Source organism: Candidatus Poribacteria bacterium (genome assembly GCA_009839745.1).
Classification (GTDB): Bacteria; Poribacteria; WGA-4E; order WGA-4E; family WGA-3G; genus WGA-3G.
The window spans coordinates 1-43243 of the sequence record VXPE01000017.1 but is presented as its reverse complement, the minus strand read 5'-3'; the positions used below and the strand labels follow the sequence as shown (position 1 = coordinate 43243).

The window sequence follows — 43243 nt, the reverse complement described above, 5'->3', positions numbered from 1 at the left end:
TATAAAGGATATCCCATGGATTTACAACTCATTACTAACTGGCAACTTGGGTTATAATAGTGGAAAAAATGGGACGCAATTATCAAAACTCTATCCGTAGCAATAAGAACCGTAAATCCAAACCAAAATCTGGGTTCAAATGGACAAACACGCGCGTCTATTCCGTTGTAGAGGAACAGCAGAAACAGGCAGAAGCACCCCCGCCGCCAAGATCGGGACGAATGGATAGAGGGTTGATCGCGCTTACGCTTTGTCTGATTGCGATAGGCATTCTGATGGTATACAGCGCAAGCCATCTTCTCTCTTCAAGACACTATGATGGCTATAGTTACCGCTATCTACAGATACACATCATCGCTTGTGGGATTGGTTTAGTGGGTATGTTCTTTAGTTCCCATCTACCGTACCGATTTTATGCGAGGTTCGCAAATCTTTTTTTGATACTCTCCTTTATCGGGTTATTATTGGTTTTCGTCCCAGGTTTAGGAACAAGCGTGCAAGGTGCAGAAGGCGGTAGATTTAAACGCTGGATCAACATAGGATTGCCTATCAATTTTCAGCCTGTGGAATTTGCAAAAATAGCGTTGGTGATACATGTGGCAAACTTCATAAGTCGCAATCCAGAACGCGTCAAGAGTTTCTTCAACGGCGTACTTCCGAATATCTTAATTGTAGGTGCTGCTTTTGGTCTCGTATACATCCAACCGGATTTCGGGTCGGCGGCCTTATTAGTCGTAACAGCATGCACCGTGCTATTCGTCGGCGGTATGCGTCTCTGGCATGTGGTGGCACTTGGCGGCACAGGCAGCGCGCTTGTCAGTTTACTGATCATCCGGGATTCCTATAAACTCAAACGGCTCATGGATTACTTGGCAATGCTGAAATCTCCTGATGCAACGAACTATCAGTTAACACGTTCACTCGACGCCCTCGAAAGTGGTGGACTCCTCGGTTTAGGCATCGATAGCAGCCTTCAGAAAATATCACGTCTTCCGTATCCACACACAGATTTTATTTTTGCCGTGTTAGGTGAGGAATTCGGATTTATCGGTGCCGTGACTGTGACTTTTATTTTTATGCTTTTTGTATGGCGAGGCCTCCACATTGCCCGACATGCGAGCGACCTCTTTGCTTCTTTGCTTGCCACCGGAATTACGACCCTCATCGGGCTGCAAGCATTCATTAATATTGGTGTTGTGACGGGCTTGCTGCCGACAAAAGGGATCACATTGCCATTTATCAGTTACGGGGGTTCATCAATTGTTCTGAGTCTGGTAAGCGTTGGGATCCTGTTGAATATATCACGTAGCAACATTCAAAACACAGATTTTTAATTATTCGCAAGGCGTTAAACGAGGCAATTGGTTCATTGACATTTTTTTCTCATATCCGCTTGCGCCGTTGTTGCAAGCTGCCGTCTTCAACTAATTTCGTAACTGTAGCCCGTAATGAAATGGAGGGCGGATAAACGGAAAGGAACATCGAAAGTTCAGATGCCCTGACCGAACCGCAAGGAAAAATTAAAAATCCGCAAGGAAAATTAAAAATAGCAGAAACCGACGACCGCAGTTTATTGGCACTGCAACGGCATGTGCCCCAGAAAAAAATCGTTATCGCGGGGGGCGGGACAGGCGGGCATATCTATCCGGCTATCGGTATTGCTCAGGCACTGCAACGCTTGGATGCCACTGTAGACATCGCGTTCATTGGGGGTTCGGACAAGTTGGAATCAACGCTTGTCCCACAACATGGCTTTCGCTTCTTGCCTATTTCGGCTGCAGGGTTTCCGCGTCGCCTCACTTTACAGTGGTTACCCACCCTTTGGAAGACGTTTCATGGACTTATTCAGTCATTGCGATATATGAAGGCGTTGAAACCAGACATCGTTATAGGAACGGGCGGATATGTTTCAGGTCCGGTTCTGTTAGCCGGTCTTCTGTGTAAGATTCCGATTGCTATCCAAGAACAGAATGCTTCTGTCGGCTTAACAAACGGTATATTGGCACGATGGGCAGATGTCGCCTACCTTGCTATGGAATCGGTTCGCGTGAGCAATGCGTTTCGACAAACCACACGTATAGAGATAACAGGAAATCCGATCCGTCCAGCTATCGCTGCATTCCCGAGGCGCCAAGAAACCTATAGAAAATTCGGGTTGCACCCAGAGCGGAAAACTATCTTTGTGATGGGTGGGAGTCAAGGTGCCCATGCTATCAATGAGGTAATGGTAGCCGCGTTGCCACATTTAGCCGAATATGCCGATCAGATCCAGATAGTTCATCAAACGGGTGCCATGGAAGTAGAAAAGGTTCAAAACTTGTATGATGAGGTACTCGCTTCACAGCGAACCGCCACCTCGACTCTCATACAAGACAATAAAGCACGAGTTGAAGGTTCGGAATTTTTATACTGTGTTAAACCTTTTTTCGATACTGTTGAGGAAATCTATAGCATCGCAGACGTTATGGTGTGCCGAGCAGGAGGAATGACTATTGCCGAGGTTACCGCATGCGGTATCCCTGCCATCTTCATACCCTTACCTTCGCAAACTGGAAACAACCAAGTCTTAAACGCTCACACCGTTGCAGAAGCCGGTGCGGCTGTTGTCCTTGAACAAGGCACTTTCACAGTAGAGACCCTGGTTAAAAATCTAACGAATATAACCTTGGAGGGAAATACACGCGAACGGATGGTAACCGCAAGTCGAGCACTTGGCAAACCGGACGCCAGCGATGCCATTGCCAAGTCAATTTTCTCAATTAATTGAATCTGGGCACTGCTCGATTACATTTCGCAGTGGTTCCCTTCTAAGTTATGTGCATGTTTTAGGTTGTAAAAGGTTTTTAACTTCCAATACGAATAAAAAATGACGGCAGCCTGCCAAAATACGCAGGTGCCTCTTTAACGACACCCCTTATGAACCCAATCGCTGGGGTTTAACGCTTTACGAACAATTAAAAAATGTTTGGAAAAACACGACACATCCATATCATTGGCATCGGAGGTGCTGGCTTAAGTGGCATCACTGAGATCCTGCTGGACCTTGGATTCCACGTAACAGGTTCAGATATCCAAAAATCATATACGACGGAACACTTGCGCGAACGCGGGGCAACTATCCATTATGAGCATGCAGCCTCACACATACAGGGTGCCGATGTCATCGTTATGTCTCCGGCTATTCCACCTGACAATCCAGAACTCCTCGCTGCAGAAACGCAGAATATTCCAATCGTCAGGGGCGCGGAGATGCTAAATGAAATTACTCGCATGCGCTATAGCATCGCCGTCAGCGGAACACATGGAAAAACAACCACAACAGCGATGACTGCAACAGTCCTTGCCAGTCTCGATCCGACGGTCGTTGTAGGCGGGAAACTCATGAATGGCAGTCATGCGCGAAGCGGCAAAGGTGATGTTATGGTAGTCGAAGCAGACGAGGCCTACGGCTCTATTGAGATGTTTTATCCCACTGTTGCTGTTGTTACGTCAGTCGATGCTGACCATCTGGATTATTACCGTAGCGTTGACGAGATTGGTGAAACCTTCCTCAAATTTATCAATAAGGTTCCGTTCTACGGGACTGCAGTTCTCTGTTTAGATGCTGAGAACATCCAGAGGTTTATCCCGCGTGTGAAAAAGCGTTATATTACTTATGGACTTGAAACGCGAGCGGATGTGACGGCTGAAGGTATTACCGCAGAAGGTCCGACATCTCGTTACCGAGTTCGCAAAAACGGACACCTATATGGCGAAATCCACCTCAAAATGCCGGGGCGCCATAATATTTCTAACTCCTTAGCAGCAATAGCCGTTGGGCTTGAACTTGATATTCCGTTCGATCAAATCCGGGAGCGGCTTGAGTCATTTCAGGGAGTCCATCGCCGCTTTGAAGTTCTCGGTGAAGCGAATAACGTCATCGTCGTTGACGATTATGCACATAATCCAGCGAAACTGAAAGCCGCCTTAAGTGGTGCGCGCGAAGGTTATAAACGGCGTATCGTCGCAGTTTTTCAACCACACCGATACCAGCGCGTCAGAGATTTAGCAGATGAGTTTTCTCGCTCTTTTTATCAGGCAGACGTGCTCATTGTCACTTCAATCTATAGTGCCGGTGAAGCACCTATTGAAAACGTCACGGCTGAAAAACTGGCAGAAGCGATACAATCACACGGGCATCGTCATGTCTTCTATGTACCAGATACAGATGAAGTTACCGACCTCTTGATGAAAATAACACAACCAGAAGATATTGTTATTACACTGGGAGCCGGGGACATTAGTAAAGTAGGACACGCGCTTTTAAATAGACTTTCAAACGATTAACGCCGGGGACCGTTCCATTACATTTTTGAACCTTGTAGGGTTGGCATGTTTATAGGGGAATAGTGCTCAGAAGCCAATACATTAAAAAATGACCAGACTCAATCATTTAAAAATTGGTAAAAAGCGGAATGAATACACATGGCAGACTTCCATGCCTGCACGCCGGCTTGGTAAACATCCAAACGCCAAAATATATGTATGGCGGCGTATAATTCTCGTCATCGCGGTCATCGTTACTTTATCGTTTGCGGGAAAAATAGTGCTCGGTTTCTTTAGTGCTGAATACGTTTCACTTGAACTTTCAGGAAATATGCACTATACTGATGTACAAATCTATGATGTATTAGGCGAGAAGTTAGAAAATATCGTCACGGCTTCCGAAGAACAAACAGCCCGCTATCTAAAGGAAAATTTAAGTTACATTAAAGAAGTTCATGTCGTTAAACATGTAATGAAGCGGGTACTCACCATCGAAGTCACTGAACGTGAACCTTTCGCGCTCCTGGGGGTCAGTAACGCTCCGCAAGCGGACATGCTCAAGGCACACACATTAGGAAACCAACCCTTCACTGTCAGTGCGCTACGCAATGGTGATATTTCGTTTTTTTTGGTAGATAGCGAAGGACATGTGTTAAAAACTATAGAGGTTAAAGAAACAGGTCAATGGAGGTCTGAAGGGATACCTGAAGAGATGGTAATACTTTCGGTAGTGAGCAATGAACTCCCGAGAATTGGGACTATCGTTCAAAGCAGCGAGGTTCAATTAGGATTAGCACTTTTAAAAACTGTCCTACTTCAGGAACCAGCACTTGCGGCACAAATACGGATTATTGACGCAAATGATTTCCAAAAAATTCAGCTACAGATTGATGCGCTGCCTATACCTGTATGGCTTGCTGGAGATGCCCTCGAATCCGGGCTTCATCATACTGCCCTGCTTTTAAAACAGTATAGAACTCAGATTCTTGAACTTATTGGTAAGAGTCCGAGTGCCCAAAAGCCATATTTGGACGTAAGGTACCAAGATACACTCTACTTGGGGGGTTATGCCAAAAACAGGTAGTCCTATCCTTATAGCATGACTCCGTATCTGTTTACGGTTCCCCTTGATATTTAAAGAAGGAGGTGAAAACATTTAAATGCCAAAACAAAATATTATCGCAGGACTTGATATCGGTTCAAGCAAAATTTCGGTAGTTGTTGGGAATACACTGCACGGCGAGAGTCCCAAAATAGGAATTATCGGCGTTGGTCACGCCACTTCGGAAGGACTTCGGAGGGGAGTTGTCGTTGACATCAACCAAACAGCCGAGGCGATTCGTAAAGCCATTTCCAGTGCTGAATTGATGGCGGGCGTAAAAATAGACTCTGTCTGCGTCGGTATTTCCGGTGAACATGTTATTGGGCAAACGTCACACGGGGTTGTCTCTGTAGCAAATACCGAGATCTCACAGGACGATGTTGACCGAGCGATGATAGCTGCGAAGGCAATCTCCATTCCCGCAGACAGGGAAATACTGCATGTACTCCAACAGAATTTCGTCGTTGATGCCCAGAGTCGTATTCGGGAACCTGTCGGTATGTCAGGCGCCCGTCTTGAAGCTTACGCCTACATTATTACAGGTGGCACAACAGCTATTCAGAATCTGCTCAATAGCATCGAAAAAGCAGGCGTGCCTATAGTTGAAACGCTTGTCGCCGCACCGCTCGCAGCAACGCAAGCCACTATCTCAAAGGATGAGCGTGAAGTCGGCATTGCACTCGTTGATATCGGTGACGGAACGACTGAAATTATCATTTACAAAGAGGATTCTATTGAACATACAGCCGTAATTCCTGTTGGCGGCCAGCACGTTACCAACGATATTGCGCAATACCTAAAAGTCACCCTTCCAGAAGCGGATGCACTTAAACTTCACCGGGGCTGCGCGTGGACAGAATTAATTGACCCTGATGAAGCTCGATCCATTCCAGTCGCGGGCGACTCAACACCCCCGCGTTTCATCAACCGGATTGAACTTGCCCAAATTATTGAATACCGTATGGCTGAAATCTTGGACGCAATCGGTGACGAATTAGGTAATATTCCACTTCCAGGTGGACTCGTCCTCACTGGGGGTACTGCGCTGATGGATGGTTTGCAAGAACTCGCTGAAGCCATGCTCCAATTGCGCGTCCAGATCGGATACCCACGCGGTTTGCAAGGCTTGACTGACCGAGTGAACCACCCAATGTACTCGACAGGAATAGGACTCGCCCTTTACGGCGAGACTTTGCGGCAGTTAGAACGTGACCACAACGCACGTTATAGAGGAAACGCCTTTGGCTCATTTCTGCAGCGTGTCAAAGAATGGTTTGGATATTAAACGTTCTCCACATTATTTAAGAGGGTAACCCCGTCTCATACCAAACTATTAGCAACACTTGACTTAACTTCGCTAATAGCGTATAATTTAATGTGAAAAAGCGAATTCATGAAAGTTAATAAGGAACCTCGGTCTGGAGATTGAGGCTATAATGATAGGAGGAATTAGGTTGCTGTCTCATTGCATATAGCAATTGAAATTCAACATGATAGAATTTGAACAGGAAGAATTTGAAAGTCTACGCGCCAGGATTAAAGTCATTGGAGTGGGTGGAGCAGGTGGAAACGCTGTCAAACGTATGATTGAAGCAGGACTTACTGGCATAGAATTTTATGCCGTCAATACAGATCAACAAGCACTCGTGACCTGCCGGGGTGCGACTCAAATCCAAATTGGCGTTAACACGACCGAAGGCTTAGGTTCCGGGGCAAACCCCGACATTGGCAGAAAAGCCGCCGAAGAAGACAGAGAACATCTCCAAACTATCGTAGAGAATGCAAATATGGTCTTCATCACCGCAGGTATGGGAGGTGGAACCGGTACCGGCGCAGCACCCATCATTGCTACACAAGCAAAAGAACGTGGAGCCCTGACGATCGGGGTTGTGACACGTCCTTTCAACTTTGAGGGACAACGCCGCGCAGCCACCGCCGAAGAAGGACTCGAAGAACTCCGAGCTGCTGCTGATTCCGTAATCGTCGTACCAAACCAGCGTCTCATCGATACTATGGACAGGAAACTCCCAATTCGAGAAGCATTTCGCATGGGAGACCAGATTCTTTTACATGGCGTTAAAAGTATATCTGACATCGTTACAGAATCCGGCGAAATTAACGTTGACTTTGCCGACGTTGAATCTATCATGCGAAACGCAGGAAGTGCTTTGATGGGCATGGGGCATGCGACGGGAGACAACCGCGCCCAAATCGCCGCAGAACAAGCCATCAGTTCTCCTCTCCTTGAACAAACTAATATTGCGGGTGCTGTCGGGATGATCGTGAATATAACCGCACCGCCGGATTTCATGATGCACGAACTCGATGAAGCTATGGGGGTCATTCAAGATACAGCCCCCGAGGCACAAATTATTTTTGGACTTGTTTATAAAGATGAATTGGAACTCGGCGATGAAGTCCTTGTAACCGTCATCGCAACAGGATTTAATTCCACTGAAGGCGGAGGCTATGGCCTCGATGACACAGACACCTATCAAAGGCAGCCCCAGGCGACTTCTGAACAGCGTAGACCCAGTCCAAGCCGGGCAAGATCAAGGATCGCCAGAACACAATCCGATAGACCCAGGATTCCGAGGCGTGGGGCAAGCGCAAATGTTGAACCTCCTATAGAGGAGGATAACCGACCCCAAAATAACCCGCAGAAACCCGCCCGAGGCAGAGCTCAAGGCTCGCGGCAGCGTGAAACAGATTGGGAAATTCCGGCTTTTCTGCGCGTTCAAAAAAGACGGGGGAACGATAAATAGGAACGACTTCTATATCAACTCCTATCGCTTCTGATCCTTGTCGGAGGGGTTCGTAACCCCGAAATTTTTGATTGAGATTCCTTGAAAACTAACGCCGCACCGTGTTTTCATACCATCGTGCGGCGTGCATCGCTTTTTCACTTTTTTAGCATCGACCTTTTGCTTACGAGCATATTTCAAGTAAACTCTACTATACTTGAGGCAACAGTGAATCTACATCAACATTATCAACACTTGCGCAGTGAAGAACACGGCGCACATAATAACTTCAGAAAACCTAACAAATTCGCGCTCGTCTATCCGAGCACGTATGCCCTCGGTATGTCAAGTCTCGGTGTGCAGGTTATGTACACGACGCTTAACAACCGACCAGATACCGCTTGTGAACGCGTTTTTATCCCTGAACCTAATTATCTGCGGAAACTTGCCTCTCAAAAAAAGGCACTTTTCTCGTTTGAAACGCAGACCCCTTTGAACCAATTTGACATCATTGGGTTTTCAGTCTCCTTTGAATCAGATTATGTGAACATTCCTCGCGCGTTAGAATTGGCGAACATCCCCGCCCTTGCCGAGGCACGAACGGAATGGGATCCACTCGTTATTGCGGGTGGCATTAATATCGCCTACAATCCAGAACCGATTGCCGATTTTGTTGACGTTTTCGTCGTCGGGGAAGCCGAACTTATCATCCACCAACTCATGGCACATTTCGATGCGTGGAAAAGATCCGGTGCACCGAAGCGCGAATTACTCGAAACACTCGCAACTGTTCCCGGGCTTTACGTCCCACATTTTTATGACGTAACCTATCGCGAAGACGGGACGATTGATGCCGTCTCCCCGAAGCCCGGCGTATCGGCTCAGATTCGCGCAGGCGCGGTCCCAAAACTTGATGATGTCGAAACCTGCACGCACATCCACACCCCCAACACCGAATTCGCAAATGCACATCTCATTGAAATCGTGCGCGGGTGCGGTAGGCAGTGCCGTTTCTGTGTTGCAGATTATGCCCGCCGATGGCCGAGACATCGTTCTGTAGAAAGCACGTTGGCACTTGCAGAACGCGCACGCGGCATTACAGACAGAATCGGACTCGTCGGTGCCTCGATTTCTGATCATCCGCACATCGATGAAATCGCTACAGGACTCGTTGAACGTGGCTTTCGGATCTCCTGCGCTTCACTGCGCGCCGAAACAGTTCGCACGCCGCTGCTCGACGCACTTGCAGACAGTGAACAAGGGACCATCACCATTGCGCCAGAAGTTGCGACTGAAGAACTCCAAAAGGTTGTTAATAAAGCTATTCCACGTGAACGCCTCTACTATGTGTTTGAGGAAGCATTGAAACGTGATATTCTCAACCTTCGCCTATACTTCCTCATCGGTGTTCCTCATGAAACACCAGCAGATGTGGAAGCCATTGTCGATATGGCAAAGGAGATGCGAACTATAGTTCTCCCCCACGCGAAACGAACAGGAAAAATAGCGCGTATCCACTTTACGATTTCACCCATGGTGCCAAAACCCCATACACCTTTCCAGTGGGTAGCGATGGAACCCCCGAAAACTATCTCCCGAAAACTTGATTTCCTGAAACGCGAAATTAATCGACTGGGTAGCATCAAAGTTGGTTCCGCCAGTGCCAGACTCGCACATCAAGAGGCTGTCTTCGCACGCGGCGATCGGCGACTCGGAAAAGTCATCCTCGAGCTTGCACACGGGATGCCATGGAACCAAGCCTTCCGCAAACACGAATTAGTCCCACATTTTTACGCGACACGTCAACGCCCGCTGCATGAAACCAATCCTTGGGACCACCTTGACCTTAACGTTAAACCGCAATTCCTACAACTTGAGTTCCATAAACACGAAAAAGGGTTCACGACGAGTGAATGCGATACGACCGTTTGTAAGAAGTGTGGTGCTTGCTAAAAGGAGGAATGACTGTGCGCAAATTTGAACAATTTATAGGTGGACTCGTCGCAATATGTGCTCTGTTCGCCTTTACGACACCTTTACATGCTGGGTTAGAGGACAAATCTCTCGTTTTATACCTCTCTTTTGACGAAGGAAAGGGAGGGACAGCCGCAGATGGTTCCATATATGGTCACGACGGTGAATTTGTCCAGAATCCTAAATGGGTAGATGGACAGTTCGGCAAAGCCTTGGAATTCGATGGAACCAAGGGAGAACATGTCATCGTGCCTATCAACGACACCTTACAGTTAAGAGAACAGTTCTCTGTCGCTTTCTGGGTTAAGCGTGGCAAAGCCCAAATTCGGGACTGGAATTACATGGTCGCAGCCGGCTCCTTGAAATGGGCAACAATCTTTCAGAATGGTAGTCGCAAAACTTTTTTCTGGTCAACATCTGGTGGTACTTGGGCACAGAAAGCCCTCAGCACTGATGTTCAACCCGAAGACTGGGTGCACATGGCAGTCACACACGACACCAAATCAAAAGTCGTTATTTACAACGATGGGAAAGAAGCCGGTGGTGGCGCGAAACCGCCACCTGTTGATGAAATTGATGGTTCCATTATGGTGGGTGCCCGCCATCCGGGTCAAGAATTTTTCACAGGCGTCATTGACGAGGTGTTTCTTTTCAACCGGATCATCACTGAGGCAGAAATCAGCGAAATTATGGATGGCGAATTTCTGCCAGTAGAAGCCGCAGAGAAACTCGCGACCACATGGGGCAGCATTAAAGCCGATCGCGATTAAGAAATACGCTTGACCAGGGCGGTTCCAACGCCGCCCTTACATCAGAGAAAAGCGTATGCGAAAATATATCATTATATTCATCCTCGTAGGGGCTGGGTTGCCCATCCCGGCTTTTATAAATATCGCTGTATCCGACACTTCACCTGCCGAAGCGTCTTACAAGAGTGCCACGACCTACCACGATCTCGGAGAATTTGAACGTGCCATCTCCGAATACAGAAAAGCCATCGCACTTAATCCAAATTCCCCTATCATTTTCAATAGACTCGGTGTCGCATATTCCGAACTGAAGCAATACGATGCCGCACTTGATGCCTATAAGAGCGCACTTGCGTTGTCTCCTATGACGGCTGAACCGCACTATAATATAGGGCTGGTTTACCTCAAGAAAGGCGATCTCCCACATGCCCTCAAGGCGTTTAAGCGCGCGATTGCTATTGACGCAGAATGGGGAGATGCGTATACCGGACTCGGCGAGGTCTACTTGAAACAAGGTGATTTCGGACAAGCCATTCGCGCCTATAAACAAGCCACGCGTCTGAATCCAAACGGAAATCCGAGTGCCATTTTAGGATTAAGTAAGGTTTATGCAAGGCAGGAACGTTGGGAGGATGCCATCACCGCGGTTGAAAAGGCTATTGAAATCCATACGGATAACACAGAAGCCCATTATCAACTCGCTCAAATTTATATCAAACGCGGCGAAAAGAAAAAAGCCACCGCAGCGATGGCATTTTTCAAAGTTCTTCGCCAAACAGATCCGCTCCTCAAAGAAGCCGAAATATGGGTAAAAAGACACCCCAACGACGCAAGAGGTTATAATAATCTCGGTATTGTTTATCTCGCACGTCGTCGGCCTGAGGATGCAATTGCGAATTACAAACACGCCATTTCTCTTGCCCCCGATTTAGCCACTGCGCACTACAATTTAGGGCATGCCTACCATAAGCAAGGAAAAATGAACCTCGCTATAGCGGCTTACAAACAAGCACTCACTCTCGACACCACACTCGCGATTGCACATAACAATGTCGCCGTCTGCTATATAGAATCGGGGATAGATTTGGATCAAGCCCTCTCTCATGCCCGAACCGCTGTTCGTCTGGTCCCGACTGCGTCGAACTATTGGGATACGCTTTCGCAAGTTTGCACCGCCCTTGGGTTGGAAAGCGAGGCGCGACACGCACATGCCCGTTCAACGAAAGGACAGGAAAAATACACCACCGAACGATGAGATGCTTCTGCTATATCATTCTCTTTTTCCTTCTGAGTCTATCCACTTCTGCAGAAGTCCAATTCGTTGACGCGACCGCTGCTGCAGGAATCACATTTCGGCACGTCGATGGCAGAACCGGTGAGAAGTATCTCCTCGAAACCCTTGGATCCGGTGCGGTCTTTTTCGACTTTGATGTTGATGGGGCATTGGATCTCTATGTAGTGAACGCTACACACATCCCCCCGCCAACCCCTGAAAAAACGCCTCAGACACAAGCCCCTCGAAACAGACTCTATCGAAATAACGGCAACGGCACTTTTACTGATATTACAGACAGCGCAGGCGTTGGAGATACCAGCTACGGCGTCGGATGCGCAGCCGCTGATGTCAACAACGACGGCTATCCTGAAATTTATGTAACCAACTATGGACCGAATCGCCTCTATTACAACAACGGGGATGGCACCTTTACCGATATGACGCAAAAAGCGGGAGTCGGCGATGAACGCTGGGGCACAAGTTGTGCCTTTCTGGATTACGATTTAGATGGGTACATTGACCTATACGTCGTCAATTACATGAAATTTTTTGTCGCGGAAAATGAATGGTGGGAAACGGAGGGGATTCGGACCTATTGTAGCCCGACAGATCAGATCGCTGGCAGCCATTTTGTAAGCGAGCCAGATATCCTCTATCGCAATAACGGCGACGGCACCTTCACAGATGTCACCAAAGCTGCAGGCATCTCACATCGTGCCCTCGGTCTCGCTGTCGCAGTCGGAGATTACGATAATGACGGTTATCCCGACCTGCACATCGCTAACGATATGGAAGCAGACCTGTTTTACCACAACAACGGCGATGGCACGTTTACCGAAACCGCTGATCTCACCGGAACAGGATATGATGAAAATGGCTTCCCGGGAAGTGGTATGGGAAATGCATTCGGTGATTACAATAACGACGGTTATCTTGACCTCGTCGTCAGCAACGCCTCTGGACTGCCCGCACTTCTCTATCAAAACGAAAACGCCGCGTTTTTTACCGATGTCTCTTTTGTCTCAGGAATTGGAGCAGTGACGCTCCCGTATTTTAAATGGGCGGTCGAATTCTTAGACTATGACAACGACGGTTTGCTGGACCTATTTGTTGCGAACGGACATCTTCAGGAGAACATCTCGCTTTTTTCGGAGAGCACCTATCCGCAGATGGATTTGGTTTTCCGCAACGTGCGTAGACAGAACGGCACACATCATTTCACTGATATGTCTACCGAGGTCGGATTGGCAGAATTCCCCAAAAAAGTCAGCCGCGCTGCGGCGTTCGGGGATTATGACAATGACGGAGATACCGATATTTTTCTCAACAACTCCAATCAACCCGCAATGCTTCTCCAAAACGAGGGGGGTAACAGCAATCACTGGTTGACGATCCAACCCATCGGTACCCGAAGCAATGTGTCCGGTATCGGCACAAAAATAGTTGTGAAAGCCGGTAACCTGTCTCTTACCAAAGAAGTCCGGAGCGGTGCGAGTTACCTCTCACAAAGCGATCTACGTGTCCATTTTGGATTGGGAAAGAATTCAGCCGTGGATACCCTCGAAATTCGCTGGCAGAGCGGTCTTACGGAGCAATTTTCTAACCTGAAATCCGACCAAATTCTCCGCATTCAAGAGGGGCACGGGATTGTGAAGGGACAGGAAACAAGATAAGTTAACGATTTGTGTGGCTAAAGAATTTGCAATTTCTTTCCTTTCGTGATATACTCTTAAAATCAGTAGCCGAAATATGATTTACTATCTCCAAAAGGAGACACACAATGAAAATCACCTTCGCCCTCTCAATACTGTTCTGTGTCATCGCGCTGCCAGTTCTTGGTGAGTTGACCAGTCAAGACTTGGAGAAGATACGTGAGATCGTCAAAGACTCAGAAAACGAGTTAAAGGCGGAAATAGAAAAAATAAACGAAAAGATTGATAAGTTAGAAGAACGGCTTAGAACGGTAGAAACAGATGTTGCGACAATCAAAGGGTATCAGACCGGAGAGCAAACTACCACAGAGACAAGGACAAATTCAATTGTTGCTATTGCAGCAGCAATTTCTACTGCAATAGCAATTTTAGCCTTAATCGTCAATGCGTTCAGAAAAGACCCTCAATTGGAAACATTCTCACGCGTCATAGAAAATTTGGCTACAAGCCGAACCGAAGAAAAAACAACTCAACCGGAAGGCGAGAATACAGATACCACAAGTGTTTCACAACAAGTATGATCGATCCGTAAAGGAACGTTTTGGTCTAATTCACAAGGGCGGCGGAAACTAATGGAAACTATGCCATGTCTTTCCGTTCATCCCAAACCTAAAGGATTGGGCTTTCAATCCGTGAAATCAGTTCAGATGTCATAAAGATCTTTACGTATCTCCATCAGGGATCTCCGGCCAATTGTGAGCTGGTGAATATCCTAAATCGTCCGCTGCCTGTCTCCACGCGAAACGGGAATCCGCACGACCCGCGACGGCATTATACGCGCCATACTTCACCGTCTCTGTTTCAATGGCGCGTGCGACACACTGTGCGACATCCCTGGGGTCCACGTAAACGAACCAAGGATCCGTCACAACTTCAGGAGCTGCAGGTCCCGGATTCTGTCCGTCTCCCTCTATCACTCCCGGGCGGACATGGATCACGTCTAACCCGTATGCTTGATGATACGCCGCACCGATCCGCTCGCCGAGGTACTTCGCCAACGCGTAGTAAAGATCTCCCGGACCGAACTGGAAGGCATCGTCCACCTCGTAAGGTAACCTTGCGCTTGGCGCAGGAGGACACGCCGAAATACTTGAGATGTTAACCAACTTTTTGACACCCTGCTTTACACAGGCTTCCGCGACGTTCCAGGTCCCTTTCACCATAACATCCGCAAACAGCGAGGCGGGTTTATCAGACCGTCCCCGCACCAGTGCAACGAGATGGACGACAGCATCTTGATCTGCACACACCGCCTCAATTTCGGCAGCATTTGTCACATCTGCCTTGATAAAAGTTGTGCCTGAAACCGTCCGATCCAATTCAACAATATCAGTGAGCGTGAGTTCATACGCACCACACAACCGATCAATAACAAATTGTGCCAGATAGCCATTCGCACCCGTAATCAAAATTTTTTTAATTTTCCTTGCGGTTCGGTCAGGTCGGTTCAACATTTGAAGGACTTCTCCGTATATCCGCCTGCTCCGTTGTTGCAGGCTACAATCATGAAAAGAAACATGCCTCTGCAAGGGCGAAACGACCTTACCTCCACACGTCTCAGCGCGCAGGTGGCATTATCTGCGCATAGAGCGCGTTGTTAAATCCGACAAAGAAACTATCTCCACTTCGCACTGTAGGCGCTCGCAGGCTACCGCTCCGTCCCATTACCACTTTCAGGATTGATTCCTGCGTGTCTGCGGTCGGCACAAAGGTTTCCACGCGCTGCCCTTTCGCAACAACGATTTGCGCCGCGCTGCCCATTAAATCCCAAACCGCTGTTGCATCCATTCGCTCTTTTCGGGCATCCGTCCGACTTTCTGGTTGTAATCCGTGTTCGTCAAGAAACTCTTGAACCTTTTTACACGAGTTTCAGCTACTTCGAGAATAAATCCAATCTATCATTTTAATTATTCCTTGCGGTTCGGTTAGGACCTTGGGTAGATAGTGTTCCTTCCCGTAGTCCCGCCTGCGTGTTTTTGTGAATCAACGCTGAATGCGCGTGTGGCATTCAGCGGGGTATTTCTGCGGATTGTTGCAGGCTACAATTACAGGTCCTTCACATTAATAAATCTGCCGGTGCCCCGACTTTGGACCGCGGCATCAATCAGGGCAAGGGTCTCAATTGCATCCGCGAATGGCGAACGAATGAGCGTTCTATCGCCTGTTTCAATGGCACGCAACCACGCTCCGGATTTGTCTAAACCCAGACTGTTTTCGGAAGTCACTGATTCGTTGACGATCTCACCGTTAAGGTATCCACAGATAACGTTATCCGTCATCTTCGCTTGTAATCGCAAATGCGGCCCGACGACTTCAACCTCAAAACTAAAGCCTTCGGTGCCACAGTGATTCATGTGTGTTCCGAAAACGCCATTGTCCAGTTGATAGGTCATCTGAATGGCATTTTCGGCATCGAATTCGGTTCGTTCCAACGCCATGTTTTTAGCAGCGAGGGCATGTGCTTGCACAGGCTTCGGATTTCCCATCACAAAACGCGCACAATCCAACACGTGCACCGCCTGTTCCGGCAAGGGACCCCCGCTTATATCATATTGTAAAAACCAAGGCGACATCCGGAAACTCAGATAATAATTAACGGTGCACACCGTCCGCACGAGGTGGACCGATTCCGAAGCGATCAACGCTTTCAGCCGTTCATAGAGTGGATGATAGCGGAGTTGGAACCCAACAGCAGCAATGACATCCGCCTTCTCGATGCATGCGAGGCATTTCCTGCCTTCAGCCATGTTCAAGGCGGGCGGTTTTTCAACCATCACAGGGATACCGCGGTCGCATGCCATTTGGATCGGTTCAAGTCGGATAGGAGGGGGTGTCGTGATAACCACGCCGTCCATGTCCACATCAAAGAAGGCATCCAACGCCGTAGTTGCGAGTGCTGATTCGGCATGCGCTGTGAGTTCGCGCGCCGCCTCAAGTCTTACATCATGGACGGCGACAACCCGCGCACCATAATTGGTTATCGCCCCCTGATGATGTCTTCCCATATTGCCAGCACCAATAATGCCTATTGCTAACGGCTTTTGATCGCTCATTGTATTTTGAGGTCCCCCCACGTTACCGCGAATTTCCTTTCATCCTCTTGCTACGGCGTAACGCTTGTTTTTTGTAGGCACAATTTGGGCATTAGCGAAATGTCCTAAACTCTGCCTACAACCGATGCGTTTATTCCGTCTTAATCTCTCCCCACGTTGTGGCAGCCTTCCCGTCCGGCTCAACAGCCATCGGGTCTTTGCCGCCGTAAATTTCGATTTCATCAACGCGAGCCCCGCCATTCGTGCGAATATGGAGACGTAACCACCGTGCCTCTACATCTTTGAAGGTAAACTCAGTCGTTTCACTAATCGGATCGCCCTTGTGCGTATAAACCTTCGTCCATGAGTTGGCATCGGAGTTTGGATCCGCCTTCGAGGTTGCGACAAGAATATCAAAGTCAGCAGTCGTTCTGTCGACAAATCCCTGCGAATGATCGCTACCGAAGTAGATGCGGTTCACATTCGCCACATCCCCCATATCAATCTGCGCCCAACCGGGTATCGCACCGATAATCCAACTCCGGCAGTTATTGTAAAAACCGTCGTTGAGGTATTCAACACAGTGTCTGCGAGGACACCATCCCTCGAGCTGCGAAGAGGCTTCCGGTTTCGCATCTTTGAGGAGTGCCAAATTGGGTTCCTTGTCTCGAACCGTCGGCACAAATTCAGGTCCCGGCTTGCCGCCAGCATCACATTCATCCGTTGCCGCTTTTTTGTCCTGCGCCTTAAACTCGTAACGCCCGAACTTTTCAGGTCCCTTCGCTTCATCATGGACTGCGAAGACAACAAGCGTGCTCATTAGCATCGCTACTATCACAACCCCCCAATACTTTGTCCATCCCATTGTCTATTCCTCCATCTTTGCGGTAGTACTTACCCTCATACTAACACAAGTGAAAAATTGTTTCAAGAAAATGGTTATCCCTTGACTTTTTTTTTTACTGTTGTTATCTTAAAATTGTATCAACCGTTTAGAAATTTTCAATTTTTGTTGACACCTGAAAAGATGTCGTTTATAATGCTACTTCAGGAGGTAGTAATTTGAAACAGTGCGCTATATTTGGGTTACTCGCTCTCATTTTGATAAGCCTTTCAGCGGTTTGCAGTGCCCAAGAGTTGGTTTTGCATCTTTCCTTCGATGAATTAAATGGGGACGTTGCAAAGGATCGGTCCGAATTTGGTAATGACGCAACTTTTAAAGGGAAGCCGAAATTGATTGACGGCGTTTTCGGACAAGCATTGGAATTCGATGGAAAAACCTCCGGTCAAATTCCCGATCATGCGAGCCTTGATATCGTTAACGGAATTACCATTGAATTTTGGGTGATTGTTAAAGGGGGAGAGGCAATTCAGAGCGGCGTTGAAAAAGGAGTCGCTTGGGTCTCCGGTTTGTATAACCTTGCAGCCCTGTATAACGGCGGAACAATCCTTCAATTCTTCGACTTACCCGAACCGTGTAACGACGATAATATCGGTCCCAGTATCCAAGATGGAGAATGGCATTTCCTTGCCGGAACATGGGATGGTAAGGATATCCTACTTTATATTGATGGCGAACTTGAAGCGGAGATGCCGTGTAAGGGTGAACTAAAGCCCAATGACGATCCGCTCTTTATCGGTGCACGCGGCGGAAGTGGCCGCTTCCTCACTGGTGCCTTAGATGAAATCAAAGTGTACAACTATGCCTTAACCAAAGCAGAATTGCTCAAAGACATGGAAGAGCCTGTCCCGCTGCATGTTGACGCACAGGACAAATTGACAACCGTTTGGGCACGTCTCAAAACCGATGAATCCGCACAATAAAGGAGGGTTATGAAAGTAACACGCCATCTGTTGGCGCAGTTCACGAACCAAAATCTGCTTTATAAAAGTCCAACGTTTTTTCTTTTACTACTGACTGTAATCGGCTGCGCGCTTCCGTTCAGCCAGAACCTAACGCCTGAAGAACAGGTCGCGGTCGTCACAACCGACAAAGGCACTTTTGTGCTCGAGTTCTACCCCGATGCTGCCCCTGTGGCAGTAGATAATTTCATCAAACTGATTAATCAAAAGTTTTACGATGGCTTAACATTTCATCGAAAAGTCGATGCCCGCGGTTTGAATATCATCCAGGGCGGGTGTCCAGAAGGCGATGGAACAGGTGGCCCCGGTTGGACTATTGTCGACGAGTACACAAACCCGAACCAACGCCCACATGTCAGAGGCACATTGGCAATGGCTCGGCCCTCCGTGCCAGACTCAGCCGGGAGCCAATTCTATATCTGCTTGAAACCCCAACCCCATCTTGACGGAAACTACACTACCTTCGGGGGTGTAATTCAAGGGATAGATGTCGTCGATCAGTTATCAATCGGCGATGTCATGACCAAAATCCGATTGGAGGCGAAGTCAAAATATGTTCAGGCAACAGCAGAATAAGCAACATCGGCAGTTCGCATCCGCAGCACTTTTTATTTTAGCGACATTCTTCGCTACTTTTGTGCTGAGTTGCGCACAAGAAGATAAGCCAGCCCCCGTTCCGCGTGCCCGTCGCGCGGGTACAGGCACCGCAACAACCGCGGCAAAACCGCAGATCAATCCCGCAACGGTCGTCGCGGTCGTTGAAACGGCAAAGGGGACCATTGAATTTGAATTTCTCGCAGCTGAAGCACCGGAAACTTCCAAGAACTTCATCAAAAACGCGCAGGTGATGTATTACAAAGGTGAGAAGTTTAATCGTGCAGAAGAACTCCTTATCCAAGCAGGCTCAAAACTTGCCGCTGGAGATACACTCCCCATTGAGAACGGTTCGCAAGAGATGTCGCGAGGCGTTGTCGCTATGGCAAAAGAGGAGGGTGCAAGCGTTTCCTACGCATCGGAATTCTTTATCTGCCGAGGGGACGCGATCCTCGATAGTGATTACACCATTTTCGGAAAAGTCACCAATGGGATGGACGTGGTTGACAGCATCGTCGTCGATGACGTGATTACGAACATTACCATCCGAGACAAGGGAATGCCCGCTGAGTAAAGGCATGCAAGAAAACAGGAAGCGTGGAAGAAACTGGAACGGAACAACGGAAGAAGGGAAGAGTGGGTACCCATCCTTCTATCCAACCCAATTCCCTTCCAGTCTTCCAACTTTCCACGAGTGTGGTCTTTAAAGGAATACTTTAGAACTACGAAGCGTTTAATAACAAGGAGGCATCTATGGCATTAACAGTTATCCGCACGGCTCGCCCAAGTCCCGTTTGGCAGGAAAGTTACGTGCGCGTGGAAAAAGGGCAACGATTGATTATCGATGCAGAAGGCGCGTGGTCACCAGATTTGCAAAATCGGACCGGATGGTGCGGTGGAGACGGGGTTCCGAAGACCCCGGGTTCCAGCGATTACCTGCTTCCCGGCACGAATATCGGTGCGCTCATCGCTAAGATCGGAGATGTCGTCTTCGCTGTTGGCTCACGCTACGACAATCCCGCCCCCGGTGACGGTGTTATTTTCCTCGCAATGAACGAAAGCCCAAATAACAATAATCAAGCAGGAAGTTTACTTGCACAAATCATCATCTTCGACGACGAATAGGGAAATCCTTCGTGTGATAGACTCGCCCTAAAGGGCGAATTGGAATCAGGAGTACTATATGGAAGAAACTACGGCTCAGGCGGAAGGTCAACAAATTCCTTCTGTCGATTTTATTAGTTATCTTGCCAACCTTGTAGAAACAGGACGGCTCTACTTAGAGGGAATCCCGAACCCCGAAACCGACGAGGTCGTTACGAACCTCCCGCTCGTGAAACATATTATTGATACGATTGAGATGCTTGAGGAAAAAACGAAGGGAAACCTCACTGCCCCAGAATCCAACTTCTTGGCAAATACCCTCTATGAACTCAGAATGGGCTATGTCCGTGCCATCAATAGACAAGAAACGGTCACACAGCAAGAAGGACACACTGAAGAAACCGAGGAAGAGGTCTCCACGGAAAACATTGAAAATCCATCTTAATCGAAGGTTCAGTAATCACTGAGACAAACCTCAACACTGTCGGTTTTTATGAAGGATCTGCCGTAAATTAGATTAACTCCCTTAAACGCTTAAGGAGAATCGTCTATGGAATTCTACCACGGCACAACATTAAGCAGTGCAAGAGGGATTATTGAAAACGGGTTCCGTCCGCGCGGCGGAGCCGTCTGGTTCACAAATGCTTGATAGAGTAGCATACCGCACGCTCTTCGACCTCGCGCGGCACGATCCGAATCCTGCTGTCAAACGCAGTGCTAAAAAGCAGTATCAGAATTAAAACGAAAAGCAAGAATGAATTATCAACGCAAGATCCTCTTTGCCATGGCACTGCTCATCGGCTTGCTCGGGACCGGGACGATCGGCTACCTATTGCTCGAAAGGGATAACCCCGAAGGGGAGTGGCAACTTCTCGATGCAATCTACATGACCGTCATCACCCTAACAACCGTCGGTTATGAGAACATGGGGATGAGCGATGCTGGACGAATTTTCACCCTATTTCTACTCATTGGCGGGTTCGGCGTGTTCACCTATAGTGTTACGATCGCCACCGCATTCCTGATTGAAGGGCAACTACAAAGTTTTTTCCGACAACAAAAAATGGTTCGAACTGTCGATAAATTAGCAAACCACTATATTGTCTGTGGACTCGGCGATACCGGGGTCCATGTGCTTGACGAGATGCTAAAGTCAGAAGTAGATTTCGTCGGTATCGAACTCGAGGAAGAGCGACTCCTCCACCTCTCTGACACACGAAACTTTCTATACCTCCACGGCGACGCAACCGATGACGAATTGCTCATACGGGCGGGAATTGAACGTGCCAAAGGGCTTGTCACATGCCTCAGCCGTGACCAAGATAATCTGTTCGTCGTGATCTCTGCGAGAAAACTGAACCCCCGGTTAAGGATCGCCTCTAAAGCCGTCGAAGACAATTCTCCCGGAAAACTCATGACTGCAGGCGCAGATGAGGTCGTCCTACCGGATCACATCGGTGGACTCCGCCTCGCCTCCGGCATCCTCCAACCACAACTCGTAGGGTTTTTGGAAAATATTACCCAAAACCGAGACGGTGCCCAGTTCACCGAATCCATTATTCAGGCAGGTGCCGCCTTGGACGGGATCTTGCTCAAAGCCGCCAGCATCCACGAACAAACCGGTTTAGTTGTTATCGCAATCCATGATAACGATGGGACGTTCCTCTATAATCCTCCTGGAGATAAGAAAATTGGAGCCGGTGACGCTTTGCTGGTCATAGCCAATCAGAAGCAGTTACAAACATTACACAAACTCACCGGAGATTCAAGTTAGTGGAAAAACGTTGACCTGTTATCTTCCGCGTGATATAATAGTGTCAGAATTTGCTGGACATTGAATCTCACCGCTGCAAAAGACACGCTCACAAAACACACTGAAACTCTTACAAATCGGAAGGAAACACATATATGCTCGCAACCGTCCTAAGCAGTGCAATGCTGGGAATCGATGCTTACATCGTGAAAGTTGAGGTAGATGTCTCAGGTGGAATGCCGGCTTTCAGTACTGTTGGCTTACCGGACAACGCCATCAAAGAGAGTCGAGATCGGGTTACTGCCGCCATTAAGAACTCTGACTTCTACTTCCCACCGACCCGAATCACGGCGAACTTAGCACCTGCGGATATTCGAAAAGCGGGATCGGCGTTTGACCTTCCCATCGCAATCGGTGTTATGGGAGCTACCAATCAAGTAAACCTCGCGAGACTTGAAAACGCAATAATTTTAGGCGAACTCGCACTTGACGGCAGCATTCGCGGGATACAAGGTGGACTCCCGATCGCTATCGCGGCAAAAGAGAATGGCATTCAAGACCTCATCCTGCCAGCTGAAAACGCGAAAGAAGCCGCGATTGTGGAAGGTGTGAACGTCTATCCGGTCACAAGCTTAGCAGAGGCTGCTGCATTCCTCAATTCGGAGAAAGAGATCGCCCCAGAACCCCACACGCTTAGCACTCACGGACCCAAGGCACATCCTGACGCACTTCTTGATCTGCTCGATGTGAAAGGGCAGGAACATGTCAAACGCGCCATCGAAGTCGCCGCCGCAGGTGGGCATAACCTCATCATGATCGGACCCCCCGGTTCAGGAAAGACCATGATAGCGAAGCGAATTCCATCCATTCTGCCGAGACTGTCTATCGACGAATCCTTAGAAACGACGAAAATCCAAAGTATCATCGGTATTCTACCGAACGACACACCTTTGGTTGTGACGCGCCCATACCGTTCACCCCACCATACAATTTCAGACGCAGGTTTAATCGGGGGTGGAAACATACCGCGTCCCGGTGAAGTGAGTCTTGCACACAACGGTGTCCTCTTTTTAGATGAACTCCCTGAATTCCGACGAAACGTCCTTGAAGTCATGCGACAACCGCTTGAGGACCGGCAAGTCACCATCTCCCGCGCATCCGCATCCCTTACTTATCCAGCGAACTTCATGCTCGTCGCCGCCATGAACCCCTGTCCCTGCGGATTTTTCAGCGATCCGACCAGAGATTGCAAGTGTTCACCCACTCAGATTCAAAACTACGTCTCCCGTATCTCTGGACCGCTCTTAGATAGAATCGACATCCAAGTTGAAGTGCCAGCGGTGAAATACGCAGAACTTGCTAACGAAACAACCGGCGAACCCTCGGCACACGTCCAAGAACGGGTTGAAAAGGCACGGCAGATTCAACAGCAACGCTTTGCAGACACGACAATACACGCCAACGCAAGCATGGAATCTAAGCAGATACGAGAATACTGCAAAATTGATTCCCAAGCACAAGAGCTGCTACGGGTCGCGATTAACCAATTAGGACTCAGCGCACGGGCATACGACCGAATTTTGAAGGTAGCCCGCACCATCGCTGACTTAGAGAGGAACCCGCATATAGAGGCAGTTCATATCTCTGAAGCCATACAATATCGGAGTCTCGATCGGAACTTCTGGAAAAAGTAAGTCTACAAAGTAAGATCGGTTGTCAATTAAGAGGTATTTGTTAGTCCGAAACGCGTAGCCTGCAACAATACGCAGAAATACCCAAGCAAAAACACGCAGGCGGATTTGAGGGACGCGCGTTATAATCCAAACGCACGCTGTTCCTCCGCAAGGTAAAATTAAAAGATGCAACCTAACTTCATTATCTTTCTAACCGATGATCAAGGATACGGCGACCTGTCCTGCATGGGCGCGCCTGATTTCAAAACGCCACATCTCGACAGAATGGCGACAGAGGGAGCACGCTTCACGGATTGGTACTCAAATTCACCCGTCTGTTCTCCTTCGCGCGCAGCATTACTGACAGGACGATACCCGTGCCATGCGGGAGTGCGTTCGATTTTAGCAGGGCATCGCACTGCTACAGGGTTACCGCCTTCCGTGCCGTCACTCGCAACGGCATTGAAGGCGCGCGGTTATTACACGGCGATGTCGGGAAAATGGCATCTCGGGCTCGTAGAAGGTTCGCGCCCTGAACATCACGGATTCGACGATTGGTTCGGGTTCATGGCAGGATGCATCGATTTCTTCTCACACATCTTCTATTGGGGCTTAGGACAACCCGGCATCGACCAGACACATGACCTCTGGGAAAACGGCGAAGAGATATATCGGAATGGTGAATACTTCACCGAACTCATCACCGAATACGCCATCAGATATATCCGAAAATCCGTTGAACTCGGCAAACCCTTTTTCCTTTACGTGCCTTACAACGCGCCGCACTATCCGATGCACGCACCGGAAAAATATGTAGATCGGTTCCCAAATTTGCCCTGGGACAGACAGATTATGGCGGCGATGCTCAGTGCCGTTGACGATAGTGTTGGCGAAATTTTCGCCGAACTTGAGAGACTCGGACTCGCAGAAAACACCTTCTCCTATTTCCAGAGTGACAACGGTCCGTCGCGCGAAACCCGAAATTGGTTAGATGGCACACAGGATCCCTATTATGGCGGCACTGCTGGTAAACTGAAAGGACATAAATTCAGTCTCTACGAAGGCGGTATTCGTTCCCCTGGAATCATGAACTGGCCCCAGCGAATCCCGGCAGGACAGGTCATCAATGAAGTCGGCGCAGCAATGGATGTGTTCCCGACCTTCCTCGCCGCTGCAGGCGGAGACCCTTATGCTTACGAACCAGATGGGCTTAATGTCCTACCTACAGTAACAAACGGTGAATCCATACCACATCGAGAAATCTATTGGGAGATGGGTAAGCAGACTGCTGTGCGTCGGGGTAATTGGAAATTGGTGCTTAACGGCCAATTGGTAGAAGGCACACCTCCAGAGGATGATGTGCATCTCGCAAACCTCGACACCGATATGGGTGAAACACAGAACCTTAAAGATGAACACTCGGAACTCACTGCTGAATTGACAGAAGCCGCCCAAACATGGCGTGAAGGCATTGAAACGCATTGGGAGACTGAATGGGTCAACCCAAACGGCACAACAGGTTACATCAAGGAGCGGTAAAGTGCTAAGTGACATCCAAGATGCCTATGGGCACCTGCTTTCAGATTACCATAACGGCAGAGAAAATGTTGAAATTGTGGAGAGAGAAGACGGGTTCATTGATGTAAGCCGTTTGGGACCCTTTAACTACTTTGCTGAATATAACGACTGGGCTGAACACCAAAGAACCGGAATAGCACACGCTACAGGCAGCGTCTTGGATATTGGATGTGGGGTAGGACGGCATTCTATCTATCTTCAGGAACAAGGTCTTGATGTTTTAGGAACCGACATCTCACCCTTAGCCATCCAGATCTGTCAAAGCCGCGGGCTCAAAAATGCCCTCGTCACATCTGTCACACAGCTGAGTTCCAAAATCGGCACCTTCGACACGATTCTCATGATGGGCCACAATTTCGGACTCGTCGGCAGCCGTAAAAGAGCAAAGTGGCTCTTGAAACGCTTTGCCGCCATGACAACAGATACCGCGAAAATTATCGCTGAAACAATGGATCCTTATCAAACAGAGGAACCATGTCATTTAGCCTATCACCAATTCAACCGAGATAGAGGACGGATGAGCGGTCAGTTAAAACTACGAATTCGTTACCGACAATATACCACCCCGTGGTTTGATTATCTGTTTGTTTCAAAGTCGGAGATCGAAGACATCCTTGACGGAACAGCGTGGTGGATTGAACGCTACATTGACGCAGCCGATACACCGACGTATGTCGCAATTTTATCTAAACGTATGCATTCCTGATTATCATAGTGTCGGTAGGCGCGGCGCAGGTGAGTTGTTTTTGCGTGGGTATTTCCCCAGGAACTCTCGTCCGTCAAGAACATCTGTGTTACCGTAGGGGTTGGGTTACCCAGCCCGTACAGATAGGAAGCCTTATCGAAAGACGAGATATGTCATGATACTTTTTAAATTTGCCTTTATTACGGACACGCATCTGTACCTAAACGCCCCAAGAAATTTCGCCAGCGGACTTCAGCAACAAAAAAAGAGTCTGCAACTTTACGAAAAGCTGGTTGAACAACTGAACGCGTTTGAGCCTGCCTTTGTCATTCACGGTGGGGACGTTGTGTGTGGGGGTCAAAGTTTCGGCATGTCCGCAGAGGAATTTGAAGCCACACTTGAGGGCGCACAAGAACTCGGGCAACGCCTAAATGCCCCCTGCTATTACATCCCCGGTAACCATGATTTGCATCCCGAAACCGGTTCTAAAGACCACTATTTGGCACACTTCAGCACCAACGGCATGGGTTCCATCAGTTTTGTGCACGAAAATATCCGATTTATCCTCCTCGATTCGCAGGAGGTTCCCGAAGACCTCACACACGGGTATATCAGCACGAACCAACTGGCGTGGGCAGAGCGCGAATTGAAAAGAGCACGTGATTACAACGAAGAGGTTTTCATCTTTTCACATCAACTCCCGTTTCCGAACGTCGAATTCCAAGGAATTGGTTCAAGGGTTGCCAACTCCGCAGAGGTCCTCGAAATTACCGCTCCCTTTGAGAGACAAATTTTGGCATTTTTCTGTGGACATCTGCACCTCAATCGCGTCTTCAGGGAACAAGGCATGCTGTGTATCGTCTCCTCTGGCATTATCTGTTATCCGATGATGTGGCGACAGGTCCTGGTATATCCCGACAGAGTTGATGTGAAATCGGTCCCGGTTGACTTACCGGATGTCGTCGCTGAATCAGAAGCCGTTAATCCAGATAACAATCTGTATCTACTGGGCAGAGATCGGGATTTAAACTTCAGTATTCAACGGAGCGATTGAAAAAACCTTAACCCCTGGAGGCAGCATCGCAACATCGGCGCGATGCGGTTTTTTTTAAGAACTATGAATGCCAAGTTTCACTTGGTGATAACTCCCGTCAGGGCGAAGTTAAAAAATGATTGAAGTTGAAAATATTACCAAAAACTACGGTCCTTTCCAAGCACTCAAAGACATCTCCTTCCAAGTAGACAAGGGGCAAATTGTCGGCTTCCTCGGTCCCAATGGCGCAGGAAAGACAACGACAATGCGAATCCTCACCTGTTTTATGCCAGCGAGTAGCGGACGCGTTACCGTCGCCGGATATGATGTTTTTAAAGAGTCGCGAGAGGTCCGGAAACGCATCGGTTACCTCCCCGAAAACGTTCCGCTCTATCCGGAAATGACGGTAACGAAGTACTTGACGTATATGGCAAAGATCCGGAGCGTCCCGCGTAGCAATATCAACGGGCAACTGGATACCGCTATCGAGGCATGTGGGCTTACCGAACGCCGCCACCAGATTATCGGGCAACTCTCTCGCGGTTTCCGACAACGCGTTGGCTTAGCACAAGCACTCATTCACGAACCAGATGTCCTAATTCTCGATGAACCCACTTCTGGATTAGACCCACGGCAGATTGTCGAAATTCGTGAACTAATCAAAGCACTCGGCAGGGAACGGACTATCCTGTTCAGCACGCACATCTTACCCGAAGCCAGTCTCACATGCGAACGGTTGATTATCATCAGCCGCGGTAAAATTACGGGGGATGTCCTGTTGAAAGAGGGACGCGCTGTCCCCAGACAAGACGATGAATCCACCAATAGTCCAGAGAATTCGCAAGCTGCCTCCTCCATTCTCGCAGTTGAGATAGCAGGAGCATCAGCAGACGATGTATCCGCCGTCCTCCACGACATCCCAAACGTGATTCAAGTCGAGCAGATCAATACCGATACGGATGACACAGCGACGTTCCACCTTTACTATACACTGGCAACCGACATCCGTGCAGCAGTCGCAGCGACCATCGTCAAACGCGGGTGGCAACTGCTTGAAATGCACACGACTGAAATGTCTCTTGAGGAGCTGTTCCTGTCCTTGACGGTATAGCACATGCTATCTGCACATCTCGTCTCTTGGAAGCGTCAATATGCGTATCATAACCATCTGGATTATAGGCAGCGTCGCCTTACTTCTCTTTGGGTGCGGTGAGGAAAGTATTGAGGAGATACACCCCGAATCTGAGCCAGAACACCTCACAGAGACGCTCAATCTCTTTACCGAGAACGAATGGGCAGTGATTGAAAGCCTATCGCCGCTACCTGACAAACCCCCACCCAGCCCCACAAATCGCTTCGCTGATAATCCAGATGCGGCACAGTTAGGGCAGATGTTTTTCTTCGATGCTCGATTCTCAAAGGAAGGCACAATTTCCTGCGCAACATGCCATTCCCCCTTCCACGGCTTCGCTGATGTTGAAGGCACTTCATTGGGCAATAGACGCGGCACAAGAAACGCCCCAACTGTCCTCAATGCAGCCTATAACAAGTGGCAATTTTGGGACGGACGTGCCGAGACGCTCTGGACACAAGCACTGTTTGCATTCGAAGGGGAGGAAGAACAAGCAGGTACACGACTTCAGTACGCACACCTCATCAAACGACATTATGCAGCAAAATACGAAACCGTTTTCGGGGCACTTCCTGAGCTTAAAGATGCCACACGTTTCCCACCTCAGGGTAAACCTGGCGATAGGGCGTTTGATAACATGTCTGAAGCGGATCAGATTGCTGTGAACACCGTCTTCGCAAACATCGGTAAGGCAATTGAAGCTTACGAACGCCTTTTGATTCGTCGGAACGCCCCGTTTGATCGGTATGTAGCAGGCGATGAAGAAGCGATCACAATTGAAGCGAAACGCGGCTTAAAGATATTCATCGGAAAAGGGGTCTGTGTCCTCTGCCATGGCACCCCACATTTCAGAGATGACGATTTTCATAACTTGGGGATACCCCAAGGACCGTTACCGGAAGACACGGGACGTTTCCAAGGCATCGCGAAACTCTTAGCCGATCCGTTTAACAGTGCAGGCATTTATAGCGATTCAAGGGCGGATGCTGCAAACACGTTGAATTTGCTGGAGCCAAGACTGGAACACCAAGGTGAATTCAAAACGCCAACCCTCCGTAACGTCGCACTCACGCCGCCCTACTTCCACACTGGCGAATTTCCAACACTCGCCTCTGTCATTGAATTCAACGACGCAGGTGGCACCACAAACGAATTTGTCGGCAGGAGCGCAGCCCCAGTAGAACCCCTCCATCTCAGCGAACAGGAAAAAAGAGACCTTGTCGAGTTTTTAGAGACATTGACAGGCGAACCGCCACCAGCACATCTACTAATAAAACCTAAACTCCCTTAGTTATTTTCCACATCAAGCGGTAGTTTTAACTGCTCGCGCACGGATCGCCGAACCTCATCGCAGACGCGCACCGCATACTCGGCATCGTCTGCTGTAGCGGAGGCACCGGGATAGCGAGTTGCTACCGCATGCTTAGAAAGCGATGAAAAGTCCGGTTCCCACACCTGCCAAATCGGGACAGACGGAACAATCAGTCCCAACAACTCCTTCAAATCGTGCGTCCTCGAAAACGGAATATTTGCCTCTTGCAGCCACGCCTTTAGATACTTCTGAACACATTGCTGGGCATGGAAACATACAATGTTATATAGCGGATGCTGCCCTTGCTGAAGCTGTCGCATCCCAATATAATCTTCTTCAGCGTTCTCCACCCATTCCCATGTCAACGGATTCATAGCACACTGTTCCTTCTTCGGGGGTTTCAAGAGAAAATTGGCAGATTCATAGAGTACTTCACCCTTTTCAGTGACTTCGTGGAGAAACCAGTCGTTATATGAGAGACGATACGCAATCTCTTCAGGCGAACGCACGAGCAAGTCCATACGAAAGCGGTGCGGAATACGCCCATAAATCTCCCTCTCTCGCTTGCGAGTCTCTGATTTTGAGCCCGGCATCACTATCAACAAATCAACATCCGAGTATTCCCTCGGAGTGCCATACGCATAAGAACCGAACAGAACAATTTGGAGCGGTGCGAACTCGCGCACGATATCATCACAGGTCGCTTGAATCTCTTCCCGGGTAACCATGTTCATTCCCCCTTGTGTTCGATCTACCGACAACAGGAACCTACCGCGACTACAGGTAAAGGTATAGGGCTAATTATGCCATATCTCCATCTCATACGCAACGAAAATCCTTTTCAAAAAAGTCTTGATTTCTAAATGCATCTATCGTATAATCAACACCACACAATTATTTGAATAAGGAATCGCGATCGTCTTAAGAAGAACGCCTATGAAACTCGTTACCTTTCAAACCAAATCGACGAACACGACACCAAAACTCGGCGCGTGGATCGATAGGGATCAGATTATTGACCTCACTGCTGTTGCCCCAGATATGTCCCAATTCTTTGAACAGAATTGCATCGCCGATGCGCAAGGGTACATTGAACGCACAGACCTATCCGATGCCGCTGTCCGCGTTGCTGATGTGCAGCTGCTCGCGCCGTTTCCATGCCCTGCGAGCCTGCGGGATTTCGGTGTCTTCAAAACCCACATGGACGCTGCTGCGCGGATTACCGGTAAAGAAATTTCACCTGAATGGTTCAAACTGCCCAACTACTACCGCGGCAGCACGAGTCCGTCCTCCATCGCTGGACACGAAACCGTTGTTACCTGGCCCAACTATACCCAGAAACTCGATTTTGAACTGGAGTGGGGGGTCTATATCGGCAAAACCGGGAAAAACATTTCCGTAGCAGAAGCCTCCGAGTATATTGCCGGTTACACGATTTACAATGACATCAGTGCGCGGGACATTCAATTTCGACACATGACGCTGGCACTCGGTCCCGCCAAAGGCAAGGATTTCGATAACAGCAACATCATGGGACCCTGCCTCGTTACACCCGATGAAATCGGTGATCCCTACAACCTCCGAATGATCGCCAGAGTCAACGGCGAAGTCTGGGCAGACGGCAATACCTCGGATATGTATTACTCATTTGAAGAAATGATTTCGTTCGTTTCACAGTCAGAGACGCTCTATCCGGGTGAGTTTTTAGGTTCCGGCACCGTGGGAAACGGGTGTGGGTGGGAGCTCGACCGCTGGATCCAGCCCGGTGATGTTGTTGAACTTGAGGTTGAAAACATCGGTATGATCAGAAACCAGATCGGTGAACCGGAAGTGAATCCCGCCGGATGGACGGAAAAAGGACTTTAATTTTTCCTTTCGGATTTTTAATTTTACCTTGCGGAGTAACAACGTACGTTTGGACTTTGACGTGCGTTGCTCATATCCGCTCTCCATTTCATTACGAGCTACAAGTTTGGGACTAACGAAAAACCCCTTAACTGATAACTGACGACTATTCTTACTGACAACTGATAACTATTAAAATGCGACTTAAAAACAAGGTAGCCATTGTTACAGGTGCTGCATCCGGTATCGGAAAAGCCACAGCGATCCTATTCGCCGAACACGGCGCAAAAATAGTCGTTGCCGATATCGATGAAGACCGTGCAAACCAAACTGTTGCCGTTATTCGAGATGCAGGCAACGAAGCGATCTACATCCAAACCGATGTAACCCTTTCAAACAATACTGAAAGGATGGTGCGCGAGACCCTTACCACCTACGGAAAACTCGATATTTTGCTTAGCAGTGCGGGCATTGCAATGCGACTCCCTGTCGGCGATTTGCCAGAGGAGGATTGGCACCGGTGTTTAGATGTGAACCTCACGGGTGTCTATCTCTGTGCCAAAGCAGCGATCCCTGCCATGCTGGAAAATGGTGGGGGTTCCATCATCAATCTGTCCTCTATCTACGGGCTTGTCGGCGCGGACGTTCGAGCAGCGTATGTCGCTTCCAAAGGGGGTGTGACGAACCTCACCCGCGGGATGGCACTCGATTACGCCGAGGATAATATCCGTGTTAACTGTATCTGTCCCGGCTTCGTTGAAACACCGTTAGTCGCCGGTGTCATTAAAACACCAGAGGAATATCAGAGTCTTGGAGACAGACATCCGATGCGCAGGCTCGCGCAACCCGAAGAGATCGCCTACGGCGCGCTCTACCTTGCCTCCGACGAATCTGCCTTCGTTACAGGCATCGCCTTACCGATTGATGGTGGCTACACTGCCGGATAAAAATGCGAAAATTTTTTCTGATTACTTTCCTCATTCTACTCATAAACAGCGCGTACCTGTTCAGCTTCGGTGAACCGACGCTCTTTTACATTTTCAACGTCCTATTCCACGTTGGACTCGGTGTTGTTCTCATAATTCCATTCAGTATCTATGTCTACCGACAATTCAGGCATCTCTCAACACTCGGACAAATAGGGATTATCGGAATAGCCGGTGGTATCATCAGTGGTGGCTATCTGATGATTGTCGGCGCGACAACTCCCTATCGGTGGCTACTCATCACACACATTATCAGTGTAAGCGCCGGGAGTCTTCTCCTCTGTATCCACCTCTTAAGAGACAAAGAACGCCTCACGCCATTATTCAAAAAAATCAGCCTCGGGGTGCTAATTGCTGTCGTCCTTTTCCCGATAGGCGCGAAACTCACACAACACTATTTACCCAATGAAACATATCTCGTCGAGAATCCCGCACTCCCTCCCACGAGTATGTATGAAGAAGGCGGTGGCACAACCGGTCATTTTTTCCCCGCCTCCGTTGAAACAGAGACCGGCGGTCTGATTCCAACCGACTTCTTTCTCACATCGGAAACCTGTGCTACGAAGGGCTGTCACCCAGATATCTATCGGCAGTGGAACGAATCCGCTCACCATTTCTCCTCCTTCAATAACCAGTGGTATCGCAAGTCCATTATCTATATGCAGGAGGTCAACGGTATCCAACCCTCTAAATGGTGCGGGGGATGCCACGACCCCGCAATTTTACTCAACGGTGTGATGGATAGACCCATCCGTGAAAACCTCCACACACCCGCCGCTCAAGCAGGACTCGCCTGCACAGCGTGCCATTCCATGGAAAAAGTCAAAGACACGATGGGTAACAGTGGGTATGTGATTAAATACCCACCCCTTCACGACATCGCCGCCAGCGATAATCCTGTTATCCGCAATCTGCACAACTACCTCATCCGACTTGATCCGGAGCCTCACAAAAAAAGCTTCCTTAAACCGTTTCACCGTGAAAACACCGCCGAATTCTGTTCAACCTGTCATAAAGTGCATCTCGACGAACCGGTCAACAACTTTCGATGGCTCCGCGGTTTTAACGACTACGATCAGTGGCAGAAAAGTGGGGTCTCACATCAAGGCGCGTTGTCCTTCTACTACCCCGAAACGGCGAAGAAATGCGTCGATTGCCACATGCCACTCGTTGACTCTACAGATGCCGGGAATATCAACGGCAAGGTGCATAACCACCGATTCCCCGCCGCGAACACAGCACTGCCCTTTGTGAATCAGCACCCAGAACAACTCAAAATCGTAACAGACTTTTTGCAAGATGACGTGGTAACGTTAGATTTATTCGCAGCCGGCACACCCATCCCCCGGGACGGCACTGAAGTCGTCCGAGGCGAGAACACACGGATCGATGTCGTCGTCCGCACACGGGGGGTCGGTCACCGCTTTCCAACTGGCACCATCGACGCATTCGACATCTGGCTGGAAGTGAAAATTACCGACGAAAACGGTAAAATTGTCTTCTGGAACGGCAGAATTGCCGCGCCGAACGGAAACGGACCCGTTGACCCAGGCGCGCACTTTTATCGTGCCTATATGCTGGATGCACACGGAAACCTGATTAATAAACGAAATGCTTGGGCAACCCGAACACTCCTCTATTCAAACACAATCCCGCCGGGTGCCGCTGATACTGCGCGCTACCGACTCGAAATCCCGTCCGATTGTGGAAATCTGCTCACAGTGGAGGCGAAACTCAATTACCGCAAATTCAATTGGTGGCACACACAGTGGGCTTACGCAGGCGTGCGCGACCCAGAAGATACAGATTTTCAGGTAGATAAAGGCTACGACGATGGCAAGTGGGTCTGGACGGGCGACACCTCGGATGTCGCAGGAAAAATTAAGGAGATCCCAAACCTACCCACCGTCGTCATGGCATCTACAACAGCAACCTTAAAAGTAGCAGGGTCTTTAGAAAGCCCACACGCGGCTTTCTCCCACCCTGTGCTGCCAGCCGAAGTAGGTGAAACACCTTCTGCGTCGTTACAAAAAGCAGGAGATGTAGTCTCTATGTCATCCCAATCTGAAAATACGCGTGAACGGTGGAACGACTACGGTATCGGGTTACTCCTACAAGGCGATCTGAAAGCCGCAGAAACCGCATTCTTAAAGGTAACCGAGATAGAGCCAACATACCTCGATGGATGGGTAAACGTGGCAAGAGCTAGAATCCAAGAAGGAGACATGCAAGGCGCAGAAGTGATGCTTGAAAAGGCGTTTGAAATCCAGCAGACCTTGCCCCCTGAAAACCCACATCGTGCGAAGGTCCACTACTTTTACGCACTCATTCAGGAGACGTATGGCAATTACGACACAGCGATTGAACATCTTCAGCAGGCTGCTGCGCAATTCCCGCGTGATACGCGTGTCCGAAATAAACTCGGACGTATGCATTTCTTGAAACGCAACTACGAAACCGCGCTATCAGAATTCCAGAAGACGCTCACCGTCGATCCAGAAGATCTGGACGCACATTACAACATGATGCGGTGTTACCGTGCCCTCAAGAACCCCTCGCTCGCCGCCAAATCGCAAAAACTCTACCTACGCTTCAAGGCAGACGAATCCGTCGATGCAATCACGGGTATCCCGCGCCGTGCAGACCCGGATGTCAATCGCGAACGCCAACGGATTCACGAACACACCAACAGTTATGAACCGCTACCCAACCCCTGAACATCAACATGCCACTGAGCTGAAAAAAATTGAATTTATTTTCATTTTTGTGTATAATATTCACAGACGTTAGGGAGGACTCGACACGGCTATTGAGTCCTATCTGTAGGAGCGAGCTCCCACGAAAATCACTGAACAATCACACGTTTTTGAAATAACACACATGAAAAGGCAACTTGCGAATTTCCTATCTCAAATTTCAGTTTACACGATGGATATTTCTCCACTCGTGTGTATGCCTAATTGTTTAATCAAGTTGACATTTACCCCCCCCCTCCCACTTATTTTACGTTAAGTTTTTTTCCAATAGACAGTTCTCTCCAACCATCAAACGTCGGATGGAATCGCTTAGTGCCCACTCGCGCGCTGTTCTGCACAGTGCCGCGTGCTGCGGGCATTTTTTGGTGCAGTGGGGACTTCCGAAGTCGCGCCATTTTAATTGTTATCAAAGGAGAATACACTATTGAACAAGCGAATGCTTGCTATGTCTTTTTTCTACGTGCTTGTGTTTTCTGCTGTCGTGTCCGCGCAAACAGGGTTTTATAGGTCGCCAGCGGGGAAAATAGGCGTTGGTATAGGGTATCAACGCTATAGCCCCCCGGAGCGAACAGAGGCACCCTTCCGTTTTCATGCCCAAACGCTCTTAGGGAATCTGGATTATGCGTTCAACAACGATCTAAAAATATCGTTCTTGCCAGGAGTCTCTTTTTTTGAAGCGAACACCCAAACACCTTACGAAATAGCACCCAGTCCTTCCGTTGATCTTCGACTGCTAAACGTCAATGATATGAACATGACGGGATTGAAGTTTTTTTTAGTCGGTGGTTTCCGAACCCAATATACGAATATTGTCAGGACCGGGGACCTGCCGCTGCATTCCATAAATATGACCCTCCGCGGCGGTGCGGGGCTGTTACATATTCTTGAAACCGGCTATGCATGGCGTCTTAAGCCTTTCTTTGGGATGTTCTATACGCAAGCCTGGAACAACGTCTCAACAACTCAGAAAGTCCACGTGAATACCGCACAGAATTTTTTCACCGGCGAAACAGGCGTAGAGATTGAGTTGTCACCCACAATGAGTGCCATCGGGAGTGTTGAATTCTCTTTTCAAAGTTCGGAATTGCTGTATCGCTTCGGATTAAACTTTCATCAGGCACCTACTCTCAACATACAGAATAAAACAACACCACAGCCCCGAAAAACGAATACTTCATCCTCACCGCTTACCACCCGATTAGCCGGTATCGATGTTGACCCTGAACCTGGTGTCACACCGCCCGATTACAAGTTCAGAGTAGAACCCTTATACCCAGTCATAGCAAAGAACAGGAAAATAGAGGGTGAGGTCGTTTTAGAAGCAACCATCAATGAACAGGGACTCCCGTTAGACGTTGTGGCACTCACCACCCTCGGGTTCGGACTTGAGGAAGCCGCAATGCAAGCATTGAGGAAAACAACTTTCTATCCTGCTATCAAGGATGGAAGATTGACCCCTAAACGCGTTACATTACGCTATCGGTTTACCCTCAGAAATACCAATTAATAGGAGATTCGCTATGGCATACAAAACCTTCTTTGTTCTGTGTCTATTGGCGTTTTATGTTATCGGATGCTCTACGGACAACACGGATGACGCATCTATATTCCCTGTCCCTCCAACAATTCCTGAGGAAACACAAGAAGCAACGCCTCCAGTAGTTCCCGTCCAAGTGGTGCCTCCACCGGTCCCAGAACCTATCGTAGAGGAACCCGTTATAGAGGAGCCGGTTGTAGAAGAACCAGAACCAGAGCCAGAACCTGTTGAAGAAGAACCAGAGGAACCAAAAGACGAGACTCACCCAAAATTCGTAGATAGCACTGTATGGCATGGCGATGTAGGTATCGCTTTACACACCAACCAATTCATTTTCACTTTTGATGAAAATATCGATGCTACGATTATCAAACTCGTAGATATTACAGAAGGGAAACGCACCGATATGGAATGGGAACATTTTATACGCGGCACACAAGTTGTGCTTTTAAAAGTCGCAGAGAGTTTAGCGTTAAAACCAAGTAGAGCATACACTATAGAAATTTCAGTGGCAGACGAAGAACAGAACTGGCATCCGGATAGTATCATCACTTTTGTAACCGAGATAAAGCCGGAGAAGGGGTGAGGGCATGTTTAGAAAACGGTTCAAGTCCAAAACGACTAATTTCGTAATTTTAAGTCTGTTACTTGCTAATATATCTGCGGCTAATTTTGAGGTGAAGGTGATATATTTTCAACCAACCGATAGTCAAGATAGATCGGAGTGGTTAGATTTAGATGCTATGATGAAGTCTATTCAGGACACATATCAGTCTGAGATGGAACGTCACGGTTTTAGAGGCAAAACCTTTAGATTAAAGACAACTCACAATGGTCAAGTAATTGTTTACAAAGTAAAAGGGACACATAACAAAGCACATTATTCTGGTGATACGTTACCCATTGTAAGAGAAGAATTAAAAAGGAAGGGTTATAATGACCGTCAGAGTATATATGTTGTGGTGATGGCAGGCATGGGTGCTCTGTGGAACAATTTTGCGGCGGGCATTGCTAGCGCGCGCCCTGTCGGGGGATGGCGTGGCAATTCGGAGTATTACGCTTATTGTTTAAGTGTGGAAACTCGGGGACGAGATTACATTGAAGGTGTAATTCGGCACGAATTAGGACACGCTTTTGGGTTACACCATATCGCTTTATATGATGGGAATGATTGGATTATGGGGAGCGGTGATAGACTTGCTTTCCATGAAGCTCGCTGGCTATCCAGAAACCATTATTTTAATAATGCCTGGAACCATAATGTAGCACCTAACCTAGAAGAATTTCACGGTGTTGAGGTATTGGATAACGGTAAAATTAGATTCAGCGCAACTGCATTGGATGAAAGCAGTATATTTCAAGCTTACGGCTGGGTTAATACAGCTATTATTGGTTGGAATTTCTTCGATCCTGCCTTCTTTGAATTTGGTGTGAAAGCAAAGATTGATTTTACCGATATTGATAGAGAGCACTTAAATGACAATAAGATATATTTCCAATTCATGGATGCTGATGGTAATTGGACCTATCACAATCCTAAAACATATACATTGCCTAAGCCGCCTAGCAACAACGAACCCGCTGATAGTGAGCAATTTCCTGATTGTATCCTTTGTGATCTGGACAGATTTGAAGAGCATTTGAAAAGTATAGATGTAGATGGGAATGGACTTGTGAATATCGTGGATTTGGACATCGTTATTTCAAACTTGGGGGAAAATATTGACGAAGGGACAGATCCAAATCCCGATGTCAACCGAGATGGTGTGGTAACCCAAGCGGATGTTGACCTGATTATTAAACAGTTAAATGCAGCCGCCGCCCCTACCGCTCCGAAGGTCCCAGAACGGACGCAACTGCTATCCAACTATCCGAATCCGTTCAACCCTGAAACCTGGATCCCCTATCAGCTAGCAAAACCTGCGGACATCGCCGTACGTATTTATGCTATAAACGGGGAATTGATACGAACGTTAGACATAGGGCACCAACCCGCGGGGAACTATCAGACGCAGAGCAGGGCTGCCTATTGGGACGGCAGAAACAACATCGGTGAACCCGTCGCAAGCGGGGTCTATTTCTACACACTCACCGCAGGTGATTTTACTGCCACGCGTAAAATGTTAATACGGAAATAAAGGTTCCATCATGAAGAAATCTTTCGTTTTTGCAGTGCTATCTCCGGTCCTGCTATTTTCGGGTCTCCTTTCTGTTCCAATGCAGTTCATTGCTGTTCCTGAGGCAGCCGCCCAGCACAGTATGAACGTCACCGTCCGTACTGAAGACGGCACAGAACTTCCACTCTACAAGAACTCCCACGCCCTCGTCATCGGAAATGGTGCATACCCCGCAAAGAATGGCTGGAATCCGCTACCAGGGGCAGTGAACGATGTCACGGAAGTCGCAGAAGTCCTCGAACACCACGGCTTCGATGTAAACCTGAAAACCGATGTGACAACGGCTGAGTTTCATCAAGCTTTCTCCGATTTCATCTATGAATCTGGCAAAGACACAGACAATCGACTTCTGTTCTACTATGCCGGACACGGATATACAACAAAGTCGACGATAGACGAAGACCTCGGCTATCTCGTGATGCTTGACACACCGCCCCCAGAGAATGCAGCCGAGTTTGACCTTTATAGTGTAGATATGGTCAAGTTGGTGTCAGACTCAAAGAAAATTCATGCCAAGCATGTCCTATTTATGTTTGACAGCCGCTTCTCAGGGACAATTCTCAACCTGCAGAACCAGGATATACCTTTACCTATCACGGAGCAGATTAGAAACCCTGTCCGCCAGTTCATCACAGCAGGTCTCGCTGATGAACCCGTGCCAAGCAGAAGTGTGTTTAAGATGGCATTCCTGAACCTGCTGGAACGACGTGTTATGGAACCGCTGCCGGATGGTTATCTCACGGGCGTTGAGTTAGCGGATTATCTATACAGAACCGTCCCCGCTTTACCTGAAGGACAACACCCGCAGCACGGGAAAATCCGAGATCCGCAGTTGAATACGGGTGATTTCGTGTTTGTGCTACCCCAAAACAATTGGCAAGCGGAAAAGGCTGTCGAGGTGGATACCATAGCGACATTAGATATAACCACTACGCTCAAAGGCGCGACAGTTTACATCGATCGTGTTTTTGTTGGAAGAACGCCACTCCAAGGCTATCCGATTGACACGGGAATTCACCTTGAAAAATCGGTGTATGTCGGTGTGGAGTTCCCGGGTTACAAAAGTCGTGTCCGGAAAATATCCTTAAAGGGTGGACAAAAACTTTCATGGGATGTGGATTTAGAGAAAATGGAACGCCCGAAAGTATCCTCGAAACCAGAATTGAACCAGTCACCAGCTGACCTGACAGAAAATAGCCAGACAAACACGAGCGATCCCCCTGATTCCTCCGTGGATTCCGATAGTTCCGAGAAGCAACCCGATGTGCCACAAGCGATTCTTGAAGAGGACACCGCTTCAACTGCGGAAACACTATCGCCTTCTTCAAATACACCACAGACGATTCTCGGAGCAGATACTGCACCGATGGTTCTGATTCCCGCAGGTGAATTTCAGATGGGGAGTAGTCCAGGGACCTTCTACACTTCCGCTACAACTCCTGACCATATAGTCTATGTTGATGCCTTCTATATCGACAAATACGAGGTCACCCTCGGACAATACAATCAATTTGTGCTGGCGACGAATCATCGCCCCTTACCCGATTGGGTATATCAGTATGCGTCGACGGATGCGCACCCCGTTATCGGTGTCAGTTGGGAGGATGCCAGAGCGTATGCGAAATGGGCAGGCAAGCGGCTCCCAACAGAAGCAGAATGGGAAAAAGCCGCACGGGGTGGGTTAGTCCAGAAAAATCACGCCTGGGGGGACACCCCACCGGACGGAACGCAGTGCAATTTCGCAGATAAGAGACTCTGGGAGATCTGGAACAGAGAAAAAGACCCCGACGATAATTGGGCAGATGAAACGCTCGATGATGGCTACGCATACATAGCACCCGTTGGGAGTTATCCACCGAATGGATACGGTCTATATGATATGGAAGGCAATGTCTGGGAGTGGTGTTTCGATGCATACGATGAAAATTTCTATGCGGATTCACCTTACGCGAATCCGATCGCTGAAATTCTTATAAGAGATGGCGCCAGCAATATCGTCGCTGTCAATAAACTCCGCGTCACACGTGGGAGTTCCTGGTATGATTCAGTCCCCTGGATCGCCAGCCGCTTTGGACAGTCTCCAGAAACCCGAGTCAGGAACGTGGGTTTCCGGTGTGTCCAATCCGTAACGCCTTGAATTGTTGCCTTATTCACGGGCACACCAATAACTAGATGAACCCCGAACTCCTGTAAAACAGACTTACACGCTGACAGGCGAAGTCCTATTCATCTCCAGTTCTTTAGCAACCCTCCAATCGGCATTCGCTTTTTGCTGTTCTTTAAGATGATGCCACGCCTCGCCGCGCCGACGATAGGCTTCTGCATGCTGAGGAGCACGTTACCCTCTTTTGTAGCATAACCTGTTAGGTTGTGCATAGCATCGTTCATTGACGAAGGGTGGACCTTTATCTGTAGTGTAGCGATCAAGTTTTGTGTTGCACACCTGCAGCATATTACACGTGCACTTATGCATATGTGCCACACTTTTCCTTGACATCCCCAAACGTCCCCTGTTATACTATTCCCAAGCTCGTGGACAGGATTCTCACCCCAACGCCCCCCGCGTTGAGCCCTATCCTATACCGTGAGACGGTGCTGACGAGTTGACGAGCGACCCCTCGTTTTATATGCTGAATATCTGTCGGTAAAAGGAGTCTTGAATTGTCGTATATTAATTATTCTGACACAAGAGGTTATTATCCGAGTGAAAATTTACAGAATTTGTTTGAGAAGACAGTCCTAACGCCATTTAGGGAGTCACTTCCAGAAGAAGCAAATGAATATGAGAGGGACATCAATTGGGAATATAAAAGGCGGTTAAGAGAAGACGTTCTGGAACGCGGTTCAACAGATTTCGATCAGAACTATAGGTCAGAACATGCTGGGAATTATACACCAGAGCAGAAGGTGTTACTTTATTGTGCCACTTATATGCCCATGCATCTTTATAGTGCCTATCATTTTTATAGCAATCACCTTAGGCACCTAACCGAATACAGGAACATAGTCTTTATTGACTTTGGTTGTGGCCCATTAACCTCAGGTATTGCATTTTGGGCTGCAACGGCACAGGGCAATATCACTTATATAGGTGTTGAGAAATCGGAATACATGCTTAATAAGGCACGGGAAATCCTCAAACATGGCCCCGATGGTAGTAGTGGACCTTTCTTTAACAAAGCCCGTTCTTGTATGAATTACGAGGACCTGAGCGGTTTATTAGATGGCATTGAAAAGGGCAACCCCTCTGATACATTGATACTCTTTAACTTCAGTTACGTGCTTGCCTCTTTGACATTCCAAGGAGAGATCAATGCGTTAATCAATGTATTTCTTGATATTGTGGAAGCGATCCTTGACTCTAAAATTGCCATGGTGTATCAGAATATCAGAGGTAACGATGAAAATTGGAAGAAACTCAAAGAGAGTGTTATGTGCTCTTTTCCCGGGATTAATTTTATTGCTCAAAATGACATGAAACCCATGCATGTAATATATGAACGGTTAATGGAAAGAACAGTGAACTCCAATCTTCACGTATCTTGTGATTACTTTTGTTTTCAAAGGAGTTGAGCATGGACCTACAATTAAAAATAGATTTTCAACCAGATACGCAACCTCTCCAGCCACAACCTCTTGAAAAACAAGAAATACCCACTACGATACCAGGGTTGCGGTATATAGAAAACTATATAACAGCGAAAAGACATGATTTGTTATTAACTGAGGTAGACACACACCCATGGCTTGATGACTTAAAGCGGCGCGTTCAGCATTACGGCTTTAAATATGACTACAGGGCACGGAAAGTGAACCATGATATGCGTATCGGAAAGTTGCCAGAGTGGTTGAAGGAACTGAGTGAGAAATTGCTTAAAGATGAATACATGCCGGAAGTCGCAGATCAGGTAATCATCAATGAGTACCTTCCAGGACAAGGTATAGCAAGTCACATTGACTGTGAACCTTGTTTCAAGGGAACAATTAGTTCATTGAGCTTAGGAGCAGGTTGCGTTATGAATTTCACACACAGATATGATAGGCGAACGGCGCAGGTTTGGCTCGAACCAGGGAGTCTACTTGTGATGAGCGGTGAAGCCCGCGAGAAGTGGATGCACGGGATAACCGCTCGGAGATCTGATGTTTGGGAAGGTCAGACGTATCCGCGGGGACGGCGGATATCGCTTACATTTAGGAACGTGATTATAAGTTAAATGAGGGTGTTTCATAAATAAAGTTGAGTTGTGTCAGGATAATGGGTATCCTTTATAGTAAAGCCCATAATTAGTTATACACTTTTATGATTTCATCAAGCGTTGTC

Annotated in this window: 37 protein-coding genes and 1 pseudogene; 32 read left to right on the top strand and 6 right to left on the bottom strand. The window is 48.2% G+C overall.

The features are described 5' to 3' along the window. Window positions 1-68: 68 nt before the first annotated feature. The 11 genes from ftsW to F4X88_02745 all read left to right on the top strand — a co-directional run bounded on the left by ftsW (window position 69) and on the right by F4X88_02745 (window position 14383). Window positions 69-1334 carry a putative lipid II flippase FtsW gene (ftsW, locus tag F4X88_02795; GenBank protein ID MYA55200.1) on the top strand — a complete coding sequence of 422 codons (1266 nt, stop codon included), beginning with the start codon at window positions 69-71 and terminating at the stop codon, window positions 1332-1334. A 257-nt stretch (window positions 1335-1591) separates the two neighbouring features. Next, window positions 1592-2767, top strand: coding sequence for a UDP-N-acetylglucosamine--N-acetylmuramyl-(pentapeptide) pyrophosphoryl-undecaprenol N-acetylglucosamine transferase (locus F4X88_02790; protein ID MYA55199.1), 1176 nt, complete (start codon window positions 1592-1594; stop codon window positions 2765-2767). A 194-nt stretch (window positions 2768-2961) separates the two neighbouring features. Continuing rightward, entirely contained in the window at window positions 2962-4326 is a 1365-nt protein-coding gene (locus tag F4X88_02785; GenBank protein MYA55198.1) for a UDP-N-acetylmuramate--L-alanine ligase, read from the top strand. An 88-nt stretch (window positions 4327-4414) separates the two neighbouring features. Next, window positions 4415-5389 (top strand): FtsQ-type POTRA domain-containing protein, encoded by a 975-nt coding sequence (locus F4X88_02780; GenBank protein MYA55197.1) that lies wholly within the window; start codon window positions 4415-4417, stop codon window positions 5387-5389. Window positions 5390-5465: 76 nt separating this feature from the next. Further along, entirely contained in the window at window positions 5466-6692 is a 1227-nt protein-coding gene (gene ftsA / locus F4X88_02775) for a cell division protein FtsA (GenBank protein ID MYA55196.1), read from the top strand. Between the two features lie 205 nt (window positions 6693-6897). Further along, window positions 6898-8172, top strand: a complete 1275-nt coding sequence (ftsZ, locus tag F4X88_02770; protein MYA55195.1) for a cell division protein FtsZ — start codon at window positions 6898-6900, stop codon at window positions 8170-8172. Between the two features lie 207 nt (window positions 8173-8379). Next, complete coding sequence (locus tag F4X88_02765) at window positions 8380-10104, top strand: radical SAM protein (GenBank protein ID MYA55194.1); 1725 nt, start codon at window positions 8380-8382, stop codon at window positions 10102-10104. Window positions 10105-10112: 8 nt separating this feature from the next. Continuing rightward, window positions 10113-10895: a LamG domain-containing protein gene (locus F4X88_02760; GenBank protein ID MYA55193.1), complete on the top strand. Its 783-nt coding sequence runs from the start codon at window positions 10113-10115 to the stop codon at window positions 10893-10895. Window positions 10896-10950: 55 nt separating this feature from the next. Then, window positions 10951-12129 carry a tetratricopeptide repeat protein gene (locus tag F4X88_02755; protein ID MYA55192.1) on the top strand — a complete coding sequence of 393 codons (1179 nt, stop codon included), beginning with the start codon at window positions 10951-10953 and terminating at the stop codon, window positions 12127-12129. After that, entirely contained in the window at window positions 12126-13823 is a 1698-nt protein-coding gene (locus F4X88_02750) for a CRTAC1 family protein (GenBank protein ID MYA55191.1), read from the top strand. Before F4X88_02755 ends, F4X88_02750 begins: the two co-directional genes overlap by 4 nt. A 107-nt stretch (window positions 13824-13930) precedes the next feature. Then, complete coding sequence (locus tag F4X88_02745) at window positions 13931-14383, top strand: PCRF domain-containing protein (protein ID MYA55190.1); 453 nt, start codon at window positions 13931-13933, stop codon at window positions 14381-14383. 141 nt (window positions 14384-14524) lie between these two features. On the opposite strand, the gene F4X88_02740 is transcribed toward F4X88_02745, so the two are convergent. The 4 genes from F4X88_02740 to F4X88_02725 all read right to left on the bottom strand — a co-directional run bounded on the left by F4X88_02740 (window position 14525) and on the right by F4X88_02725 (window position 17759). Then, a complete protein-coding gene (locus F4X88_02740; protein ID MYA55189.1) occupies window positions 14525-15316 on the bottom strand; it encodes an NAD(P)-dependent oxidoreductase in 792 nt (263 codons plus the stop codon). A gap of 103 nt (window positions 15317-15419) precedes the next feature. Next, on the bottom strand, window positions 15420-15650 hold the full coding sequence (locus F4X88_02735) for a hypothetical protein (protein MYA55188.1): 231 nt from the start codon (window positions 15648-15650) through the stop codon (window positions 15420-15422). A gap of 257 nt (window positions 15651-15907) precedes the next feature. Continuing rightward, a complete protein-coding gene (locus F4X88_02730) occupies window positions 15908-16915 on the bottom strand; it encodes a Gfo/Idh/MocA family oxidoreductase (GenBank protein MYA55187.1) in 1008 nt (335 codons plus the stop codon). A gap of 130 nt (window positions 16916-17045) precedes the next feature. Next, the gene (locus F4X88_02725) at window positions 17046-17759 is read right to left on the bottom strand and encodes a hypothetical protein (GenBank protein ID MYA55186.1); all 714 of its coding nucleotides are present in this window, start codon (window positions 17757-17759) and stop codon (window positions 17046-17048) included. Window positions 17760-17956: 197 nt separating this feature from the next. On the opposite strand from F4X88_02725, the gene F4X88_02720 reads away from it, so the two are divergent. From F4X88_02720 to F4X88_02665, 12 genes are all read left to right on the top strand, one after another. Further along, window positions 17957-18718, top strand: coding sequence for a LamG domain-containing protein (locus F4X88_02720; GenBank protein MYA55185.1), 762 nt, complete (start codon window positions 17957-17959; stop codon window positions 18716-18718). Window positions 18719-18727: 9 nt separating this feature from the next. Further along, on the top strand, window positions 18728-19333 hold the full coding sequence (locus F4X88_02715) for a peptidylprolyl isomerase (protein ID MYA55184.1): 606 nt from the start codon (window positions 18728-18730) through the stop codon (window positions 19331-19333). Further along, window positions 19311-19925 (top strand): peptidylprolyl isomerase, encoded by a 615-nt coding sequence (locus F4X88_02710; GenBank protein MYA55183.1) that lies wholly within the window; start codon window positions 19311-19313, stop codon window positions 19923-19925. Before F4X88_02715 ends, F4X88_02710 begins: the two co-directional genes overlap by 23 nt. Before the next feature lie 179 nt (window positions 19926-20104). Beyond that, window positions 20105-20476, top strand: coding sequence for a hypothetical protein (locus F4X88_02705; protein ID MYA55182.1), 372 nt, complete (start codon window positions 20105-20107; stop codon window positions 20474-20476). Between the two features lie 58 nt (window positions 20477-20534). After that, a complete protein-coding gene (locus tag F4X88_02700; GenBank protein MYA55181.1) occupies window positions 20535-20900 on the top strand; it encodes a DUF1844 domain-containing protein in 366 nt (121 codons plus the stop codon). 309 nt (window positions 20901-21209) lie between these two features. Then, window positions 21210-22229, top strand: coding sequence for a potassium channel protein (locus F4X88_02695; GenBank protein ID MYA55180.1), 1020 nt, complete (start codon window positions 21210-21212; stop codon window positions 22227-22229). A 134-nt stretch (window positions 22230-22363) separates the two neighbouring features. Further along, window positions 22364-23902 carry a YifB family Mg chelatase-like AAA ATPase gene (locus F4X88_02690; protein ID MYA55179.1) on the top strand — a complete coding sequence of 513 codons (1539 nt, stop codon included), beginning with the start codon at window positions 22364-22366 and terminating at the stop codon, window positions 23900-23902. 165 nt (window positions 23903-24067) lie between these two features. Further along, on the top strand, window positions 24068-25420 hold the full coding sequence (locus F4X88_02685; protein MYA55178.1) for a sulfatase-like hydrolase/transferase: 1353 nt from the start codon (window positions 24068-24070) through the stop codon (window positions 25418-25420). Next, window positions 25344-26165: a class I SAM-dependent methyltransferase gene (locus F4X88_02680; protein ID MYA55177.1), complete on the top strand. Its 822-nt coding sequence runs from the start codon at window positions 25344-25346 to the stop codon at window positions 26163-26165. Before F4X88_02685 ends, F4X88_02680 begins: the two co-directional genes overlap by 77 nt. A gap of 154 nt (window positions 26166-26319) precedes the next feature. Then, window positions 26320-27198, top strand: coding sequence for a hypothetical protein (locus F4X88_02675; protein ID MYA55176.1), 879 nt, complete (start codon window positions 26320-26322; stop codon window positions 27196-27198). Window positions 27199-27313: 115 nt separating this feature from the next. Beyond that, window positions 27314-28288 (top strand): ATP-binding cassette domain-containing protein, encoded by a 975-nt coding sequence (locus F4X88_02670; GenBank protein ID MYA55175.1) that lies wholly within the window; start codon window positions 27314-27316, stop codon window positions 28286-28288. Between the two features lie 40 nt (window positions 28289-28328). Then, window positions 28329-29600: a cytochrome-c peroxidase gene (locus tag F4X88_02665; protein MYA55174.1), complete on the top strand. Its 1272-nt coding sequence runs from the start codon at window positions 28329-28331 to the stop codon at window positions 29598-29600. Here the strand turns inward: F4X88_02665 and F4X88_02660 are convergent. After that, window positions 29597-29995 (bottom strand): HEPN domain-containing protein, encoded by a 399-nt coding sequence (locus tag F4X88_02660; protein MYA55173.1) that lies wholly within the window; start codon window positions 29993-29995, stop codon window positions 29597-29599. The two genes, F4X88_02665 and F4X88_02660, sit on opposite strands and share 4 nt — an antisense overlap. 36 nt (window positions 29996-30031) lie before the next feature. Next, window positions 30032-30349: pseudogene (locus F4X88_02655) on the bottom strand (nucleotidyltransferase domain-containing protein). A gap of 208 nt (window positions 30350-30557) precedes the next feature. On the opposite strand from F4X88_02655, the gene F4X88_02650 reads away from it, so the two are divergent. The 9 genes from F4X88_02650 to F4X88_02610 all read left to right on the top strand — a co-directional run bounded on the left by F4X88_02650 (window position 30558) and on the right by F4X88_02610 (window position 43136). Beyond that, a complete protein-coding gene (locus F4X88_02650; protein ID MYA55172.1) occupies window positions 30558-31487 on the top strand; it encodes a fumarylacetoacetate hydrolase family protein in 930 nt (309 codons plus the stop codon). Between the two features lie 176 nt (window positions 31488-31663). After that, window positions 31664-32413, top strand: a complete 750-nt coding sequence (locus F4X88_02645; protein MYA55171.1) for a glucose 1-dehydrogenase — start codon at window positions 31664-31666, stop codon at window positions 32411-32413. 2 nt (window positions 32414-32415) lie between these two features. Beyond that, window positions 32416-35169 carry a tetratricopeptide repeat protein gene (locus F4X88_02640; GenBank protein ID MYA55170.1) on the top strand — a complete coding sequence of 918 codons (2754 nt, stop codon included), beginning with the start codon at window positions 32416-32418 and terminating at the stop codon, window positions 35167-35169. A 463-nt stretch (window positions 35170-35632) separates the two neighbouring features. Continuing rightward, window positions 35633-36715, top strand: coding sequence for an energy transducer TonB (locus F4X88_02635; protein ID MYA55169.1), 1083 nt, complete (start codon window positions 35633-35635; stop codon window positions 36713-36715). A 13-nt stretch (window positions 36716-36728) separates the two neighbouring features. Then, window positions 36729-37331: a hypothetical protein gene (locus tag F4X88_02630; GenBank protein ID MYA55168.1), complete on the top strand. Its 603-nt coding sequence runs from the start codon at window positions 36729-36731 to the stop codon at window positions 37329-37331. Window positions 37332-37335: 4 nt separating this feature from the next. Beyond that, complete coding sequence (locus F4X88_02625) at window positions 37336-38883, top strand: T9SS type A sorting domain-containing protein (protein MYA55167.1); 1548 nt, start codon at window positions 37336-37338, stop codon at window positions 38881-38883. Window positions 38884-38893: 10 nt separating this feature from the next. Then, window positions 38894-41059 carry an SUMF1/EgtB/PvdO family nonheme iron enzyme gene (locus F4X88_02620; GenBank protein ID MYA55166.1) on the top strand — a complete coding sequence of 722 codons (2166 nt, stop codon included), beginning with the start codon at window positions 38894-38896 and terminating at the stop codon, window positions 41057-41059. Between the two features lie 524 nt (window positions 41060-41583). Then, a complete protein-coding gene (locus F4X88_02615; GenBank protein MYA55165.1) occupies window positions 41584-42495 on the top strand; it encodes a hypothetical protein in 912 nt (303 codons plus the stop codon). Between the two features lie 2 nt (window positions 42496-42497). Next, window positions 42498-43136, top strand: coding sequence for an alpha-ketoglutarate-dependent dioxygenase AlkB (locus F4X88_02610; protein ID MYA55164.1), 639 nt, complete (start codon window positions 42498-42500; stop codon window positions 43134-43136). Window positions 43137-43243: the final 107 nt, after the last annotated feature.

Coding starts and splice junctions, on each gene's coding strand:
- F4X88_02685 (MYA55178.1), top strand. CDS start 24,068: ATGCAACCTAACTTCATTATCTTTCTAACCGATGATCAAGGATACGGC.
- F4X88_02670 (MYA55175.1), top strand. CDS start 27,314: ATGATTGAAGTTGAAAATATTACCAAAAACTACGGTCCTTTCCAAGCA.
- F4X88_02740 (MYA55189.1), bottom strand. CDS start 15,316: ATGTTGAACCGACCTGACCGAACCGCAAGGAAAATTAAAAAAATTTTG.
- F4X88_02780 (MYA55197.1), top strand. CDS start 4,415: ATGACCAGACTCAATCATTTAAAAATTGGTAAAAAGCGGAATGAATAC.
- ftsA (MYA55196.1), top strand. CDS start 5,466: ATGCCAAAACAAAATATTATCGCAGGACTTGATATCGGTTCAAGCAAA.
- F4X88_02645 (MYA55171.1), top strand. CDS start 31,664: ATGCGACTTAAAAACAAGGTAGCCATTGTTACAGGTGCTGCATCCGGT.
- F4X88_02760 (MYA55193.1), top strand. CDS start 10,113: ATGACTGTGCGCAAATTTGAACAATTTATAGGTGGACTCGTCGCAATA.
- ftsZ (MYA55195.1), top strand. CDS start 6,898: ATGATAGAATTTGAACAGGAAGAATTTGAAAGTCTACGCGCCAGGATT.
- F4X88_02715 (MYA55184.1), top strand. CDS start 18,728: ATGAAAGTAACACGCCATCTGTTGGCGCAGTTCACGAACCAAAATCTG.
- F4X88_02755 (MYA55192.1), top strand. CDS start 10,951: ATGCGAAAATATATCATTATATTCATCCTCGTAGGGGCTGGGTTGCCC.
- F4X88_02750 (MYA55191.1), top strand. CDS start 12,126: ATGAGATGCTTCTGCTATATCATTCTCTTTTTCCTTCTGAGTCTATCC.
- F4X88_02665 (MYA55174.1), top strand. CDS start 28,329: ATGCGTATCATAACCATCTGGATTATAGGCAGCGTCGCCTTACTTCTC.
- F4X88_02730 (MYA55187.1), bottom strand. CDS start 16,915: ATGAGCGATCAAAAGCCGTTAGCAATAGGCATTATTGGTGCTGGCAAT.
- F4X88_02620 (MYA55166.1), top strand. CDS start 38,894: ATGAAGAAATCTTTCGTTTTTGCAGTGCTATCTCCGGTCCTGCTATTT.
- F4X88_02710 (MYA55183.1), top strand. CDS start 19,311: ATGTTCAGGCAACAGCAGAATAAGCAACATCGGCAGTTCGCATCCGCA.
- ftsW (MYA55200.1), top strand. CDS start 69: ATGGGACGCAATTATCAAAACTCTATCCGTAGCAATAAGAACCGTAAA.
- F4X88_02675 (MYA55176.1), top strand. CDS start 26,320: ATGATACTTTTTAAATTTGCCTTTATTACGGACACGCATCTGTACCTA.
- F4X88_02785 (MYA55198.1), top strand. CDS start 2,962: ATGTTTGGAAAAACACGACACATCCATATCATTGGCATCGGAGGTGCT.
- F4X88_02695 (MYA55180.1), top strand. CDS start 21,210: ATGAATTATCAACGCAAGATCCTCTTTGCCATGGCACTGCTCATCGGC.
- F4X88_02660 (MYA55173.1), bottom strand. CDS start 29,995: ATGAATCCGTTGACATGGGAATGGGTGGAGAACGCTGAAGAAGATTAT.
- F4X88_02735 (MYA55188.1), bottom strand. CDS start 15,650: ATGGATGCAACAGCGGTTTGGGATTTAATGGGCAGCGCGGCGCAAATC.
- F4X88_02705 (MYA55182.1), top strand. CDS start 20,105: ATGGCATTAACAGTTATCCGCACGGCTCGCCCAAGTCCCGTTTGGCAG.
- F4X88_02650 (MYA55172.1), top strand. CDS start 30,558: ATGAAACTCGTTACCTTTCAAACCAAATCGACGAACACGACACCAAAA.
- F4X88_02625 (MYA55167.1), top strand. CDS start 37,336: ATGTTTAGAAAACGGTTCAAGTCCAAAACGACTAATTTCGTAATTTTA.
- F4X88_02630 (MYA55168.1), top strand. CDS start 36,729: ATGGCATACAAAACCTTCTTTGTTCTGTGTCTATTGGCGTTTTATGTT.
- F4X88_02610 (MYA55164.1), top strand. CDS start 42,498: ATGGACCTACAATTAAAAATAGATTTTCAACCAGATACGCAACCTCTC.
- F4X88_02725 (MYA55186.1), bottom strand. CDS start 17,759: ATGGGATGGACAAAGTATTGGGGGGTTGTGATAGTAGCGATGCTAATG.
- F4X88_02700 (MYA55181.1), top strand. CDS start 20,535: ATGGAAGAAACTACGGCTCAGGCGGAAGGTCAACAAATTCCTTCTGTC.
- F4X88_02745 (MYA55190.1), top strand. CDS start 13,931: ATGAAAATCACCTTCGCCCTCTCAATACTGTTCTGTGTCATCGCGCTG.
- F4X88_02690 (MYA55179.1), top strand. CDS start 22,364: ATGCTCGCAACCGTCCTAAGCAGTGCAATGCTGGGAATCGATGCTTAC.
- F4X88_02640 (MYA55170.1), top strand. CDS start 32,416: ATGCGAAAATTTTTTCTGATTACTTTCCTCATTCTACTCATAAACAGC.